Source organism: Gluconobacter albidus, from assembly GCF_002005485.1.
Lineage (GTDB): Bacteria > Pseudomonadota > Alphaproteobacteria > Acetobacterales > Acetobacteraceae > Gluconobacter > Gluconobacter albidus.
On record NZ_CP014689.1, the window covers coordinates 2,706,243 to 2,763,913 of the forward strand.

The 57,671-nt window shown below is 59.3% G+C and carries 49 protein-coding genes and 1 pseudogene (2 of these 50 cut by a window edge); 28 read left to right on the top strand and 22 right to left on the bottom strand.

Features of this window, described 5'->3' with window-relative positions:
- On the bottom strand, positions 1 to 197 hold the 5' end (the start) of the coding sequence (locus tag A0U94_RS12355) for an IMPACT family protein (protein ID WP_062107748.1). It extends 391 nt beyond the left edge of the window; 197 of the gene's 588 nt are visible here — the first part of the coding sequence; the start codon lies at positions 195 to 197; its stop codon lies beyond the left edge, outside the window.
- A gap of 80 nt (positions 198 to 277) precedes the next feature.
- Between A0U94_RS12355 and A0U94_RS12360 the strand changes: the two genes are divergently transcribed.
- The 4 genes from A0U94_RS12360 to A0U94_RS12375 all read left to right on the top strand — a co-directional run bounded on the left by A0U94_RS12360 (position 278) and on the right by A0U94_RS12375 (position 7,934).
- Positions 278 to 2,866, top strand: coding sequence for an MMPL family transporter (locus A0U94_RS12360; RefSeq protein ID WP_062107746.1), 2,589 nt, complete (start codon positions 278 to 280; stop codon positions 2,864 to 2,866).
- A 104-nt stretch (positions 2,867 to 2,970) separates the two neighbouring features.
- On the top strand, positions 2,971 to 3,513 hold the full coding sequence (locus A0U94_RS12365; protein WP_174694454.1) for a VOC family protein: 543 nt from the start codon (positions 2,971 to 2,973) through the stop codon (positions 3,511 to 3,513).
- A gap of 5 nt (positions 3,514 to 3,518) precedes the next feature.
- The gene (locus tag A0U94_RS12370) at positions 3,519 to 4,034 is read left to right on the top strand and encodes a cupin domain-containing protein (RefSeq protein WP_408735608.1); all 516 of its coding nucleotides are present in this window, start codon (positions 3,519 to 3,521) and stop codon (positions 4,032 to 4,034) included.
- Between the two features lie 699 nt (positions 4,035 to 4,733).
- Positions 4,734 to 7,934, top strand: coding sequence for a TonB-dependent receptor domain-containing protein (locus A0U94_RS12375; protein ID WP_077803973.1), 3,201 nt, complete (start codon positions 4,734 to 4,736; stop codon positions 7,932 to 7,934).
- A 135-nt stretch (positions 7,935 to 8,069) separates the two neighbouring features.
- Here A0U94_RS12375 and A0U94_RS12380 read toward each other — a convergent pair whose 3' ends face one another.
- Genes A0U94_RS12380 through A0U94_RS12390 form a run of 3 tightly spaced genes read right to left on the bottom strand, consistent with a single transcriptional unit; the run spans position 8,070 to position 10,573 of the window.
- Complete coding sequence (locus A0U94_RS12380) at positions 8,070 to 9,305, bottom strand: NAD(P)/FAD-dependent oxidoreductase (protein WP_077803974.1); 1,236 nt, start codon at positions 9,303 to 9,305, stop codon at positions 8,070 to 8,072.
- Between the two features lie 51 nt (positions 9,306 to 9,356).
- Positions 9,357 to 10,325 (bottom strand): nucleoside hydrolase, encoded by a 969-nt coding sequence (locus tag A0U94_RS12385; protein ID WP_077803532.1) that lies wholly within the window; start codon positions 10,323 to 10,325, stop codon positions 9,357 to 9,359.
- Complete coding sequence (locus tag A0U94_RS12390) at positions 10,322 to 10,573, bottom strand: DUF3297 family protein (protein WP_062027925.1); 252 nt, start codon at positions 10,571 to 10,573, stop codon at positions 10,322 to 10,324. Before A0U94_RS12390 ends, A0U94_RS12385 begins: the two co-directional genes overlap by 4 nt.
- A 177-nt stretch (positions 10,574 to 10,750) precedes the next feature.
- On the opposite strand from A0U94_RS12390, the gene A0U94_RS12395 reads away from it, so the two are divergent.
- From A0U94_RS12395 to A0U94_RS12410, 4 genes are all read left to right on the top strand, one after another.
- Positions 10,751 to 11,947 carry a lipase family protein gene (locus A0U94_RS12395; protein ID WP_077803533.1) on the top strand — a complete coding sequence of 399 codons (1,197 nt, stop codon included), beginning with the start codon at positions 10,751 to 10,753 and terminating at the stop codon, positions 11,945 to 11,947.
- Positions 11,948 to 12,018: 71 nt separating this feature from the next.
- The gene (locus tag A0U94_RS12400) at positions 12,019 to 12,822 is read left to right on the top strand and encodes an SDR family NAD(P)-dependent oxidoreductase (RefSeq protein ID WP_077803534.1); all 804 of its coding nucleotides are present in this window, start codon (positions 12,019 to 12,021) and stop codon (positions 12,820 to 12,822) included.
- An 80-nt stretch (positions 12,823 to 12,902) separates the two neighbouring features.
- Positions 12,903 to 16,208 (top strand): efflux RND transporter permease subunit, encoded by a 3,306-nt coding sequence (locus A0U94_RS12405; RefSeq protein WP_077803535.1) that lies wholly within the window; start codon positions 12,903 to 12,905, stop codon positions 16,206 to 16,208.
- Between the two features lie 5 nt (positions 16,209 to 16,213).
- On the top strand, positions 16,214 to 18,139 hold the full coding sequence (locus A0U94_RS12410) for an alpha/beta hydrolase family protein (protein ID WP_077803536.1): 1,926 nt from the start codon (positions 16,214 to 16,216) through the stop codon (positions 18,137 to 18,139).
- Positions 18,140 to 18,172: 33 nt separating this feature from the next.
- Here the strand turns inward: A0U94_RS12410 and flgA are convergent, their stop codons facing one another.
- From flgA to A0U94_RS12440, 6 genes are all read right to left on the bottom strand, one after another.
- Positions 18,173 to 19,165, bottom strand: coding sequence for a flagellar basal body P-ring formation chaperone FlgA (gene flgA, locus A0U94_RS12415; protein WP_077803537.1), 993 nt, complete (start codon positions 19,163 to 19,165; stop codon positions 18,173 to 18,175).
- 3 nt (positions 19,166 to 19,168) lie between these two features.
- Positions 19,169 to 19,960, bottom strand: a complete 792-nt coding sequence (gene flgG, locus A0U94_RS12420) for a flagellar basal-body rod protein FlgG (RefSeq protein WP_062027937.1) — start codon at positions 19,958 to 19,960, stop codon at positions 19,169 to 19,171.
- 33 nt (positions 19,961 to 19,993) lie between these two features.
- A complete protein-coding gene (gene flgF, locus A0U94_RS12425) occupies positions 19,994 to 20,734 on the bottom strand; it encodes a flagellar basal-body rod protein FlgF (protein WP_062027939.1) in 741 nt (246 codons plus the stop codon).
- Between the two features lie 82 nt (positions 20,735 to 20,816).
- Positions 20,817 to 21,980, bottom strand: coding sequence for a GNAT family N-acetyltransferase (locus A0U94_RS12430; RefSeq protein ID WP_149026768.1), 1,164 nt, complete (start codon positions 21,978 to 21,980; stop codon positions 20,817 to 20,819).
- A 33-nt stretch (positions 21,981 to 22,013) separates the two neighbouring features.
- The gene (locus A0U94_RS12435; RefSeq protein ID WP_062027944.1) at positions 22,014 to 22,481 is read right to left on the bottom strand and encodes a RidA family protein; all 468 of its coding nucleotides are present in this window, start codon (positions 22,479 to 22,481) and stop codon (positions 22,014 to 22,016) included.
- 98 nt (positions 22,482 to 22,579) lie between these two features.
- Positions 22,580 to 24,358 (bottom strand): chloride channel protein, encoded by a 1,779-nt coding sequence (locus tag A0U94_RS12440; protein WP_077803975.1) that lies wholly within the window; start codon positions 24,356 to 24,358, stop codon positions 22,580 to 22,582.
- Between the two features lie 179 nt (positions 24,359 to 24,537).
- On the opposite strand from A0U94_RS12440, the gene A0U94_RS12445 reads away from it, so the two are divergent.
- The 3 genes from A0U94_RS12445 (at position 24,538) to A0U94_RS12455 (ending at position 28,829) form a co-directional block, all read left to right on the top strand.
- Positions 24,538 to 25,305, top strand: a complete 768-nt coding sequence (locus A0U94_RS12445) for an alpha/beta fold hydrolase (protein WP_062027850.1) — start codon at positions 24,538 to 24,540, stop codon at positions 25,303 to 25,305.
- Between the two features lie 222 nt (positions 25,306 to 25,527).
- Positions 25,528 to 26,256, top strand: coding sequence for a hypothetical protein (locus tag A0U94_RS12450; RefSeq protein ID WP_077803539.1), 729 nt, complete (start codon positions 25,528 to 25,530; stop codon positions 26,254 to 26,256).
- Positions 26,257 to 26,465: 209 nt separating this feature from the next.
- A complete protein-coding gene (locus A0U94_RS12455) occupies positions 26,466 to 28,829 on the top strand; it encodes a putative bifunctional diguanylate cyclase/phosphodiesterase (RefSeq protein WP_077803540.1) in 2,364 nt (787 codons plus the stop codon).
- 6 nt (positions 28,830 to 28,835) lie between these two features.
- Here the strand turns inward: A0U94_RS12455 and A0U94_RS12460 are convergent, their stop codons facing one another.
- The gene (locus tag A0U94_RS12460; RefSeq protein ID WP_077803541.1) at positions 28,836 to 29,483 is read right to left on the bottom strand and encodes a DNA-3-methyladenine glycosylase family protein; all 648 of its coding nucleotides are present in this window, start codon (positions 29,481 to 29,483) and stop codon (positions 28,836 to 28,838) included.
- A 237-nt stretch (positions 29,484 to 29,720) separates the two neighbouring features.
- Here A0U94_RS12460 and A0U94_RS12465 point away from each other — a divergent pair, with 237 nt between their 5' ends.
- The 5 genes from A0U94_RS12465 to A0U94_RS12485 all read left to right on the top strand — a co-directional run bounded on the left by A0U94_RS12465 (position 29,721) and on the right by A0U94_RS12485 (position 34,578).
- Positions 29,721 to 30,839 carry an energy transducer TonB gene (locus A0U94_RS12465; protein ID WP_077803542.1) on the top strand — a complete coding sequence of 373 codons (1,119 nt, stop codon included), beginning with the start codon at positions 29,721 to 29,723 and terminating at the stop codon, positions 30,837 to 30,839.
- Positions 30,840 to 30,928: 89 nt separating this feature from the next.
- Complete coding sequence (locus A0U94_RS12470; RefSeq protein ID WP_077803543.1) at positions 30,929 to 31,876, top strand: hypothetical protein; 948 nt, start codon at positions 30,929 to 30,931, stop codon at positions 31,874 to 31,876.
- A 91-nt stretch (positions 31,877 to 31,967) separates the two neighbouring features.
- The gene (locus A0U94_RS12475) at positions 31,968 to 32,849 is read left to right on the top strand and encodes a hypothetical protein (protein ID WP_244178012.1); all 882 of its coding nucleotides are present in this window, start codon (positions 31,968 to 31,970) and stop codon (positions 32,847 to 32,849) included.
- Between the two features lie 151 nt (positions 32,850 to 33,000).
- Complete coding sequence (locus A0U94_RS12480) at positions 33,001 to 33,933, top strand: ribose-phosphate pyrophosphokinase (protein ID WP_062027866.1); 933 nt, start codon at positions 33,001 to 33,003, stop codon at positions 33,931 to 33,933.
- A gap of 48 nt (positions 33,934 to 33,981) precedes the next feature.
- On the top strand, positions 33,982 to 34,578 hold the full coding sequence (locus A0U94_RS12485; protein ID WP_077803544.1) for a histidine phosphatase family protein: 597 nt from the start codon (positions 33,982 to 33,984) through the stop codon (positions 34,576 to 34,578).
- 379 nt (positions 34,579 to 34,957) lie between these two features.
- On the opposite strand, the pseudogene A0U94_RS12490 reads toward A0U94_RS12485, so the two are convergent.
- Positions 34,958 to 35,757, bottom strand: a pseudogene (locus A0U94_RS12490) (IS5/IS1182 family transposase).
- 63 nt (positions 35,758 to 35,820) lie between these two features.
- On the opposite strand from A0U94_RS12490, the gene A0U94_RS12495 reads away from it, so the two are divergent.
- The 3 genes from A0U94_RS12495 (at position 35,821) to A0U94_RS12500 (ending at position 40,852) form a co-directional block, all read left to right on the top strand.
- A complete protein-coding gene (locus A0U94_RS12495) occupies positions 35,821 to 37,284 on the top strand; it encodes a glycosyltransferase family 2 protein (RefSeq protein ID WP_077803545.1) in 1,464 nt (487 codons plus the stop codon).
- A gap of 96 nt (positions 37,285 to 37,380) precedes the next feature.
- Positions 37,381 to 38,466: a glycosyltransferase family protein gene (locus A0U94_RS15755; protein ID WP_149026770.1), complete on the top strand. Its 1,086-nt coding sequence runs from the start codon at positions 37,381 to 37,383 to the stop codon at positions 38,464 to 38,466.
- A 445-nt stretch (positions 38,467 to 38,911) separates the two neighbouring features.
- A complete protein-coding gene (locus tag A0U94_RS12500) occupies positions 38,912 to 40,852 on the top strand; it encodes a M61 family metallopeptidase (protein WP_077803546.1) in 1,941 nt (646 codons plus the stop codon).
- 82 nt (positions 40,853 to 40,934) lie between these two features.
- Here A0U94_RS12500 and A0U94_RS16020 read toward each other — a convergent pair whose 3' ends face one another.
- Positions 40,935 to 41,219: a hypothetical protein gene (locus A0U94_RS16020; protein WP_208611645.1), complete on the bottom strand. Its 285-nt coding sequence runs from the start codon at positions 41,217 to 41,219 to the stop codon at positions 40,935 to 40,937.
- Between the two features lie 666 nt (positions 41,220 to 41,885).
- Between A0U94_RS16020 and A0U94_RS12515 the strand changes: the two genes are divergently transcribed.
- The 9 genes from A0U94_RS12515 to ureG all read left to right on the top strand — a co-directional run bounded on the left by A0U94_RS12515 (position 41,886) and on the right by ureG (position 50,301).
- Positions 41,886 to 44,321 (top strand): TonB-dependent receptor plug domain-containing protein, encoded by a 2,436-nt coding sequence (locus A0U94_RS12515; RefSeq protein ID WP_077803548.1) that lies wholly within the window; start codon positions 41,886 to 41,888, stop codon positions 44,319 to 44,321.
- Between the two features lie 86 nt (positions 44,322 to 44,407).
- Entirely contained in the window at positions 44,408 to 45,334 is a 927-nt protein-coding gene (locus A0U94_RS12520) for a HoxN/HupN/NixA family nickel/cobalt transporter (RefSeq protein WP_077803549.1), read from the top strand.
- Positions 45,331 to 46,158, top strand: coding sequence for an urease accessory protein UreD (locus A0U94_RS12525; protein WP_077803550.1), 828 nt, complete (start codon positions 45,331 to 45,333; stop codon positions 46,156 to 46,158). Before A0U94_RS12520 ends, A0U94_RS12525 begins: the two co-directional genes overlap by 4 nt.
- A gap of 25 nt (positions 46,159 to 46,183) precedes the next feature.
- A complete protein-coding gene (locus tag A0U94_RS12530; RefSeq protein ID WP_077803551.1) occupies positions 46,184 to 46,486 on the top strand; it encodes an urease subunit gamma in 303 nt (100 codons plus the stop codon).
- Entirely contained in the window at positions 46,470 to 46,814 is a 345-nt protein-coding gene (locus A0U94_RS12535; protein WP_208611646.1) for an urease subunit beta, read from the top strand. The genes A0U94_RS12530 and A0U94_RS12535 overlap by 17 nt, the downstream gene beginning before the upstream one ends.
- Positions 46,811 to 48,517, top strand: coding sequence for an urease subunit alpha (gene ureC / locus A0U94_RS12540; RefSeq protein WP_077803552.1), 1,707 nt, complete (start codon positions 46,811 to 46,813; stop codon positions 48,515 to 48,517). The genes A0U94_RS12535 and ureC overlap by 4 nt, the downstream gene beginning before the upstream one ends.
- A complete protein-coding gene (locus A0U94_RS12545) occupies positions 48,517 to 49,011 on the top strand; it encodes an urease accessory protein UreE (protein WP_077803553.1) in 495 nt (164 codons plus the stop codon). Before ureC ends, A0U94_RS12545 begins: the two co-directional genes overlap by 1 nt.
- Positions 49,004 to 49,690 carry an urease accessory protein UreF gene (locus A0U94_RS12550; RefSeq protein ID WP_077803554.1) on the top strand — a complete coding sequence of 229 codons (687 nt, stop codon included), beginning with the start codon at positions 49,004 to 49,006 and terminating at the stop codon, positions 49,688 to 49,690. The genes A0U94_RS12545 and A0U94_RS12550 overlap by 8 nt, the downstream gene beginning before the upstream one ends.
- On the top strand, positions 49,687 to 50,301 hold the full coding sequence (gene ureG / locus A0U94_RS12555; protein ID WP_077803555.1) for an urease accessory protein UreG: 615 nt from the start codon (positions 49,687 to 49,689) through the stop codon (positions 50,299 to 50,301). Before A0U94_RS12550 ends, ureG begins: the two co-directional genes overlap by 4 nt.
- 44 nt (positions 50,302 to 50,345) lie before the next feature.
- On the opposite strand, the gene A0U94_RS12560 is transcribed toward ureG, so the two are convergent.
- The 9 genes in view from A0U94_RS12560 to A0U94_RS12600 are tightly spaced (at most 46 nt apart) and all read right to left on the bottom strand, a layout consistent with a single transcriptional unit that may run on beyond the window.
- A complete protein-coding gene (locus tag A0U94_RS12560) occupies positions 50,346 to 51,416 on the bottom strand; it encodes an ornithine cyclodeaminase (RefSeq protein WP_077803556.1) in 1,071 nt (356 codons plus the stop codon).
- A gap of 1 nt (position 51,417) precedes the next feature.
- Positions 51,418 to 52,341, bottom strand: a complete 924-nt coding sequence (gene rocF / locus A0U94_RS12565) for an arginase (RefSeq protein WP_077803557.1) — start codon at positions 52,339 to 52,341, stop codon at positions 51,418 to 51,420.
- A gap of 33 nt (positions 52,342 to 52,374) precedes the next feature.
- On the bottom strand, positions 52,375 to 53,163 hold the full coding sequence (locus tag A0U94_RS12570) for an ATP-binding cassette domain-containing protein (RefSeq protein WP_077803558.1): 789 nt from the start codon (positions 53,161 to 53,163) through the stop codon (positions 52,375 to 52,377).
- A 31-nt stretch (positions 53,164 to 53,194) separates the two neighbouring features.
- Positions 53,195 to 53,878 (bottom strand): ABC transporter permease, encoded by a 684-nt coding sequence (locus tag A0U94_RS12575; RefSeq protein ID WP_077803559.1) that lies wholly within the window; start codon positions 53,876 to 53,878, stop codon positions 53,195 to 53,197.
- Between the two features lies 1 nt (position 53,879).
- Positions 53,880 to 54,593, bottom strand: a complete 714-nt coding sequence (locus A0U94_RS12580; RefSeq protein WP_077803560.1) for an ABC transporter permease — start codon at positions 54,591 to 54,593, stop codon at positions 53,880 to 53,882.
- Entirely contained in the window at positions 54,590 to 55,735 is a 1,146-nt protein-coding gene (locus A0U94_RS12585) for an NAD(P)/FAD-dependent oxidoreductase (RefSeq protein WP_077803561.1), read from the bottom strand. Before A0U94_RS12585 ends, A0U94_RS12580 begins: the two co-directional genes overlap by 4 nt.
- Complete coding sequence (locus tag A0U94_RS12590) at positions 55,719 to 57,263, bottom strand: NAD(P)/FAD-dependent oxidoreductase (RefSeq protein WP_077803562.1); 1,545 nt, start codon at positions 57,261 to 57,263, stop codon at positions 55,719 to 55,721. Before A0U94_RS12590 ends, A0U94_RS12585 begins: the two co-directional genes overlap by 17 nt.
- On the bottom strand, positions 57,260 to 57,565 hold the full coding sequence (locus A0U94_RS12595; protein ID WP_077803563.1) for a (2Fe-2S)-binding protein: 306 nt from the start codon (positions 57,563 to 57,565) through the stop codon (positions 57,260 to 57,262). Before A0U94_RS12595 ends, A0U94_RS12590 begins: the two co-directional genes overlap by 4 nt.
- 46 nt (positions 57,566 to 57,611) lie before the next feature.
- A protein-coding gene (locus A0U94_RS12600; RefSeq protein ID WP_077803564.1) for a transporter substrate-binding domain-containing protein crosses the window boundary here: on the bottom strand, positions 57,612 to 57,671 show its 3' portion. Its footprint extends 792 nt past the window's final position; 60 of the gene's 852 nt are visible here — the last part of the coding sequence; its start codon lies off the right edge, out of view; its stop codon occupies positions 57,612 to 57,614.

The following is a 57,671-nucleotide window of genomic DNA, read 5'->3' on the forward strand; positions in this document are numbered from 1 at the left end:
GGTTCGCCGTCATCGCTGCACCGGAAACGCTGACCGGTTTTGAAGGCCCAGCAGTTATGGGTCGCGTCAAGCACGGCGACGTCGCGAAAGAAGGCCATGGCAGCGGCTTCGTCTTCCACAGGGGCAGCGGAAGCCCGGAAAACACTGTTGCGAATCACACTTTCATAGGTCGCGGGGCCGGGAAGAGTCCATGTCATGGCTTTCCTTCTGCATCAGGATCGCCGAAATGTCAGGATGGGGTAGGGAAACGCTGCCCGTTCTGTTAAGGGTAGCCCCCATGTTTTCGGATCTGACCGGTCGGCTGAATGCCGTCTGCGCGCGTCGTGCGCCCCTTGTTCTGGCGCTGTTCGCACTGCTCTGTGCCGCCAGCGTTGCCCTGAGTGTCACACGCATCAGTGTGACCACTGACACGAGCAAAATGTTTGCCAACAGTCTGCCGTGGAAAAAGCGGAGCATGGAGCTGACGCGCCTGTTCCCTCAGGACAGCAACCAGCTCGTCGCCATCCTCGACAGCCGCATCCCCGAACAGGGGCGCCTGGCCGCACGGCAGCTTGCGGCCACGCTTTCGCAGGACCATACGCATTTCAAGACGGTCAGCCTTCCCGGCGATAACCCTTTCTATAACAGTCACGGCTTCCTGTTCCTCGACACGAAGGATCTGGAGCCGCTGCTGGATTCGATCGTCTCCGCCCAGCCCTTCCTCGGCACGCTCGCCGCCGATCCGTCTGCACGCGGCCTGTTCGGCGCGCTGGGCCTGATCGGTGAGGGCATCAAGGCCGGTCAGGGCATCCCCAGCGGCTTCAACGGCGCTCTGGACGGCTTCGCAACCTCCCTGACACAGGCTGCGGACGGTCATCCACAGGACATGTCCTGGCAGAATCTTCTGATCGGCAAGCTGGCGGAACTGGGCTCACGCTACGAGTTCGTCGTCACGCAGCCCAAGCTGGATTACAGCTCCTTCCAGCCCGGCGAAGGTGCCACGACCGCCATGCGTCAGGCGATCAACAACCTTGAATTCGTGAAGACGAAGCAGGCCACCGGCATCATCACGGGCGAGGTGAAGCTGTCGGATGAGGAGTTCTCCACTGTCGCACATGGCATGGTGCTGGGGCTCATCATTTCACTGGTTCTGGTCGCGGTGTGGCTGATCCTTGCAGTCCACTCCCCGCGCGTCATTCTTCCGATCCTGCTGACCCTCATCAGCGGTCTGCTGCTGACGACCGGCTTTGCCGCTCTGGCTGTAGGGGAGCTGAATCTGATCTCGGTGGCCTTCGCCATCCTGTTCGTCGGCATCGCGGTCGATTTTGCCATCCAGTACACCGTGCGTCTGCGCGGGCAGCGGAACGCGGACGGATCATATCCTTCCCTGCATGATGCCATCGTCCTGACGGGTCAGGAAAGCGGCGCGCAGATCCTTGTCGCAGCCCTTGCCACGGCGGCAGGCTTCCTCGCTTTCTATCCCACGAGCTTCATTGGCGTGGCGCAGCTCGGGCTGATCGCGGGCTTCGGCATGCTGATCGCCTTTTTCTGCACCATGACGCTTCTGCCGGCCCTGCTGTCCGTCTTTCGTGCGAAGCTGGGCAGCGGAGAGCCGGGCTTTGCCTTCATGGCGCCCGCCGATGCGTTCCTGCGGCACAAACGCCGCAAGGTCGTCGGTATTTTCGCCCTTCTGGGGATCGTGGGGCTGGCCCTCATGCCGCTCCTGAAATTCGACGCCGATCCGCTGCACACCAAAGACCCCAACACCGAGGGCATGCGGGCGCTGCATCTGCTGGAAGCCAATCCGCTCACGACGCCCTATAGCGCGCAGGTCCTGACCCCGAACCTGACGGACGCGGCAAAGCAGGCTGCGGAATTCTCGAAACTCCCCAGCGTGCATGATGTGCTGTGGCTCGGCGCGCTGGTCCCCGATGACCAGAAAACCAAGCTGGCCATGATCGAGGACACCGCCTCCATCCTCCTGCCGACCATCACGGTGGCGAGCCCTGAACCCGCGCCGGACGCTGCCGCCATCCGCGCCGCCGCCATTGCTGCCGTGCAGAAGCTGGACGCCGTAAAGGAGCAGCTTCCCGCACCGCTGGAGAAAATCCGTCAGGCGCTGCACACGCTGTCCACAGCTCCGGACAACACACTGCTTCAGGCCAGCACCGCCCTGACGCGGTTCCTGCCGGACGAGCTTTCGATGCTGCGGATGGCGCTTCAGCCTACGCCCGTCACGATGGAGAACATTCCGCAGGATGTGCGCCAGGATTACGTCCTTCCGGATGGCCGTGCGCGGTTGACGATCCATCCCAAGGGCCAGATGTCCGAAACGCCGGTGCTGCACCGCTTCGTCAGCGAACTGCGTTCAGTCAATCCGGATGTCGCCGGCCCCGCGATGGAAATCACGGAAAGCGCCAATACGATCGTCCATGCCTTTAAGGTGGCGGCCATCTGTGCGCTGATCATGATCGCCATCATCCTGCTGGTCGTACTGCGGCGTCTGCTGGATGCAGCACTTGTCATGGCGCCGCTGCTGATGTCGGCGCTCCTGACCGTCATCCTGATCGTCACGGTGCCGGAGACGCTGAACTACGCCAACATCATCGCCCTGCCGCTGCTTCTGGGTGTGGGCGTGTCATTCAACATCTATTTCGTCATGAACTGGCGCGAAGGCGTGAAGGGCCCACTGACGTCTCCGACGGCGCGCGCGGTGCTGTTCTCCGCCCTGACAACCGCCACGGCTTTCGGCTCGCTCGCCCGCTCGGGCCATCCGGGGACCGCAAGCATGGGGCGGCTGCTTCTGATGTCGCTTGGCTGCACGCTGCTCTGCACGATGGTGTTTGTCCCGGCCCTGCTGCCCAAACGCCCCACCGACGAGGCCTGAACACAGGCCCCCTCTGCTGACACGGTTTGCCGTAATGTGACGGACATTCTGGCAACCGTGCGTTTCCTCAGGGGTTGAGATCTTCTGCAACGGAGGATCTTCCCTTGACCACAGAACATTCAGGTCTGCCGCGTGGCATCGACCATGTTGGCGTCACCGTCCCGGACATCAACGCCGCCATCCGCTTTCTTGAAGAAGCGTTTGGCGCAGTTGCCCTCTACCGGAACGTCACCCGCACCGCGCCGCAGCAAGGCCCGGAGACGGAAAAAATCCTTGGTCTGCCGCAGGGCACCGTCGTCATTGAAATGTGCATGATGGCGCTCGGTCAGGGCCCGGGCATCGAACTGTTCGAAATGAAAGGCCCCGACCAGCACGAGGCCGCGCGCCCGTGCGACTGGGGTCTTCAGCATTTCGCGGTCTATGTCGATGACATCCACGCCGCCTGCCACCGTTTTCGCGAAGCGGGCGGCACGCTCCTGACCGAACCACAGGGCCAGCCCTCGCTCGAAGCAGCGCCGGGGAACATGTTCTGCTACGGCCGCACGCCCTGGGGCATGATCGTGGAACTGGTTTGCACGCCGCATCAGGAACGCTTCAACGACATCGCTCCCATGAACCGTTATCAGCCACCCCCGCTTGAAGGATGAGACGCATGACACGACTTCTTCCCCTTGCTGCGGCACTCCTGTCGGTCACAGCCTTCGGTGCCGCACACGCCGCTGATCCCACCCCGCCAACAGCCTGGTACTGGCACAACTGGACGGATCATGACGGCATCAGTCACATGACCCGCTGCCCGTTTCACAACTACGACCTGAAAACCATGTCCAAACCCGCCGGGCCGCAATGGCAGGATCATGTGCATGAAGGCAACGCACAGATCATTTCCACCGTGCAGCCCGCACACTGGGACGGAAGCTGGCATCCTGATCCCAAAGTCCAGTGGATTATCCCGCTGAAGGGCTCCTGGTACGTAACGGCCATGGATGGAAAAAAGGTCGTCATGGGCCCGGGCGACGTCTCCCTCGGCGAAGACCAGATGAGCCGCAAGGACGCAAAAGGGCATATCGGCCATTTCGCAGGCAATATCGGCGACGGCCCCGTCACTTTGATGGTTATCCAGACGGACGAACAGCCGACCACGGATCAACCCTGCCGTTTTCATTAAGGTTCAGCAATGGTTGCCCCCTCTGGCATCAGGAGGGGAAACCACCCCTAAAGAAAGATCAGGCACATATACCGTAACAACTTTTATATTTCGTTATTAAGGCTGGAAAAATGCCTACCGAATCGTTTTCCCTTTGTTTTCCATGGGATAAAGGCGAGAAAAATTTTCAATATAAACTATTTTAAATCGCTACTAAGTTACTTTTCAGATTTTACGATAAATTACCAAAGGCTTTCAGGGATCAAAAAAGAATTTGAGAGATACATGAGGATTTTTTCAAAGTACCAAAAAACAAAATACAGATTTATGAAATATTTTTAATTTAATGATTATTAAAGATTTTTCCGCAAAAATTCAGAAACACAATGATGTTTCTTTGTTTATTTAATTATTCCCAGTTTTTATGTTTGTTTTTTGTATTTATATTTACTTTATTCTTTTTGAATTTATTTGAAACAAAACTTTGGAATTCGAAAATGTGACATAAGCGCAACGCCTTTTATGACATGTGACAGACATGTTGCATTTTCGTAGCAGAAGCATTGCACACCGTTTCGATTTCCGATGAACATGTTGCCAGAGATACAAAATTTCTTGCGACCTTATCGAGAAGGGACAGCGGCCGCGATGACCACCTCTGTGCAACATTCACTCAAAAGACGCACTCCTGCGCCCCGGACAGTCGTCCGGATGTTCCTGATGGCTGGCATTTCGTACAGCGTTCTGCCCAGCATCAGCGCTCATGCACAGACCAGCACGACAGCACCCACAAAGCACGCTGCCGTTCATAAAAATGCTGCCAAGAAAAAGGCTCACGCAAAAACCGTCACCGCGACGACTGCTCCGACAGCGGCAGCTCCAGCCGTTGCTCCCGTTACGGCCACAGCAGCAACCAGCACCAACAGCAAGGTTATGCGGGACGCCGAAGCGTCTGCTGAAGCTGAAAATCTGAAGGTTTCCGAAACAGTCACGGTCACGGGTACGCGTCTGTCCCAGACCCGCCTGACGAACGTCATGGCTGGTACGTCACTGTCCGCAGACCAGATCAAGAAGCGCGGATACACCGATATCGGCATCGCGCTGATGCGTGAAAACCCGGCTTTCGGCGTTGGCGATAACACGCCGATCGGTAGCCAGGGCAGCTTCGGCGCCGGTCAGTCCTTCACCTCCCTGCTCAACCTTGGCAGTAACCGCACCCTCACACTTATCGATGGCATGCGCATGGTGGGAGGCTCAACAGCATCCCTGTACGGCGCCGGCTCGGGCTCGCAGGTGGACATCAGCGCCATTCCGACCTCTCTTCTGAAGGGTGTGGACACCAAGATTGGTGGCGCAGGCGCTGCTTATGGCGCGGACGCCGTTGCAGGTGTGGTCAACTACCAGCTTGATGATCACTTCACGGGTGTGGACTTCAACGCCCAGGGCAACTGGAGCCAGAAGCTTGATGCGCCCGGCGAAAAAATCACCTTCAAGGTCGGTCATGATTTCGATCACGGCAAGGGCGGCATGGTATTCGACGTCGAATACCGCAATAATGGCGGCATGCTCGATAATGACCGGATTAATCTGACCGGCCGTAACGCCACAACCTATGTACAAGGGCCTGCCGGAACAAGCTCGCCTTATCTGTATAACTTTGCAAAGAACGCGAGAAATGTTCTCGCTACCGTCACGGGTGTCCCGCAGTTAAACGGTGATGATGTTCCCGTATATAATGGAAAAATCCTCAGCGGCATTACAAATGCCGCTGGGAATCCATTGATGTTCAGCGGAAATGGACAGTCACTTGTTCCGCTGACGTGGGACAGCACAACGTCATCCCGGAAGCCGTTCAATGTTGTTGGCGGCAATGCAACCGCACTTCAGGATTATGGTCAGCTTTATACGCCGACGAATAAACTCAACCTGACGCTGCTCGGCCATTACGACATTACCGATCACATCCATGCGACATGGCAGGGCTGGTACGCTCGTGGCACGGCCGCAAGTGAAGTCGGGCAGGGCACATGGACCACGCCATGGTTTAACGAACCGTTGACGATGGAGAACTACCACAACGATGGCGCAGTCAACGGCGCCTACAAGCTCAGCACGAATAATCCGTTCCTTTCATCGTCTGCACGTTCCACGATCGTCAACGCCCTTTCTGCCGCCGGTCTTCCGACCGACACGTTCTACATGTCGCGCCTGAATCAGGACCTAGACGGCGGCATGTTCCAGACGACGATGCAGATGTTCCGCTTCCAGGGCGGCCTGAACGGTGACTTTGATGCCGTCGGACGTCACTTCAACTGGAAAGTCCAGGGCGAATACAGCCGCTACATGAACGATACGTGGCAGCCCTCCATCGTCGCGCAGAACCTGATCAATGCACTGGATGCCACAACGGACTCCAACGGCAACATCATCTGCGCGCCCGGTTATACAAGTGCTCCCATCAAGACCCGCAGTTCCAGCTGTGCGGCATTCAATCCGTTCGGTACGGGCCAGTCTTCTCCTGCAGCTGTAAACTACATCACAGCTGATGCGCATCAGAAGAACACCAACGCACAGCGCGATATTCAGGGCGAAATCTCCAGCACGGTCATGCGTCTTCCCGCTGGCGACGTGAAGTGGGATATCGGTTACGAGCATCGCCGCGAGGGTTATCGCTTTAACCCCGGCGCGTTCTCCCGCGGCTGGGAACAGGAAGATGGTTCGTACCTGCAGTACGGCAACTCGACCTCGCTCCCGCCGACCGGTGGTGCATATCACACGCATGAAGCCTTCGGCGAACTTGACGTTCCGCTGATCTCACCGAGCATGCATGTTCCGGGCGCCTACAGCCTGTCCGCAACCGCAAACGGCCGTTACATCAATAACAGCATGACGGGCGGTTACTGGACCTACATGTTCGGTGGAGCCTGGTGGCCGACACAGGACTTCGGTTTGAGCGGAAACTATGCCCGTTCGGTCCGTAACCCGTCCGTGACCGAACTGTTCGCGCCGCAGAGCACGGACTATGAAAGCGGAACTGATCCTTGCGCAACAGGGCTTAATTCCGGTCCCAACCCCGCTCTACGTGCTGCGAACTGTGCAAAAGCTGGTATTCCGAGCTCTTTTGTCTCCAATTTTGAAAGTGGCAGCATCACCGGAACTGCGGGCGGAAATAACAAGCTCCAGAACGAAGTTTCAACGAGCTACACCGGATCGCTGGAAATTCGGCCTCGCTTCATCCGTGGCTTTGACTTTACGGGCTCTTTCGTAGACGTGAAGATCAACAATGCAATCACCTATCTGGGTGCTGAAGATGTCATGGACGCGTGCTATGACTCATCGTCCTATGGACCCAGCAATCCTTACTGCCAGGCATTCCACCGCGGGACCGACCATCAGCTCGACGACTTTAAGGTCGGCTATTACAATATCGCCAGCTATGAGACCCAGGCACTTCAGGCTCATCTCGAGTACAATACGCCGCTTACCCGTGTTGGCCTGCCGTCGTCCGCCGGTTCTATCGGTCTGACGGGTACCTATGTGCACTACCTGAAGAGCCAGCAGTCCTATCTGAACAATACCTACCTGCTGTCTGGAACAACGGGCGCTCCAAACGACAACTTCACGCTGAATGCCAACTATATCCGTGGCCCGCTCTCGGTTCAGTGGCAGACGCTCTGGTATGGTCCGACGAAGTACGCCGTTCAGGTTCCTGCGACCCAGTACTTTGCCAACAACCGTCCGTCCTTTGCCATGTTTAACCTGACGCTTGGCTACGATATCACCAAGAACTTCAGCGCCAACTTCATGGTGAACAACATCACCAATGCGCTGCCGAAGTATCCCGGTACGGTCAGCCTGAATCGCTACTACGACGCGATCATCGGCCGTTCGTTCCAGATGAACCTCGGCGTTCATTTCTGATCTTCCAATCAGGCAGAACACTGAAAGAGAGGGGCTTCGGCCCCTCTTTTTTTGTCTGAAGTCCAGCGTTCACGCGCAAAAAAACGGGGCGGATTTTGATCCGCCCCGCTTCGGTTTTCAGTAACCCTGAAAGATTCAGCCCGTTTTTCTGGGCGTATGCTTGATCCTGATGTTGTAGCCCCTGAGCATTCCGTACCAGTAGAGCTTCGGAAACACTTCGGTCTTGAGAAACCAGGCGAAACGGCTGGGTTTTCGCTGGTCGTAGGGGAAGCTCGGCGCGACCTTGCCGCCGTAAAGGAACTCGGCCAGCACGACCTTGCCGTAGGACACCGTCAGCGGGCAGGCGCCATAGCCGTCATAGCTGCCTGTCTGCGGTCGGCCATCGAGTGAGGCCAGAAGGTTTTCCACAACGACCGGAGCCTGTTCGCGGGCAGCCGCGGCGGTCTTGGCGTTGCTGGTGCCCAGGACGTCTCCGGCACCGAAAATATTGTCATAGGTCTTGTGACGCAGACTGGCCGGATCGACGTCCAGCCACCCGGCTTCATTGGCCAGCGGGCTTGCCTTGATGAAATCCGGCGCACTCTGTGGCGGCACAACATGCAGCATGTCGAACGCACGCACGATGGTCTCGTCCGTCCCGACAATCTGGAACGTGGCTTCCCGCTTTTCGCCGTCCACCTTGATCAGGTTTTCCTGCTTGTGAAGGTTTACGCCGTAATAGTCGATCTGGCGCTGAAGCGACGGGACATAATAGGACACGCCGAACAGCGCATTGCCCGCCATCGAAAAATCGACCTCCGTGCGGTGCAGGGAGCCTTCGCGGCGCCAGTGATCGCAGGCCAGATAAACGATTTTCTGCGGTGCGCCCGCGCATTTGATGGGCATGGGCGGCTGCGTGAACAGGGCCTTGCCGCCATCGAGATGGCGGATACATTCCCATGTATAGGCGGCCGTCTCGCGCGAATAATTCGACGTCACACCATTGCGGCCCAGCGTTTCGGGCAGACCTTCGATCTTGTCCCAGTCCAGCTGAAGACCGGGGCAGACAATCAGGCGGCGGTATTCGACAACGCGGCCGCCTTTCAGTGTCACGGTATTGGCTTCGGGCTGGAAGCTCTCAACGCTGTCCCGCAGCCATTCGACATTGCGCGGGATCAACCCGCCTTCCTGCCGGAGTGTTTCGGGGAGCGTCATCACGCCGGCACCCACCAGCGTCCAGCCAGGCTGATAGGCATGGGTCGTGGACGGTTCGATAATGGCGATCGAGAGATTGGCGCGTTCGCGTCTGAGCTGGGCTGCGATGGTGATGCCAGCGGCACCACCGCCGACGATGACGACTGAAAAGCGGTCGGACCGGGTCGGGTCGAGCATCGGGTCTGCCATGTTCGGTTCCTCCAACGTCATTGTGCGACGGCAAAAAGTCTAGACCAGAAGGGCAAGTCTTTCCGTCAGCAGGGAATAGAAGGCATCTGCCTCAACGTCGTTGACCCATAACGCGTTCGGAACGCGATTGGTTACGTTCCACAGATCCACCACACTCTGGCCCACGCACAGCGGCGCGTCGACCTCGATCTCCACATTGCAGCGCAGTCCCGAGAAAAGCTCCGGCCACAGCAGGAAGCCGATGGTGAGGGGATCGTGCAACGCACCGCCCTCCCAGCCATATTTGAACTTCTCGAACCTGTCTTCCGCCCCCAGCATCCGGACCACCATGTCTGTCACGGGCGAGCCAACCGCCGCAATCGGCTTCAGGCGGGCCGGTGTGGCGATGGCGCGATGCGTCACATCCAGCGGCAGGAGCGTGATGGGGATGCCGGAACGCATGACGATGCGTGCGGCATGAGGGTCCACGAAGAAATTGAATTCGGCGGTCGAGGTGATGTTGCCGCCCTCGCGCTGTGCACCGCCCATGGCCACGATCCCTGCAATCCGGGGGGCGATGTCCGGTGCATGGGTCAGGGCCAGAGCCAGATTCGTCATGGGGCCGAGGCAGACCAGCGTAATCGTGCCCTCGGGCTCACGACGCAGCAGGTCCACGAGATGCGTTGCAGCATCAATTGCCTGTGGACGCAGCGTCGGTTCCGGAAGATCGGCTCCCGCCATGCCCGTTTCGCCGTGCACATGCTCGGCGCTGATGGGCGCGCGATGCAGCGGACGCGCCGCGCCCGCGAACACCGGAATATCGGTCCGGCCCGTCAGTTCGAGCAGGGCGCAGGCGTTTTTCGTCGTCAGAGCGACGGGAACATTGCCGGCGACGGTCGTGATGGCCTCGACCGCCAGTTCCGGCGAGGCCAGCGCCAGCAGGATGGCCACGGCATCGTCCTGACCCGGATCGGTGTCGATAACGATGCGGCGGGGTGCGGTCCCGGTGGAGCTGGCATGTGTCATCATGCGTCTTCTTCAGAATCCTTGATCCAGACCTCGACCGGCCCCGTGACCTTGATCGTCATCGGGCGGCCACGGCGGTCCATGGACTTGCCAACGGCCAGACGCACCCAGCCTTCGCTGATGCAGTATTCCTCGACGGTGGTGCGCTCTTCGCCCTTGAAGCGGACACCGATGCCGCGCGACAGCAGCTCTTCGTTGTAATACGGGCTGTCGGGGCTGGCGGAGAGACGATCGGGAATGGTGTCGGTCATGGCTATCCTCGTTGTATCAGATCCGATCAGGTCGGACCGGCGCGTCAGAGGTCTTCTCTGTAGCGCCGGATGGGCGGCTCTCCAAGTCCGGCCCCGGAGACAACACCGGATATGGCTCCTCCCACAGGACGCAGAGCACTGCTATGAGAGACGCTTCTTGTCGGAGACAGACCGCCCATGCCGTACCGCTCTTTTCGCCGTAAACCGCTGACCGCCCTGACATCGCTCGTCATGCTTCTGACGGCCGGAGCCGCCCTCTCCGGCTGCGCCTCGGATGACGACGGCGACAACTGGTCCATCAGCGCGCCCGTCTCGGCCGGGCAGGCGATCCGGCTGGATTCCGTGCCGTCCCATGAGCCTGCTTCCGTCTATCGTCTGACCTATCGCAGTACGGATGCGCGCAACCCGCATCAGCTCGTGCGCGTCTCGGCACAGGTTCTGGTCCCGCGTGGTCCGGCTCCGACGGGGGGCTGGCCTGTTCTGGCCTGGGCGCATGGAGAGAGCGGCCTGCACCTGACCTGCGCGCCGTCCGTGATGGGAATCGGCACCGTTCAGGCGCGTTTCTATGACGGATGGCTACGTCAGGGCTTTGCGATCGTCGCGACCGACTATCCCGGCATGGGCGAGCCCGGCGCACCGCTTCTGCTGAATGCGCGCTCGGAAGGCATGAGCGTGCTGGATTCCGTGCGTGCCGCCCGCGAACGCCTCCCTGACCTGTCAGACAACGTGGTGCTGAATGGTCATGCACAAGGTGGGCAGGCGGCTCTGGCGGCTGCGGCCATGGCTTCGACCTATGCCCCGCATCTGCATATTCTGGGCACGATTGCTGCTGCCCCGCCCTATCTGGACGAACAGACGGCGCAGGAGCTTCTGCATCCCGCCAATCCGCGCAGCTTCTCCCCGGCCGTGCCTGAACTTTTGACACTCGGGCAGTCGCTGGTCGAGGCCGATCCGTCCACCGACATCAACGAGGCTTTCACGCCCCGTGGGCAGCGCCTTTTGCATGATGCGGGCTCCATGTGCGCTTCGGATTTCTTCCCGATCGCCAAACGCTCCGGCCTGACACCCGCCACCCTGCTCGAACCCGAAGCGGGGCGTGTGCTGGCGCCGGTGTTCGACTGGGCGAAATATCCGGGCTTCTCCCTGCCCTCACCTGTTCTGATCGAATCAGGCGCACAGGATCTGCACACATCCACCGGCCAGCAGAAACGCCTCGTCGCGCGTCTCTGTGCCGCTGGAACACCCGTAACACACCGGATTCATGATGCCAGCCACAACGGCACACTTGCCGCCATGGTCACAGAAGCCCACAGCTTCGCCGGCCAGCTTCTTGCGGGCACAAGCCCCCGTTCGGACTGTAATTCCCCGAAGTAACCTCACGGAGAAGAGATGTTTTCGCCCCTTCGGGGGTCGCATCGCGGAAACACTCTGTTAGACTCCGCCCCATGAATATCCTGATTACAGGGGCCGCATCCGGGATCGGACGCGGTCTTGCCCTGAAACTGGCCCGTCCGGGCGTTTCCCTGCATCTGTGCGATCACGCTGAAGACGGCCTGATGGAAACGGCCCGGCGCTGCGACGGACAAGGAGCCAGAGCGGTCCCGGCCGTGCTGGACACGCGTGACCGTCAGGGCATGGCAGAGTGGATCGCCGCCGCGTCGGAAGGCCGGCTCGACATGGCGTTTCTCTGTGCAGGCATCACGGGCGGCCTGCCTCAGACCGCCAGCGACGGTCTGCTTCTGGAGCGTGAAGAGCGCGTCCGCGACATGCTCGACATCAACCTGACTGGAACGCTCAACACGTTCTTTCCGGTCGTCGAGGCCATGCGTGGGCAGGAGCGGAATAGCGAAGACCTGCGCGGGCGGATCTGCGTGATGGCGTCCGTCGCGGGGTTCGTGTGCTACCCCGGCACGCCATCCTATTCCGCTTCCAAAGCCGCTCTCGACCGCTTCATCGTGGCCAATGCAGCCCGGCTGGGCGGTTTCGGCATCAGCCTGACCAGCGTGTGCTGCGGATTTGTCGATACGTCCATGGTGAAGGGAAACCGCTTTGCCATGCCGGGTCTGGTGTCCACGGAAGAAGCCGTGCGCCGGATCCTGCGCGGAACGCTGCGCCAGACGCGCCGGGTGACCTTTCCAGCATGGCTGGTCATGGGATCCCGCCTGATGGATCTTCTCCCGCCCCGCCTGGCAGAACGCTATTACGTCACCCAGCCCTCCGCCCAACCGGCAGGCATGCCGGACTTCTGACGGCCCGCACACTGAAGAACTGACATTTTGTGTCCTATCAGTAATGACCTGAAACGCGGTTTTGTGGATAAACTGACCGCATGAATTTCTGCCGCCTGTTCATAGACCGCCCGGTCGCGACGACACTGATGTCCATTGCCATCTTCATGGCGGGACTGATCTGCTATCCGCTCCTGCCCGTCGCCACGATGCCGGACATGACCACGACATCCATCATGGTCGTGGCGACCCAGCCGGGCGCTGACCCGCAGCAGATGGCAACCTCCGTCACAACGCCTCTGGAGCGCAGGCTCGGGTCGATCGCGGATCTGGAAAGCATCGAATCCGACACCAGTGCCGGACAGGCCCAGATTTTTCTGGAGTTCTCATCGTCGCGGAACATCGACGGCGCCCTGCGTGACACGCAGGCGGCCCTGCGCGCCGCGCGCGCCGACCTGCCGACGGGGACCATGGACGCCGACCCGCAGGCCTTCAAAATGGATGGTGGCGGCTTCCCGGTCTATCTGATGAGCCTGACCGGGGACCAGAAAACACAGGCCGAGCTCTACGATATCGCCAATATCCGCATCAAGCCGCTGCTCGCCGAGGTGAAGGGCGTGGGGCGTGTGGAAGTCGTGGGATCGACGAATCCCGCCGTGCGCGTCGAACTCAATCCCAATCCGCTTTATAAATGGGGCATTGGCTTGGAGGACATCCGTACGGCTCTCGCCTCGGCCAATGCCTTCACACCCAAGGGTTTCATCGACAGCCACGGCCAGCGGATGATGCTGTCCACCAACGATCAGGCCATCAACGCGGCCCAGTACCGGGACCTGATCGTCGGCTACCGCAACGACTTCTATCCCGTCCGTCTGAGCGACATCGCCACCGTCACCGACAGCGTTCAGGACGTCTACCAGACCAGCTACATCAACGGACATCGCGCCGTCACGCTGGTCGTCACAGCCCAGCCGCACGCCAATACCGTGGCTATTGTGGACGGCATCAACGCCAACCTGACGCATCTGCGCGATGCCCTGCCTGCGGACGTCAATCTGGTCGTAGGCCTCGACACGTCCCGGTCCATCCGCGCGTCTCTGGCGGATGCGCGGCTGACGCTGATCCTGTCTGTCGTGCTGGTCGTGCTCGTGATCCTGCTGTTCTTCCGCAGGATGATCACGACACTGATCCCTGCCGTGACGGTCCCCATCGCGCTCTCCGGCACACTGGCAGCGATGGCGGCATTCAACTTCACGCTCGATGTCCTGTCGCTCATGTCCCTGACCATTGCGGTCGGTTTCGTGGTCGATGACGCCATCGTCGTGCTTGAGAACATCGCGCGGCACATGGAGGAAGGAAAGGACCGTTACACGGCCAGTCTGGTCGGCTCTTCGGAGATCGGCTTTACGGTCCTGTCGATCAGCGCCTCTCTGGTCGCGGTTTTCATCCCGCTGCTGTTCCTGCCGGGCGGAGCGGGTTCGATCATGTTCGAGTTCTGCATGACGATGATTTCCGCCATCGTCATCTCCATGTGGCTGTCCCTGACGCTGACGCCGATGATGTGCGCACGGATGCTGGAAATCGACCATGGCGATCAGCCCCGCAAAGGTGTGGTCGGCTCCATCGCTTTCGTGACGGAAGCCTCGCTGGACTGGACGCTGAAGCAGTATGGCCGCTCCATGCACTGGTGCCTGCGCCATCCCGTCCTGATGGGCCTGACCCTGCCGCTGAGCTTCGTGGTGCTGATCGGCTCCGTCATGCTGATGCCCAAGGAATTCATCCCGTCCCAGGACATGTCACTGCTGGCAGGACGCATCAAGGGCGACCCCACGATGTCCTTTCAGGAGATCGACCGGCGCCTGAGAGAAATCGGCGCCATCGCCCAGACGGACCCCGATGTCACGTCCACCACCATTTTCAGCGACGACAAAAACAGCGGCGAACTTTACATCCATCTGAAAGAAAAAGACGAGCGCGCTTCCGCGGAAACCATTCTGGACCGCATCCGCAAACGCCTGCCCACCGAGCCCGGAGCGGACGTGTCGTTCTGGAGCGTTGGCGGAAGCAGTCAGGGCGGCAGCAGTTCCAAGAATACCGGCAGCTACCGCTACGTCCTGCGCGGAGACAACGTCTCGGATCTGTTCGGCTACGTTCCGATCCTGCTGAACGCCCTGCGTGCTTCGGGCAAGCTGGTCAACATCTCCTCCACGACCGAAGGGCAGTCCGCCGCCGCCTACATCACCGTCCAGCGCGATACGGAAGCACGCTATGGCGTTACCCCGCAGTTGATCCAGAACGTCCTGTACGATTCCTACGGTCAGGCCATCGTTTCCACGATCCACCTCCCCACGACCGAACACCGCGTGGTCATGGTGCTGGCGCCGAAATACCGGATGGACCCCGAGACGCTCCGTCAGGTCTGGATTTCCACCTCCGCAGGCACGGCAGCCGGTGGCGTGGCCTCCAACCTGATCCGCGCCCGCAGCGACGCCAGCACCTCTGCCAGCAGTTTCACGTCTCTCGCAACGGCCTCAATCCAGAACTCGCTGGCCAACCAGCTTTCCGGCAATACCTCCAGCGGTTCCGCCGTCTCCTCCGCGATCGAAACCATGATCCCGCTGATGAACGTCGCGTCCATCCTGTGGAAACCGCAGCCCCTGGATATCACCCATCGCGGCAACTACTATTCCGCCAACATCTCGTTCGATCTGGCGACGGGCGTGAGCTACAACGATGCGGTCGCGCTGATCAAACAGACCATGCAGAGCACGCACGCTCCCGATGGCGTGCTGGGCGACTTCACCGGAACGGCCGGCGACACGCGCAAGCTCATGATCAACGGCGCACTGGCGTTTCTCGCCGCCATTGCCGTGATGTATATCGTTCTGGGCATTCTTTATGAGAGCCTGATCCATCCCATCACGATCCTTTCCACCCTGCCCTCCGCCGGGATCGGCGCGGTTCTGGGGCTGTGGATCGCGGGAGAGTCTTTCAGCATCATCGCCATGATCGGCATCATCCTGCTGACGGGCATCGTCAAGAAAAACGCCATTCTCGTCATCGACTTCGCCATCCATGCCGAGCGTGTCGAGAAGCTTTCCCCGAAGGATGCCATCTTCAAGGCCTCCATCACCCGTTTCCGCCCCATCCTGATGACATCCCTCGCCGCCGCACTCGGCGCGGTCCCGCTCATCATCAGCAATGGCTATGGTGCGGAAATGCGCCGTCCACTGGGTGTCTCCATCCTCGGCGGCATGGTTGTGAGCCAGCTTCTGACGCTTTACACCACGCCGATCGTCTATCTGTGGATGGACGCCATCGGTGCGAGAACGAAGCGTCTGTGCCACTGGCTGCTCGGCCTGCTGCGCCGCCACAACACCTCCGCCCCTTCTGCCAGACGGACCTGAAAACCATGATCCTTCCCCGTCGCATCGCCCTGCTGGCCGCGCTGTTCCCCCTGACGGCTCTGGCCGCCCCCGTGCAGCTCTACACCCATCTTGCCATCTCCCCGGACGGAACACGGCTGCTCTCGCTCGAACACCCTGCCGGACAGCCGGGTCAGGACGTGCCGTCACAGCCGGTCCTGTATGCCGTTCCGTCCGGAGCCCGCAGTTCCCTGCCCCTGTGTCATGGCTGCGTGGCCAGCTCCTTTGCATGGCGACAGGACGGACAGGCGATGGCCTACGTGCTGAAAAATCCGTCCGCAAAAGCCCTGTCAGTCTGGCAGGCAGACCGCGACGGCCATCACGCCGTACAGATTCTGAGCTTCACGGGCACGCTTCAGTCCCTGTCCTATGGACCGCAGGGACAGCTTGGCGTTCTGGCGATCGAGAACGCCCATCGTCAGCCCGGCGCGCTGGAAGCCGGAGCGCCGCCGTCCGGCGAAATCAATACGCAGGTGGACGAACAGCGGATTGGCGTGATCGAAAACGGACGCCTGAACTGGCAGTCCCCGGCGGATCTGTATGTTTACGAATATGACTGGCGACCGGATGGGCAGGGTTTCGTCGCCACGGCCGCTCCCGGTAACGGGGACGATCACTGGTGGATTGCAAAACTCCATGCCTTCGCAAACGGCACGGACAGCGTCCTCTACACCCCGCCCCAGCAACAGCAGCTCAATCTGCCCCGCGTTTCCCCGGACGGAAAACAGGTCTCCTTCATCGGCGGCCTGATGAGCGATTATGGAGCAATCGGCGGAGACGCCTTTACTCTGGACCTGACGAAGCCCGGCGCCCGCCCCGTCAACCTGACACCGGGCCTCAAAGCCACCGTGACCGATCTGTCCTGGGCGTGCGGTCCGGGTCTGATCGCCGCAGGCATCAAAGGCGACCGGAGTGCGATCTGGTCCCTGCAGAGCGGCGTGCGATCGCTCTGGGAAGATCCCACCATGATTTCGGATGGCCGGTCCGAACCCAGCCTGTCCTGTGCGGGACAGCATACCGCCATCGTCCGGCAGAGCTTTGAAAAGGCGCCTGAAATCGCCACAGGCCCGATCGCGCTCTGGAAGCCCGTCAACCGCGACAATGCCGCACAGCTGCCCCATCTCAAAGCCCGCAGTCTGACATGGAAAAGCGATGGCTATTCCGTTCAGGGCTGGCTGCTGGAGCCTCTCAAACGCAAGCCTGGCATGGAGCAGAACGGGAAGGTTCCGATGATCGTCTCTGTGCATGGCGGACCGTCCAGCGCGTCCGGCCCTCGCTATCTGCACGACCACGGATACATGGCGATGGCGCTTGTGGATGCGGGCTATGACGTCTTCATGCCCAATCCGCGCGGCAGCTTCGGACAGGGCGAAACCTTCACTTCGGCAAACCGCAGGGACTTCGGACATGGCGATCTGCGCGATGTGCTGCGCGGGATTGATGCGGTCGAGAAGATCGCTCCTGTCGACGACCATCGTCTCGGCCTGACCGGATTTTCCTATGGTGGCTACATGACGATGTGGACTGTCACCCAGACGGACCGCTTCCGGGCAGCCGTCGCTGGAGCAGGAATTTCAAACTGGCTCTCCTATTACGGAGAAAACAACATCGACAGCTGGATGCTGCCTTTCTTCGGAAAATCCGTCTACGACGACCCCGACATCTACGCCCATTCCTCTCCCATTCTCTATATCCGGCAGGCCCATACCCCGACTTTCATTTTCGTCGGCTCTGCGGATGAAGAATGCCCGATGCCCCAGAGCCAGGAGTTCTTCCATGCGCTCCAGACCCTGCATGTGCCCAGTTCGCTCGTCATCTATCCGGGACAGGGCCACGGTATGCGCAACCCACAGGCCTGGGAGGATGCCGTACAGCGGACCATCCACTGGTTCGACACCTATTTGACGAAATGAAAAACCGACCTGACGGGTAGCGGACGCTGCCCGTCAGAGAGACGGGAGAGCCGTCGTCTGCTGATGGAGTCTGTTGTCGGCGGAAAGCGGCATGATGCCAGGAATGACTTCCACTTCCGTCCGGTCCACAACACGTCCTGTCAGCACCATATGGCTGCTGGCATTGTAAACATGCACGGTATCGCCCTTCCCGCCTGTTTCCAGAACGGTTCCGGATACCGTCAGATGAAGGCTCTGGCCGGAAAACGTCGCCACGACGGGGGACCCACGATGCACAAGCTGGGGATGAGCAAGTTCCGAAACGCTCAGAACCTGACCAGCCGCGAGCACACCCCGCGCCTCCAGACCAACCGCATCTTCAGGGTTCTGTAACGCATCATCCGGAATCAGACCGACCCGGACAAACGTCATGCTGACATCATCCGGCAGAATGGGCTGCCCCAGATGCATGGCGTGGCGCAGGGTCACCGCACGCACTTCCATGGTCGCCGTTCCGCTTACATTGAAAGCCGTTCCCTGCCCGCCCTTGGCGGAAGGCACCTCAAGCCGTGCCGTAAAGTGCTCGCTGCCATGCGGCGGGCGGTCAATATGCAGGATGGCAGGCGCGCCCTGATCCGCAACCGGAACCGGTACGGGCTTGAAGCCGGTCAGCGCCACTTCCACCCGCGCATCGGACGGCAGTTCCAGCCCCTCGCGAATGACAGGCAGCACATCGTCCGCCGTAATCATGCGCGCCGTATGTGTTACAGTCGTGGACACCAGAGGCGAGGCATCCGGCCAGTCCACGCCGAACTGGGCGGCAATGGCCGTCAACTGCGGACCACCCACCACGTAACTCGCCCCAAGCGCGGGAGCATCGCCGATATCGGTGTCCTGTCCTTTGCCCAGATCGGCAAACAGATCGGACAGACGCACGCGCGGATGATCGACATTGACGGTCGTTCGCAGCGTCGCCGCTGACACAAAGGAAAACGCACCGCACCCCGCCAGCAGCAGAATGCCACCCGTCACCAGGCCGCGGCTCATGTTTTAAGCGCCGCCCAGATTGGTGACGGTTTTCAGCATGTCATCGGACGCGGTGATGACCTTGCTGTTCATCTCATAAGCGCGCTGTGCCGTGATGAGATCGGTGATTTCGGTCACGACATTGACGTTCGAGTTTTCGACATAGCCCTGCATGATGCTGCCGTAACCGACAGCCTCGGGATTGCCCATCATGGCGTCGCCTGAGGCCGTCGTCTGCGTGAACAGGTTTTGGCCCATCGCGGCCAGACCATTTTCGTTGGTGAAGATGCCAAGCTGCAGCTGGCCGACGAGCGTCGTGTTGTTCTGGCCGGCGATCTGCACACTGACCTGACCGGACTGGTCGATCGAAATGCTTTGCGCATTGTTAGGAATCGTAATTGTCGGGCTGATGAGATAGCCATCCGCAGTTACGAGCGAACCGTTGTTGTCCATCGAAAACGTGCCGTCGCGGGTATAGGCAAGCTGCCCCGAGGGAAGCTGGACCTGAAAATAACCGCGCCCCTGAACCGCCAGATCCAGGGAGTTGCTGGTCTGCTCAAGGCTGCCCTGATCGTTGATGCGGTAAATCGCCGCCGTCTTCACACCAAGGCCGACCTGTGCGCCGGCGGGAATGGTCGTTCCGGTATCGGACGAACTTGCGCCCACGCGACGGAGGTTCTGATAGATCAGATCCTGGAACTCGGCGCGGGAGCGTTTATACCCCGTGGTGCTCATGTTCGCGATATTGTTGGAAATGGTTTCGACGTTGGTCTGCTGGGCCTGCATGCCCGTTCCGGCGATGTCGAGTGCGCGCATGGAATGTTATCCTTGTCCCGTCCGGGGAAATAATCAGGCCGAGACCTGAACGATCTTGTCGATGGCGTTTTTCTGGCGCGTGGCTTCAGCATCCACGAACTGCGCCATGAACTGGAAATTCCGCTGAATTTCCATCATCTTCGTCACTTCGGTCATCATCTGGACGTTGCTGCCTTCCACCATGCCCTGCACGATGTTGGGCCGCTCCACAGCGGTCGTGGGCTGATCCGTCCTCAGAAGCCTGCTGCCCTCTGCCTGAAGCCTGTTGTCGTCCTGTGCCGTCACGATGCCGATCTGACCCTGTTCGCCGGTTTCGGTCGAGATCACGCCATCGGCGGAAATGGTGATGCGGTGGTCGGTCTGGGGGAGGACAATCGGCTGCCCGTCGCGGTCCAGCAGGGCATTGCCACTTTCATCAACGACAGCGCCGTCCTGCTGTTCCTCGAAGCGTCCTGCCCGCGTCAGACGCACACCATTGGCGGTACGGATCTGAAAATACCCTTCACCTCCGAGCGCGAGGTCCAGCGGGTTACCGGTGGACTGCATATCGCCCTGCTGAAAGTCCCGGTATGTCGCACGGTCCTGCGTGTAGGATTCCGTATCCGCACCCTCGGCCTGTTTGGAGCCGTGCTGATGGGACAGGAAGTCACTGAAAAGGACATTTTCGCGTTTGTAGCCCACGGTCGATGCATTCGACATGTTGTCCGCAACCACGGACATGGCGCGCTGCTGGGCATCCATGCGCGAAAGCGCGATATAGGTACTGTTCTCCATGGGCGTTACAGGCTCCGGTCAATCCCGATTTCGGAGCACAGCGTAGCGGCACAAAGCTTTCCCAATCGTTAAACGAACACCTTCAACCCGACTCGCCGTGACGATATGGTGAAAGAGTCAGCAGTTCCGCCGCCTCTGCCTGCAGGGCTGTCCGTTCCTCTTCCACGAAGGCTGCGACAGCCTGTCGCAGACTGGGATCGAGTATGGCATGGGCCGAGTGGGTGAAACTCGGGAGATAGCCACGCTGGATCTTGTGTTCGCCCTGCGCCCCGGCTTCAACACGGGAGAGGCCGTGTTCGATAGCAAAGGCGATCGCACGGTAATAGCACAGCTCGAAATGCAGGAAGGGCCAGTCGCCCTCACAGCCCCAGTTCCGCCCGAACAGCGCGTCGGTCCCCATGAGATTCAGGGCGCCTGCAACGGCTTTTCCATCATGATGGGCCATCATCAGGACCACGCGGTCTCCGAGGCGCTCGGACAGCATGGGAAAGAAGCGCTCCGTCAAATAAGCGCTGCCCCATTTGCGGTCGATCGTGGACTGGTAGAAGCGGTAGAATGCCTTCCAGTCTTCCGGCGTGATGTCGTTTCCGCGCAGTGTGCTGAAGGTCAGGCCACAGGACTGGGCAGCGCTGCGTTCCTTGCGGATGGACTTGCGTTTGCGGGAGGACAGCGCGGCCAGGAAGTCGTCGAACGTCGTGTAGCCGTTATTCTGCCAGTGATACTGAAGGCCTGTGCGTGGCAGATAGCCAGCCCCGGTGAAGGCATCGAGCGAAGCCGCGTCGCAGAAATTGGCGTGCAGGGAGGACAGGCCGAGTTGCGCCGTCGCCTGAATCAGCGCGGCGGCAAGGGCCTGCGCCACGGCCTGCGGATCCGGCAGATCCGGACGCAGCAGAAGCCTCGGGCCGGGCACCGGAGAGAACGGAACGGCGCAGACGAATTTGGGATAGTAGCGGCCGCCCGCGGCTTCATAGGCGCGGGCCCAGTTCTGGTCGAAGACGTACTCGCCCCAGGAATGGGATTTTCCATAAAGCGGGGCGAGGGCCGCGATGGAGCCGTCCGGCGCGCGCAAGGCGGCATGACGGACCAGCCAACCGGAGCGGTCCGCAACGGAACCGCTGTCTTCAAGGGCGGACAGGAAACCGAAGGAGACGAACGGATTGTCCGCTCCCGCACAGGCGTCCCAGGCTTCGGCCCCGATCTCGTGGATCGAGGCATGAAGGCTCAGGCTCCAGTCGGGGGACGGCATGGTCTCCGCTTCTCCCATTCGGTTTCTCCCGTATCAGGCGATTTCGAACAGCGCCTCGACCTCGACCGGCGCATTCACGGGCAGGCTCGGCACGCCGATCGTGGAGCGTGCATGGCGTCCGGCGTCACCGAACACGTCCACAGCCAGATCGGACGCGCCGTTCATGACGGTGGCGTGGTCGGTGAATTCCGGCGTGCAGGCAATGAAGCCGCCCAGACGGACAACGCGCGTGATACGGGAAAGATCGCCGTCGAGCGCGGCTTTGGCCTGCGCCAGAACATTGATGAGGCAGGCGCGGGCACAGGCCACACCGGCATGGGCCGAAACTTCGTCACCCAGCTTGCCGGTGATAAGCAGCTTGCCGTCCACCAGCGGGAGCTGGCCGGACACGACGAGCAGGTTTCCCGTCCGTACGGTCGTGACGTAGTTCGCAACCGGAGCGGCTGCGACCGGCAGCGTGATGTCGAGGGCGGCAAGGCGGGATTCGGGGGTCGCGGTCATGGGAAAATCTCCGGTTGGGGCGCCCGGAACGGGCATCTGACAGGGCCATATGTTGAAGCGGGAACGGCCCGATGCCAAGGGGGCAAGCCGGAGCCGGGTCACGTTGGCAGGCTGTCGTCACCCGCAAGGCTTCTGCGGCTGCGTTCGAGTTCTTCGGCATAGCGGCGCAGGGCGTGCTGTTCGGTCAGGGTTCCGATCACTTGCCGGGACTGGGGGTCCTCGACGACGACAAGCGCATCGGCCTCTGCTTTTTCGAACAGTTCGATCGCCTCGCGGATGTTCATAAGCGGTGTGAGCATGGCGTTACGGAACAGGGCCAGCGTTCTGATGGATGTCTGGTCGGCAGGGGCGGCGTGCAGTTCCGCCAGATGAACAATACCGTCATAGTGTCCCGCCTCATCAAGCAGCACGATCCGCTGGGCCGAGCCGAGCGGAAAGAGGGTTTGTGCCCGGTTCACGGACGTCTCTGCCGGAAGGGTCCGGACCTGTCCGCGCATCATGCGGCGTACATTGAGTGAGCGCATCCAGCCGATATCGACAGCGGAGCGAATGGACTCGCCCCGCAGATGGAAGCGCCATGTCGCGAAGCTGTAGCCGAACAGGCGACGCACGGTCAGAAGAGACAGGACCGCAGCCACCAGCGTGGCACCGCTCATGGACACGCTGCCGGTCAGTTCCAGCATCAGGCACACCATTGTCATGGGACTGCCGATGACGGCCACGGCCATCGCGCTCATGCCGATCAGCGCGCAGGCTGTGACGGAATCCGGCGCAATGCCCAGCGGTGCCAGAAGTGTGCCGTAGATCGTCCCTGCCAGAGACCCGAGATACAGCGACGCGAAAAACAGCCCTCCGCGAAATCCGGACCCAATGCACAGGCACGACGCCAGCGCCTTCAGGAGCAACAGAACGACGGCCATTCGCGCAGTGACATTGCCTGCGAAGACGGCGCGCATCGCATCGTGCCCCGCTGACAGAACGGACGGATGAAGCGTTGCCAGCCCTCCCACAATCAGACCGCCAACCGCAGGCCGCAGCCAGACCGGTCCGGGCATCCTGCGGAACAGCCCCTCCGTCTGGGTGACGCAGAACATCAGCCCGATGGCCGTCAGCGCCGTGAGAACACTGATGAGGACCGCCCCGGCCGTCCCTTCCCAGGACAGCGCTCCAGGAGAGGGAATGACAATGCCGGGCGGAACGCTGCCCAGAAAGCGTGTTACGCCCACGCCCGCCAGCGCGGCCACAGCCACGGGAGACAGGCTGCCCAGAGAATAGGACCCGATCACCAGTTCAAACGCATAGAACGCGCCCGCCACCGGGGCATCGAACGCTGCCCCGATCGCAGCCCCGGCCCCGGCCCCCACAAGAACGCGCAGATCCTCACGACGCACCCGGAAGGAGCGCCCTATCCGGGAACCGAAGGCTGCCGCGATCTGGGTAAACCCGGCTTCAAGCCCGATGGAGCCCCCCACACCGTTGGACAGAACCGTCTGGCAGACAATGACCAGACTGTCCCGCACCGACATGCGCCCGCCATGCAGCGCATTCGCCTCGATGGGGTCCACCGGGCTGCGCGGCATGATTTTTGCGATCAGCACCCCGAACAGGCCGATCGTCAGTCCACCACCACCCAGCACAACCACTGTGCGGAGAGGCGGCAGAGCGTTCAAACCGGACAGATGACCGCCGGATACACCCGAAACGCCAAAAAGCAGTCTGTGCATCCAGAATGTGAGATGGGTCATGACGACCACACACAACCCTGACAGAATGCCGACAAACCCCGCCAGCACGCTCAGCCAGATCTCGTTGCCACGCACCAGCGTGCGCAGATTTGATGGCGCATGGGGAAACAGCCGCGCCTGAAAGCGGTTCATCCCCTGTCGCAGCATACGGACGCGGCCCGGAAAACGGCTTGCAGAACCGTCAGGGGACGCAGGCGGAGGGGGCGGCGAAGGGGCGGGACTGGTGGACAAGCGGGCTCCCGGGCGGCAGGTGTGATCCTGTTTGACGGCAAGCGGGCTACCGATCAACAGCTGTCATGGAAGGATCACTGATGAAACTGAATGTCATCGAACGCGGCGAAGGCCCGGAGACAGTCGTTTTCCTGCACGGGCTGTTCGGGCGGGCCCGGAATCTCGGCGTCCTCCAGCGCGGCGCCGCTGCGACCTTCCGGACGCTGGCGCTGGATCTGCGCAACCACGGACACAGTCCGCACGGCCCCGCCAGCTACGCCCTCATGGCACAGGACGTGCTGGAAACGCTGGACGATCTGGGAATCGGTCGTTTTGCGGTCGTCGGACATTCCATGGGCGGCAAGGTGGCCATGATGCTCGCCCTGGCCGCCCCCGAGCGCGTCACGAAACTGCTGGTGGCGGATATTGCGCCCGCACGAACGGGGCATGGCCACCGCGAGATGATCTCGAAGCTGGACACCCTCACATTCCCCGCTTCGCTCGAACGCCGCGAAGGGCTGGACCTTCTGGAACCCATCACGGGCAGCAGACCCGTCGCCGAACTCCTGCTGCAGAATATACGGCTGGGTGATTCGCCGGGATGGAGCATCGGTTTCGACGACCTTTCCCGCGACATTCATGAGATCGAAAGCTGGCCCGACCTTCAGATTGCGCCTTACGAAGGGCCTGTCCTTTTTCTGCGTGGGGGTGCTTCGCCCTATGTCCGCCCCGAACATCACGATCCGATCCGGGCGCTTTTTCCGCAGGCGCTGATCCACTCCCTGCCTGATGCCGGACACTGGCTTCATGTGGAACAGCCCCGCGCGTTTCTTAAGGAAATGATGGAATTCCTTCAGGCCCCGGCCTGAAGGAAGACGTTACGATATCAAACCAGACGGAAAGGCGGCAGTTTTGCGCGAATCATATCATTACGATTAAGCAACATATTGAGAATCTAATATATTAATATTTTGATAATTTAATAAAACTCAATTAAAATTAAAGTAAAAAAGTTACTTTTCTGAAAATTTAACGACTACAACATCACTGCCGGAACGGCGCATGTAATAAACTTCTTCAGGATTACGCTGATGTACGCTCTACTGTTCTCCGAGCCTTTGGTAAATCGTGCCGAAATGCGTGTCTTTACACGAGAGAAAATCTATTCTTCCGCGCTGGCCCGGGGCGCAGCTCATGGCGATAAAGAGACTATTAAAGCCATGATGATCGGCTGGTGGCCTTTTATTCAGGCTTTCGAGCGCGCTATTGACGTACGCGTCGGCCATCTTCCCATCAAACCGCTCGTCCAGCGTTTCGGACAGGCCCGGATCAAGACCTTCTTTTCAGAAGCGCGTGAAGCCGTGCGGGAAATGAAGGAAGAAGAGGGCTCACACGCCATTCTCTGGGCTGACGGCGCAAAAGAATTCGGCCTCGACCTGTATGGAACCCACTACGACACGCTTCCCACGGTCCAGAAGCTGATCGCCAATGCAGACAGCGAAGATCCCGTGATCTTCTTCTCCTGGCTCGCAGCCGTCGAATACATTGCCGAAGAACTGGCTGCCTATCTCTGCCATGCTCCGAAGTTCACCAGTCTGTTCGCGAAGAAGCACTGGACCTGGGGTCTGGCGCATGACGAGCACGAACATGACGGCCCGTCCCATCTGGAAATCGATGAGGATCTGGCCCGCGGATATTATCCATCCAACGATCCGGAGATCACTCGTGCAGCTCTGACGGCCAATATGCGCGAATGCATTGAAATGTTTGAAAAAGCCAGCCACGAGATTTACGACACGACGCCGGAAATGGCGCACTAACGAAACCTTAACCATTTAACAGCTATCTCCGTGTCCGGGGCGCCATACCCGAGGCGCGGAGATGTTGTCTGCAACAGATTCGCTCTCTGCAAAGAAAAACTTCATAAATTCCTGTCATCGTGGCACCCTCCTCCGCTATTGGGAAGGTTCATGATGTCTTTGCCTGTCTCACCGGCTTTTGTTGTCGCCTCCTGGTCATGCGCGACATAATGACAGCCGTCCTGACCCTGCTCAAACAGATGCGGCTTGCCCGACTTTTCCCCTTCCGGGCCGAAATCCCGGCAGGAGCAGAGGAAGAAATCCGCCTTTCGCGCTGCCGGGTCCTGCGCGGTCTGAACTTCTTCCATTTTGTTCCCCAGTTCAGCTGCGGCCCGATCGCAGGCCTGTGCCTGATGCGGAATTATCCGATGTACGGTGCGAGCATGTGCGGAGCCGTCCTGCTCCTGCTCCTGCTCTACAACATCTGCTTTTATGCGATCCCGACCGAAAAACTGGTCGACACCCGGCAGTCGTGGATCCTCAAGGGCCTCAATTTCGCATTCGCTCTCTGCTGGATCACGCTTCCTCCCGTCGTGTTTCCTTATGGAGACGCCAATGACCGGGTTCTGGTCGCCGGCATTATGGTCGGGCTGACCGCGACGACCATTACGATGGTTCCCCTGACGGGGATGGGAGAAATCATCGCTTCCATGCTCATCCTGTCCTGCTGCTTCGCCCTTTTTCAGGCGTGGACGATCGACCACGGAATTTTCTATTTTTACATCGCCATCGAAATGGCGGTCTATCTGTTCTTCGTCCTGTCCCTGACGATGGCCGTGCGGACCCTGTTCACGGCTTTTCTCGTCAGCCGGTATTCCCTCGAACAGCGCAACAGCATCGTCCAGCTTCTGCTTCGCAATGCCGATGACGACACCGGCGACTGGCTGTGGGAAACCTGCGCGTCCGGAAGTCTGCGCAATGTCTCAGCCAGCCTGGCCTCCGCTTTCGGTAATAGCCGCGAGTGGCTCGAAACCCGTATCTTCTTCGACATCCTGTCCGATCTGGCAGGTCCGGCCGCTTTTGACGGCGACGAACGGACGGGGCTCGGGCGGCTGCGACAGTGCCTCGACAACCGGATCTTCTTCCGGGACATCGTGGTCTCCGGAACCCTGCAGGGTCAGCAGCGCTTCTGGTCGCTGAGCGGACGCCCGGTTTTTCAGGACCGCACCTTCGTCGGCTATCGCGGCGTCGGGACGGACGTGACCCAGACGCACTGGGCGCAGGAAAGTGCCTCTTTCAGAGCGCGGCATGACCTGCTGACCGGCCTGCCCAACCGCGGCGCCTTCCTCGACGACATGGAAACCTATCTCATCGAGGCCGCACGCACCGGAGAGGCCTTTGCCTTGCTCAACCTCGATCTGGACGGCTTCAAACAGATCAACGACCGGCACGGCCATTCCGCCGGCGACGAGATGCTCCGGAAAGTCACGGTCGTCCTGAGCCGCACCCTGAGCGAACGTCACAGACTCTACCGTTTCGGCGGCGACGAATTCATGCTGCTCGAACGCCAGACAACACCGGCTCAGGCTTCCGCCACTGCATCGGGTCTGATCAATGCGCTAACGAACGTGCCCATCCGGGTTGGCGAAGGCGTACGCTGTGCTGTTGGTCTCAGCGTGGGAATCGTGCTGTCCATTGGCGGATCAGAACGCGTGGGCAGTCTGCTGGAAGCCAGCGATCTGGCGCTTTACGAGGCCAAGAGCCTCGGAGGCCACACGCATCGCTTCTACAATCCGGAACTGCGGACTGTCGCCAAGCGGAACCGGGATCTGATCCGCGCGCTCCCCGAGGCACTGGACAAAGGAGAGCTGGGCATTGTCTACCAGCCTTTCTTCAACACCCAGAGCCAGAAGCTCTGCGGATTCGAAGCGCTGATCCGCTGGTCCCATCCCGAATATGGCCGCGTTCCCCCCGAGCGGATCATCCAGCTTGCCGAAGAGGCCGGCCTGATCCAGAAGCTCGGCGTCTATGTCATGGAACGGGCCTGCCTCTTTGCCTGCGAATGGGAAGAGGGGCTTGTCCTGTCGATCAATGTCTCGGTCGGGCAGCTTGAGGCCCCAACCTTCCTCAAGGATACGTTCCGGGTTCTTGAAAAAACCGGCTTCCCGGCCCGCTGTCTCCAGATCGAGATGACCGAAAACATCTTCATGGAGCCGGATGCCGCAACCTTCACGCTGCTGAGCCGCCTTCAGAGCGCCGGGATTTCCATTGCGCTCGACGATTTCGGCAAGGGCTTCTCATCGCTCGGATATCTGCGCTTCTTCCCGTTCTCGAAGATCAAGCTGGACGGTCTGTTCGTCAGAGACATGCTGCGTGAGTCCCGGGCAGCCTCCATCGTGCGTGCTGTGGTAGACTTGTCGATCGACCTGGGTGTGGCCGTGACCGCTGAAGGCGTGGAAAGTCAGGAACAGCTTTCCTACCTGCGGCGCCTGGGCTGCACGGAAGTTCAGGGTTATCTGCTGTCACGTCCTCTTTCGCCCGAAGACACCCGTCAGTTCATGGCGACGGCCCCGGCTGTCATGGAAGCGTCCTGATCCGATTCAGGCCGTCAGGGGGTTGGGAGCCGTTTTCTTTCCTTCTTCCGCCATACGCCAGCAGTACCAGGCCAGTGTTGAACGATAGGGAGAGAAACGCGCCGTTTCCTCTTTTAGCGCCTTTGGCTTTGGGGGCAGTTCCAGTCCGCGCAGACGACGCCAGCCTTCCCGGACACCGAAATCATCAACAGGCATCACGTCCGGACGGTTCAGCGTGAACATCAGCAGCATCTCGACGGTCCAGCGCCCGATCCCACGCAGGGTCACGAGGCGCACGATCAGCTCTTCATCCGTCATGGTCCGGGCATCGGCACGGCTGGGAACGGTTCCATCCAGACGGGCCTGTGCCACACCCCGCATGGCCAAAAGCTTGTTGCCCGAAAGACCGCAGGCGCGCAGGCTTTCCTCGGACAGCTCCAGAAGTCTGCCGGGAGACGGCGGTGCCCCGTCTACCGTACCCTTTTCTCCAAGCAGACAGAGGCGCCCGAAAATCTTTCGCGCCGCGGCTCCGTGAAGCTGCTGTCCGGCAATGGCGCGCAGAAGGGCATCGTAGGGTTCCTGCCCGTCGTCACCACGCAGGGTGCAGGGGCCGATGCGCGCAATGGCCGCCGCCAGACCAGGATCGGAGCCAAGAAGTGTGGCATAATCAGCCATCGGACATGCGCCTTTCCGGAAGTTAAGGTTCGGGTGACTCTTTGTGTCTTTCGTGGGTCTCGCATTACTGCCATGATATGCCAAGACAGACGCCCACCCTCAGCCCCGGATAACCAGCCTGCCGGATGACAACCCCGACCGCCCTGGTGCAAAAGGTCTGGCGATGATGCGACGCCACCTTCTCCTTGCCGACCGGCTGTTTTCTGCCAGGTCCTTTCCCGACGGACGGTCCCGCCCATGAGCGGAACAGCCACTGTCACGTCCGGAAAGCCCCAGAAGCGCGAGCCGCAGCTCTTCGCCCCCTCGGCGCGGACTGCTCCCACACGCCCGCAGCACGCCCCCGCCGGGACGCGCGAACGTCTGAGGGATTACGTCCCGCCAACAATCCCGGTACGTCCGGTGCTGACGCCGATGATGCGTCCGCAGACAATTGTCGAGAACGGGCCGACAGTTCCGTTCATTTTTTCGGCCGGGCTCCACGTAGCCGTTCTGGCTTTCCTGCTGATGCAGCATCACGGCATGCACGGCTCGCCTGCGGGGCAGGAGCAGCCGCAGGTGGAAATGGTTTTCGATACACCACCCTCCAAAAGCAGCATGCGTGGCCCGCGGGCCCATGAGGAAGGCGGCGCGCCACCGCCCCCCTCGGCCCAGAGCCCGCAGGAAACACAGGAAGACCAGCAGCCGCCGCAGAAGGAGCAGTCCACTCCCACACCGGCCGTTCCGACACCTGAAACGCCGTCCGCGCCTGACGTGCCCGAAGAGCCTTCGGCAGAACTGCCCAAGACCGCCCCCACCCCTGCGCCGATTACACCGGGAGCCGCGCCAAGCCGCCGCAGCCAGCAGACGTCGCCGCACGCTCATCATGCACAACGGTCAGTCCGCTCCGACCGGAACAATCCGTTCGCACACCCGATGGATCTGTCTTTTGGCGAGCAGCCCTCTCCCTATCGCCGTCACCGTGGTCGGGCCTCAGGGTCCGGCGGCCCGATCGACATGTCTCTGGGTCCGCTCAGTATGAACGGTGCCATCAATGCCCCCTACCAGACCCGCACGAGCGTCAAGGGCGTCAGCGAGGATTACGGCGGGGAAATCGACCGCTGGATCCGGGCACATATGTATTATCCGGAAGAGGCTGCCCGTGCGGGCGAGGATGGTCCGTCCTCGGTGCATGTGGTGCTGGACCGGTCGGGCCATGTAAAATCCGTCCGGCTGATGAGCCAGTCCGGCTCCTATTCGCTGGATGCGGCAACGACCGGCATGTTCCAGGGGGCGCATCTGCCGCCGGTCCCGCCGGACATGAAGGGTGACCATTTCGATATTGACGTGACGATCAACTACATCCTGATCCGCCGGTAAGGACGCGGCCCCATGCGGGGGGCGGCTTCGACATCGGAGCCGCAATCCCATACAGTCCGTCAGGTCACCGTCCTGTTGCCGGAGCCCCGATGCGCCGTTTTCGTTCTGCCCTGCTGTCTCTCTGTCTTCCGCTGGCCCTCCCGCTGGCACTGGGAGGCTGCTTCAGTCTTTCCCGGCCCTTCGCCGACCCTGGACAGCAGGCCCGATACCTTACGGCAGCCAATCTTCCTCCCGCACGGCTCGCGGTCCCTACTCCGCCGAACGCACTGCTGTCCGACGATGCTGCCACACTCTGGGCCCATGACGTGGCGCAGGCCATGGTCAACCAGTCCGTTCCCGCCATCGCACAGCCCCGCAAAAAGGGAGACTGGTGGCTGAAGCTGAATGCGACGACCCACGGGAATACGGTCGTCCCTCACTACGTCATCATGACTCCGGAAGGGAAAATCCGTGCGGAAACGGACGGTCCTGCCGTGGATATGGCGGGATGGAGCGCGGGCGACAGGCTGACGCTTCAGGACGCCGCCATGCAGGAGGCACCCCAGCTTGCGAACCTGCTCACAGGTATTCAGGCGAACATGATGCAGCAGGACCCGCACAGCCTCATGAACCGCCCCGCGAAGATCTGTTTCAAGGGCATCACCGGCGCCCCCGGAGACGGAAATGTGGCCCTCGCCCGTGCCTTCTATTCGTCATTTCCGGACAAAACCAACACGGTGACGACCACGGAAAAAGGCGCGGACTTTATTGTACGCGGAACGGTTGCCCTCAAGACGGGCACCGCGGGCAACACCGGTCATCCGGTCGATCATATCGAGATCGTCTGGCATGTTCTGACACCGGACGGAAAGGAGGCGGGCGCCGCCACCCAGTTGCACGACATTGCCCCCCATTCCTTGGACGGTGCATGGGGCGATACGGCGGACATGGCTGCCGAAGAAGCTGCACAGGGCGTCCGGACCATCGTCACCAACTATTCCGGTCGCGAGCATGCCCCTTTGCCGGAGACAAAAAGCAGTCCGAAAAAAGCGGCCTGATACAGAAGTTCCATTCCGCTAATGTAACTCTGAGTATCTTTATGTAATACGTTTTGTTACAGATCTCCGGCTTTTTCATCCGGAGTGTCCGATGCGCCTTTCATATTGTTTGCTGCTGTCCAGCCTGAGTCTCTGTGCGGGACTTGCTCCTCTTGCATCCGCCTTTGCGGACCCGGCCCCCGTCATCGCCGTAAACCGTGAGATCGGTCTTTCGATGACAGGTACGTTCCGCAACAGCGTCAGCGGTGCCAGTTCCAGCGTAACGGAGAATGGCGGTTCCGGATTTATCACACAATCCGCAAGTGCCTCGCGCTACCGCACCATCGGCTGGACCCCCGGCTTTCAGGCCGATGCATCGGTCATGTTCAATGCCTTCGGGATCGAAAACCTTTACGGCGCCCTGCATTTCTCGCTTGAAGACGGCCAGAGGAACTACAAGTCTCATTATCGCAGCTACTCCAGCAATTCTGCGCCCTTCGGATTTTCAGCGGGCGGAAACGACAGCTCCAATGGCACGGACAATCGGGGAGAGATCGGTAAGGGCTTTCTTCTGCTCTCCGATACCTTTCTGCTGACGCCTTTCATTCAGGGCGGATATGTCACGAGCGGTGGTGACGGAGATTTCGGCTACGGGTCCGGACGTTACTTCGCCGGTGCTGGCCTGAAGGCCGATTACGCCCTCACATCCCGCCTCGTCCTGCGTGGACGGTTCGGATGGGCGGAAGTCCTCAATTCCGGCATTTCCTACAACAACCAGCCACGTCCCTTGTGGGAAGGTGGCCTTGGCATGGATTACCGCATGACGCGGCGCCTCCATCTGACGGCGGGAGGAGACTATTCCTATATTTCCTACGGCCATGACCGGAACGTCGAATCCAGCACTGAATTTGGAACAGCCTATTCCTATTCGGGCGTCTCAAGTGCCCTGAGCAACGGTCTGAAGCTGCATGCGGGTCTAGCCTGGCAGTTCTGATCCCGACCGACAGACCGCGTCCGGTCGGCACGGCATGCAGTGACCGGCCAACTGGTGCGCGGAAAGAATGAAACAGGACGGATGACAGGGGGGCGCTGCGCTGTTAGAAGGCCAGCAACTTCCCTGTCGGACACCGGACGAGGCCGTTTTCATGAAGATCGTAGCCTGCAACAGTAACCTGCCGCTGGCCCGCGCGGTCGCCCATGAACTCCGGATGCCTCTGTGCAAGACCGTGGTGAAGCGCTTTGCCGATGGCGAAGTCTTCGTCGAGATTCAGGAAAATGTCCGCGGTGAGGACGTCTTCGTCGTGCAGAGCACCTGCATGCCGACAAACGACCACCTTATGGAACTGCTGGTCATGCTGGATGCGCTGCGCCGTGGATCGGCCAAGCGCGTCACGGCCGTCATGCCGTATTTCGGTTATGCCCGGCAGGATCGTAAATCCGGCCCCCGTACACCCATCAGCGCCAAGCTGGTCGCGAACCTTCTGACGGAAGCCGGTGCGAACCGCATCCTGACGATGGATCTGCATGCCATGCAGATCCAGGGCTTCTTCGATATCCCGACCGACAACCTCTATGCCGCGCCACTGTTCGTGCGCGACCTCAAGACGCGCCTGCCGGACCGGGAACTCATCATTGTCTCGCCGGATGTTGGCGGCGTGGTCCGTGCGCGCCAGCTCGCGCAGCGTCTGAACGTGGATCTCGCCATCATCGACAAGCGGCGTGAACGCGCCGGCGTGTCGGAAGTCATGAACGTCATCGGTGACGTCGCCGGTCGCTATTGCGTCCTGGTGGACGATATCGTCGACAGTGGCGGATCGCTGTGCAACGCCGCCAACGCACTCATGGCCCGTGGGGCGGAAGGTGTGGAAGCTTACGTCACTCACGGGGTTCTGACTGGCAATGCCTGCCAGCGCGTGAAAGACAGTCCGTTGAACATGCTGACGCTGACGGACAGCATTCCGGCGACCGAGGCCCTTCTCGAAACCCCGAATATCCGTCAGATCACGACAGCCAACCTCCTCGCCCGGGCCATGAGCGCCGTGGCCGATGAAAGCTCGGTTTCCTCACTGTTCGACTGAGCATCCACCGGCCTGCGTCACGGTCCCCCTTCGTGAACGGACTTGCTCATGACCCAGATTATTCCCAAGCCCTACTGGTACCTGCGCCATGGTGAGACCGACTGGAACCTCCAGGGGCTGGCGCAGGGAAGAACAGACATTCCACTGAATGAGACGGGAATCGCACAGGCCTTACGTGCAGGAGAAACATTGGCCACCCTATTCTGCAACGGAGAGCGTCCGTTTGATCGAATTGTCTCCTCACCTCTGAAGCGAGCCTTAACCACAGCTCAATACGCACAGGACACAATTCATGACCGGACCGGGATCAAAGTCCCATTGGAGATTAATGATGGTCTTGTAGAGGTGTGCTTCGGTCTTCATGAAGGTGCTTCCATGAACGAATGGTACACTTCTTGGATTGAAGAAGGACGCCCCCTGGAGAACGGAGAGAGTTTTTCAGATCTCTCCGCTCGCGCCGTCTCAGCGATCAATGTCGAACTTGAAAAAGACGGAACACCGCTCTTTGTAGCCCATGGCGCATTGTTTCGCGGAATACGCGCCGGAATGAACCTGCCCGTGAATGTTCGTCTACCGAATGCTATACCACTTCACATAATACCCAATTCCAGAGAGTGGTCGATAAAGATTATCAACAAATATTAAAGCGTATTTAATTAAAATTTATTAAGTTTCTGGTGAATACAAATATTTATTTCGTTTTATTAAAATTGTGATTAACCTGATATTTTATCCATTAATCAGAATGAAATCAAAAAATGGCGCTTATGATTTTTTAATTTAGAACAAATAGGATCAAAATATTATCAATATCCAGTAAAATACTTTAATTTCTATAGTCAAAAAGGTTCCGGGTGATCGTCCACTCCGCTCAGGCGAACAAGACGATCTGGAGGGATTGAAGAACTGTTAGTTGAAGTTTTTACGGCCTGATTTTTGGCTGTAAAGGGCAGGCATTAATGGTTCTGGCTGATGATTTTTGCTCTACGTTTTGAGCAGAGCGAGAGCTCCATGTTCTGGATGACTACCCATCGGCGTTGATCCGTTCAAGGAACCGGAAGCTGCGCCTGCTGCAGACGATAGTAGCCAGAGCCCGATCCTCATGGTTGCCCGGACTCTGGCTGTAGTTCGACAAACAGTCCCATCTGTAATTTCTGATCGGCAAAGACATGCTCGACATAGGGTCGGATAACGGATTTTCCGGCATTGGACCGCTAGATATGCTGCAGCATGGGTTTGAGACACGGCTTTTTCCTGTGAACCTCCGAGACAAAACCATACCTGTCTGGGAAGACTTTATTTAATTTTGAGCGGTAAGCTATGTCTGCCCGAACCGTTGAGGCGGTATTGGTTTTATCCATCAGACCCCCGCATAGCCTGGCGTCATCACTGACTGCGGCATTGGTCGCTTTCCATTTCCGGGCAATAGAAATATGCGATTTGTAGCCAAAGAACGGGATGGCAAGGTCCGTTGCGGGACATGTTCCATCATCCTGTTGCCTCGCTTTGGTGAACTTTAGCGTCCAGCGCGCATGCCTGTCCTTATGAGACAGCTTTGAGGGTTTGTCCTACCGGCCCCGTGGGAGCCGTCCTTCCCGGAGATCCGTATTCTCAACGTCCGGATCACGAGGATTTTGAACATCAACACCAGATCAAATGGAGGGCGACAGCTTTTGCTTCCATCCGCAGAGGCCGGAGCCTTGTCCAGGTCAGGGCGAAAGATGTTTAAAATCCATAGTCCCGGATAAAGGCTTCGAGGTGATCGCCAAGCCCACTCAGACGAGCTAGACGCTCTTCACACCAAAGAAACCCAGCTGCATATATCTTCCCAAAAAATAAGCATTATCATATGTTGGTGCTTAAAGTGTTTTCAAAAGGATTTTTAGAATGACAAATAAGCTTGGAATTGGAATTATAACCTACAATAGAAAGTCGATACTATCATTAACTATTGAAAATATCCGTAAATTTACAAATTCAGATTTTGAATTCGTTATCGCCGATGACGGATCTTCTGATGGCACTATCGAATATTTAAATAATTCTGGAATAAAATATATAACGGGAGTCAATAAGGGTATTTCTTGGAATAGAAATAGAGCTTTATGGTACCTAAAAAATGAGAAGAATTGTGAAAATATAATTATACTAGAGGACGACTGCTCACCAAATGAATTTGGGTGGGAAAAGCAGTGGATAGAAGCAATAGAAAACTTTGGTCATATAAATTACATGCCAGAGGGCTCTATAGAAAATGATAATGACATATCTTCAGGATCTGGCACACCAAACGATCCTTTCATCGCCCCTATGCATCAAGCGTTATGCGTTGGATACAGCTCAAGAGCTTTAGATTTTGTTGGATATTTAGATATACGATTTAAAAAATATGGTGAAGAACATGTCGAGCATACTCATCGTTTTTTGAGAGCGGGTTACGGCGGTCTTATTCAACACTTAAGACCAGAAAGAGGACAGTTATATTATTTAAGAGGCGGCTTATCGATAAGCCACTCGGAAAGCCATGGGAATAACGATTTAATTTCCTACAATAAGGATATACATGAACAAATAAAAAATGATCCCATATATAGATCTCCATGGAGAAATGATTCTCAAATGTTTGAGTTTAGAAATGAAATAGAAAAAACAAAAAATATCCCTTATCCAGAGTACGATTTTCAAAACAACCAATATGATAGATTTATCTCACTCGGAGGAAATGAAAATTTCGGAAGAACAATTAATTCCGTGTTCCATACAAATGAAAAAAGTATTTTCGATGAAATATTAGTCCCATTTCATTCTTTGGTTGATTTTTTTAACTGCGGATTTAATAAATTATTGTCGACTGAAAGTTTATATAAATACCACAATACATTGAGGTGTAAAGAAACATTGGTAATTTACAACAAAAGTCCAATGAACGAAGCACAATCACAAGAAATAATTGAAAACATCATCGAATCAAAAGAAAATTATAACAAAATGATATTGAATATGGATAATATTTGTGAAAGTGATCAAAAAATATTATTTATTCGTGAGTGGAATGATGGTCTCTTTTACGAAGGGATGCATAGACCGAAAAACACTATGGTAGCTAATTTTAAATTATTAGCAGATGCCATATCAAATAAATACCCAAACCTAGATTATAAGATACTCTTTTTGAATTTTGGTGATGCAATATTAAATGATCATAGAATGATTTTCTCCAACACTGATTGCGCAGATAACTGTGATGAAACAACAAAAATTTCATCTATATCGCACATCATGGAAAGCCTGAACATAAAAGTGATGTATCACGATTCTGCTAATTCAAACCTTGAGCAGCCCGCCTGTTGAACGGAAGAAATATCAGTGCAATGATTGCCTGTTTTTTATGCTCCTATCCCAGGCTTTGCTGTTATTTTTTGTTTTCGGAATTTAGGAATATTTACAATGAAATGGTATTTTTGCTGGTGTCAGGAAACAGAGTTTAGAACAGACCATAATTGGGAAGAACTCATTAAAATCTCCGTTGAGAGTGCATTAATAAATACAAACCTTGAGCCTCATTTTATTTACGATGGAAATCCATCTAATTTGACTGAATATTTAGAAAATAAAGGGGTAATTATACATTACCATAGAATATCTTTTGAAAAAGAAATCAATGAATTCACCACAGACTCACAGTCAAGATCTGTTGCAAGAGGTGCTTTTTTAAGATTTGATATACCCCTGATCGAAAAAGACGATAAATATGTCCTTTATACAGATGCTGATGTAATTTTTCTACCGGGCAAAGATATTTTCAAAGGGTATTATCCAGATTTTCTAGCTGCCGCTCCACAATTTGATCGTGGATCTATTAGAGACATGAATAGCGGAGTCATGATAATAAATGTTGATTCTTGGAAAGAAAAAAGAGATGAATTAATTAATTTTACTTTGAATAATCTTCATGTTGGACTCGACCAGGAAATATTAAGGGAATACCTAGGGAAGGATTATCTCCTGCTTCCAGACAGGTTTAACTGGAAGCCGTATTGGGGTCTCAACCCAGATGCTGCGATTATTCACTGGCATGGCCCCAAACCCGTGACAATAAATCATTGGCTCAATGATAAAGATTTAAATATTCCTCATTCATGGCGTATTCTTCTAGAACAAGGAGAATCAAGCTATAAAGAATATATAAAACAGCATGATTTTTTCTTAAATTTAATAGAACAAAAAAGAGATATATCACCAGTTGAAATAGAAATTAACAATCTAAATAACGGATTCCTTTCTGGAGAAATAAAAAATATTGAACATCCAGATTCACCTATTTGTATAAAATTAAAAACAAATAGCGGTGAAGAAATTTATTATGAGTTTGATGAAATAAAAAGGAAAATAGATAATTTAAGTATTTTTAATTTTAATATTCCTTTCGAGTTTTCTATAGGAACAACATTATTGTTGGCAGAAGACTTAGCCCTTCGCGAGGTTTTATTCAATTTTGGGGAAAAAAGATTTCGTTATATAAAGCTATCTTAAGCATGGCTAGGCTTGGGATAACGACGAGGCCTTCTGATCAGGATCGCGACACCACATGGTCGCGGTCCTTGAACTGAGCGCACGATCAATGACACGGTGTAACCCAGCCTGTCGATGGCGATAACGGTTGCTGCCATTATCCTTATTCCCTGCGGTATAACCGCCTAAACTATTGTCTCGGGACTTTAATCGAATTAAGATCTATTATTTTAAATAATTACAGCAAGAAGATATTATTTTCACAAACAAGACCAAAAAGATATATTAATACTGCGGATATAGAAAAAAATCTTTATGGTGATTTCTCATATTACTTATTTAAATTTGTGCTCAAAATCAGATCATAGCAGCTTTAATTCAGAGTTCTTTGAATAACCCACTTGTGAAGCCGTGACAGGCCAGTTACGCATTCAAAGTAATTCAAGATCTTTAACCGGAAAATCTGATGTCCCTTCTGCGCCCTCTGATCGCACTTAGCGTGTTCACAGCGCTTGTCTCCCCAGCTCTCGCGCAGTCCCAGCCCATGCCGCTGCCCATGCCGGCGCCCATTCCTGAGCCGCAGGACCGGGCTTTCCCCGGGGCCATGACGGTCTCGGTCGATGCGACGGATACGCTGCATCATGTGATGTCCATCCACGAGACGGTTCCTGTGCCGAAGGAAGCGCAGCAGAAGGGGGAGATGGTCCTTCTGTATCCGATGTGGATCCCGGGCGATCATTCACCCACTGGTGTGATCGAGCAGCTTGCCAGCCTGCATGTACAGAGCAACGGCCGCACGCTGGAGTGGAAGCGCGATACGGTTAACGTTGCAGCCTTCCATATCCCGGTCTCCACGAGCACGCCGACACTGGACCTTCACTTCCAGCTCCTGACACCGATTTCGCCGGGCCAGGGCCGCGTGGTCATGACGCCGTCCATCGTCAATGTGCAATGGGATCAGGTTTCGCTCTATCCGGCCGGATATTTCACCCGTGGGATCACGGTTCAGCCCTCCGTGCGTGTTCCGCATGGCTGGCAGATCGGCTCGGCCCTTCGCGCCGGGATCTATGGTGACGAGACGCATTTCAACGCCACGACCTTCAATACGCTCGTTGACTCCCCGATCTATGCCGGACGCTATTTCCGCAAGTTCGATCTGACCGGCCCGGATCACGTTCCCGTCTCGCTGGATGTCGTCGCTGACGAACCGGACTCGCTGGACGCCACACCGCAACAGATCGCAGCCCATCAGAACCTCGTCCGACAGGCCACGGCGCTGTTTGCCTCACATCACTACGACCATTACGATTTCCTCCTCGCCCTGACGGATGAGCTTGGCAGCATTGGCCTCGAGCATCACCAGTCCAGCGAGAATAGCGCCGCTCCGGGCTATTTCACGGAATGGGACAAAACCTTCCCCGAGCGTGACCTGCTGGCCCATGAATACACCCATTCCTGGAATGGCAAGTACCGGCGCCCGGCCGACCTGTGGGCACCCAACTTCAACACACCACAGCGTGGGTCCATGCTGTGGGTTTATGAAGGTCAGACGCAGTACTGGGGCAATGTTCTGGCTGCGCGCTCCGGGCTCGTGACGAAGGATCAGGGTTTCGAGGCACTGGCCTATATGGCGGCATCGTATGACAACCAGACGGGCCGTCAGTGGCGTCCACTGGAAGACACGACGAACGATCCGGTCATTGCCCGGCGTTCGCCCCTGTCATGGCGCGACTGGCAGCGTTCGGAAGACTATTACGTCGAAGGTCAGCTCGTCTGGCTGGATGCGGATGCGCTGATCCGCAAGCTCTCCAACGATCACAAGTCGCTGGATGATTTCGCGAAGGCCTTCTTCGGAACGAACAGCGGCAGCTTCGTCGTCAGCCCCTATCAGTTCGACGATGTAGTCGCCACACTCAACAGTGTGCAGCCTTATGACTGGGCCAAGTTCCTGCACGACCGCCTGGACACCATCCAGCTTCATGCGCCGCTCAACGGCCTGACCAATGGTGGGTACAAGCTGGTTTACACGTCCAAGCCGACCGCCTTCGTCAAGGCCAGTGAAGCCGCGCGCCACACCACCGACCTGTCCTTCTCGCTCGGCCTGACGGTCAATGCGGCCGGACGTGTGGGACGTGAGCACTGGATGAGCCCGGCCTTCAAGGCTGGTCTGGTTCCGGGCGTGACGATCGTGGCCGTCAATGACATGAGCTTCACGCCGCAGCGTCTGCTCCATGCCGTCACGGACGCGCAGAAGGACCCGAAGCAGGATATCCGCCTGATCGTGAAGTCCGGCGACCACGTCACCACCGTCTCCATTCCCTATCATGAGGGTCTGCGTTACCCGCATCTGGAACGGATTGAAGGCACGCCGGATCGTCTGAGCGCGATTTACGCAGCGCGTCAGTAAGACCGATTACTCCGGGGCGCTGCCCCGGAACCCCGCAAAGGGACTCGATCCCTTTGCTCCAAATTCCAATTAGATTCAGGACTCATTCTTTGAGAGAGAAGATGAATCTTGATGCGATGGGGATTGCAGACATGAATGTATGAGCGCAGCGGGTCGCCAGTCTTTCAGTTTTTGCGAACATGTTTTCGATCATCAGGCGCTTTTTATACAGGTTCCAGTTGTAAGGTGGCTTTGATTTCCGGTTCTTTTTCGGGGGGGTACAGGCAGTGATATTGCGTTCTGCAAGAGATAACCTGATCCGGTTGCTGTCGCAGCCTCTGTACCCGATGACTTCTTCTATCTCGTTGGAAAGATCTGCCAGCAGCACATCTACACCTTTGAAGTCACTGACCTGCTCTCAGGTGCAGGCGAACAGGCCGACCCTGACTATCACACACGGCATGGAATGTTGAGTTCAGACCGCCTTTTGTCCGTCCGATGATATGGCGGGGAAAGCTCCTTATTTGAGCAGGGAGGCCGACGTCCGGTGCGCCAGTGGAAAAAACGGCTCAATCCGCTCCATCTGCCTCTCAGACAGCAAAAACACGTCACTTACAGCCCATCTCCATCGCTAAGCCTGTGAGTTACAACGTTTTGCCCAGTGCAATAAATCAATAGATCCCAAGCTTAGAATCGCATTCATAACATTCCCCTCACCTCAGGCAGGCTGTTCGACGAACTTTATGGCTGCATATGTCATTTCGTTCTCGCTTTGCCAAAGTCTTGGCCTGTGTATGCCGTCTTTATGGGGCTCCTCGCGCGATGCCAAATAAGTTTCGACACCGGGTTCGTCGGCCTCGTTCTCTTCAAAGAATAAGAACAACTTACGGTAAGATAGAAAAAAAACGTACATTCCGTTATCGTTCCGAAGTTCGTTAGGTTTTTCTCAAGGTGATCGGCTGAGTGCGGGAGATCACCGGGAATATTCAGAACTCTCTGATGCCTGAGTTGCGCGACAGGCACGCGGGGAGACGAACGGGAAAAATATCAGCCGATGAAAAAAGTCTCCATCCCTCTGAGTGCCCTTCTGCTCACCTGTGCGGCGAGCCCGCTGGTCTGTATGGAAGCATATGCGGCTGATCAGGCACCCCGCACCACCACTCCCAAAGCCCACAGGCCCGTGGCTGTCCGTCCCGTTGCAAAACAGAAGGCGGCGGTCCTTCCCAAAGAGGATGAGACGGTCATCGTCACCGGAACGCGTGACCCGCACCAGACAGTCCGTAAAAGCGCCAGCCCGATTCAGGTCGTGACCTCCGCCGAAATCTCCCGCACAGGCCAGTCCGACCTGCGCGACGCCCTGACACAGCTCACTCCCTCCCTGACTCGCGCGCCGCTCCTGATCGGCAATGCCAACATGGTGGATGTCCTGCGTCTGCGCGGCCTGTCTCCCAACCACACCCTGATCCTCGTCGATGGAAAGCGCCGTCACGCGACCTCCGTGCTGTCCAACAATTCCGGGCCGCAGCAGGGATCGAATGGTGTTGATATCGACATGATCCCGATCTCCGCGATCGATCATGTGGAAATTCTTCAGGACGGTGCTGCTGCCCTCTACGGCTCCGATGCCGTCGCAGGCGTCATCAACATCATCCTCAAGCACCGCAAATCCGGCATCACGATCCAGTCCACCAATGGCGGGCGCTATGCCGGGGACGGTTTTCAGTCCGGCGAGTCCATCAATGCAGGCTTCGACCTGATGGGACGCGGCTTTTTCGATCTGAGCGCGGAATACAAATACCAGGATCACACCATTCGCAATTCGGCCGACAGCCGGAACGGCAAGTATGACTTCAAGGACGAGGGCGACCCGCGCCAGCAGCGCGGCACCATTTCCTACAACATGCAGTATGACTTCCTGCCCGACCTGTCGCTGTATTCGTTCTCCACATACGGCCATCGCTACGGCGAGAGCTATCAGGATGCGCGTGTCGCGTCCTCGGACTGGCCCATGTACCCCAACGGCTTCAGCCCGAAGGAAAGTGTTTCGGAAGATGATTACAGCGTCACCCTCGGCCTGAAAGGCGAGAAATTTGGCTGGAACTGGGATCTCAGCACGACCTATGGCAGCGACCATACGTCGATAGATCTCTTCAATAGCGTCAATCCGTCGCTCTATGCCGCAACAGGCTCTTCTCCGACGCGCTTCCACGAAATGGCGTTCACCAACACCCAGTGGACGAACGATTTCGGTATCCATCGCAGTTTTCAGACGCCGATTTTCGCAGGCCCGATCAACCTCGCGATGGGCGCGCAGTACCGTTATGATGAATTCGACATCATGTCCGGTGATGCCAACTCGTATTACGGCACTGGCCCACAGGGCTTGCACGGCCTGAGCCCGCAGAACGCCAGTGAAAGCAACCGTGACGTCACGGCGGGCTATGTGGAACTCTCCCTGCGCCCGTTGAAGAACTGGCAGGTCGATTTCGCCGGACGTTACGAATATTACACGGACGCCGGAGACACCAAGACCGGCAAGGTCTCCACGCGCTACGATTTCAACAAGTATTTCGCTCTGCGCGGCACGATCTCAAACGGCTTCAGCGCACCGTCCCTGCTTCAGGAACACTGGTCCAACCTGTCCGTCGCGCCGACCTATGCCACGGGCTACCTGCCGGTCAATTCTGCGGGCGCACGCCTGATCGGGGCCAAGCCGCTCCATCCGGAACACACCATGAGCTACAGCGCGGGCTTCACGCTGGATCCGCTGCCGCGCCTGCATATCAGTGTCGATGCGTATCAGATCGCCATCAAAAACAGGATCCTGGCTGCAGGCGTCTATAACGGTGCGAATGCCATTGAAGCCCTGCGCCTCGACGGCTTCACCGTGCCCTCCACACTGGCCTCCAACGCCGTCACGGCATCCTATTACGCCAATGCCGCCGACACACGGACACGCGGCCTGGACGTGACCGCCCGCTATGAAACCCGCTTCCGCGACTGGGGCAAGATCGACTGGGACGTGGCCCTGAACCTCAACGAAACCGACCTGACCCATACCGGCAAGGATGGGAATGGCAACAGCCTGCTCAACGCCCAGCAGGCCGCCTACATCACAAGCTATACCCCAAAAAACAAGCTGATCTTCGGAGGCACCTGGCAGTATAGAAAACTCGGCGTCTCGATCCACGAAGTCCGCTACGGTCACGCAACATCGTCCCTGACGTATTACGAAGGCCCGCTGGCCTATTCCAATACCGACTTCATGCGCTACGTGAACAAGGCGCGCTTCGAAACCAATCTCGCGGTCTCGTATCAGGTCCTGCCGAAATTCGGCCTGACGCTTGGCGGCAATAATATCGGCAACGCAAAACAGCGCCGTATCCCGAAAGAATTCCGCTACCTCGGCGCCTTCCAGTACGATTACCAGATTGAACAGCTCGGCTATAACGGTGGATACTACTACCTGCAGGCCAATCTGAATTTCTAGGAGACGCGTTTCGTGAGGATGCCAGATACGGGAGAAAACTCCTGACAGAGCGTGGTCTCCCTCATTGGTCCCGGATTTTACACCTGATGGGGCCTCTTGTGGCAGCCAATGCTCTGGCATGGCTTCTGGCGTTTATCCTTTTCCACGCAAACACGCTCCTGCTGGGCGCCGCAGCCCTGGCTTACGGGCTGGGCCTGCGCCACGCGCTGGACGCGGACCATATCGCCGTCATCGACAACGTCACGCGTGCGGCCCTGCGCGAAAACCGCGAGGCACGCGCGGCCGGACTGTTCTTCTCCCTCGGCCACTCCACGATCGTCTGTCTGGCAACGCTCGTGATCGTCCTCGCTGGACAGCACTACCGCACGCAGATCGACGCTTTTGCGACGCAGGGCGGCCTGTTCGGAACATGGATCTCCGTCCTGTTCCTGATCGTCATCGCCACTCTCAACGCCACGACCCTGCATGATCTGTGGCGCAGACGGCGCGGCGCAAAAACCACCCACCCCGAAATGCCACCCCGAGGCCTCTCCCGACTGCTCGCCCCCGTCCTGCATCAGGTCTCCGTCAGCTGGCACCTCTATCCGGTCGGCTTTCTCTTCGGCCTGGGTTTCGATACCGCCTCGGAAATCAGCCTTTTGGGCATCTCCATCGTCCAGACCCAGCACGGCCTGCCGATCTGGCAGATCATGATGTTCCCGCTGCTCTTCACTGCCGGAATGGCCCTGCTGGACACGGCCGACAGCGTCCTGATGCACGGCCTGTACCGACAGGCAGGGCGAAGGATGAACTGGAATCTGGGCCTGACCGCTATTTCCGTTCTGCTGGCGCTCGCGATTGCCGCAATCGAACTGGTGAACCTTCTTGCGGAGCATCTGCCGGGGCTGGAAACGCTCACCTCTCTCGCCAGCCTGCTGTCCGATCATTTTGAACTGATCGGCGCTGTTGTCTTCTGCGCCTCCGTCCTCGGGTGGCTCGTGCTTCGCTCCGGCCGCGAAGAGCTTGCATCATGACCACGACAGCCCTTCAGCGCGCCCGGGGCTGGTTCGGCCTGACAGCAAAACTCCGCGACGGGCAGAGCGTCCGCGACGAACTGGAGCAGGGCGGATGTTGCCGCCTCCTGTTCCCGCGCGTGAACGGCGCGTCTCTGGAAGCCGTCACCGTCAATATTTCCGGCGGCATCGCGGGCGGAGACCGGATTGAAGGCCGCATCGCCTGCGCGCCGGACACGGAACTGCTGGTCACATCGCAGGCCGCAGAACGCATCTACCGCGCCCGCGCCAGCGATACCCCGCCCGAAATCCTCACCTCCTGCCACATCGCGGCCCGCGCCAGACTGGACTGGCTGCCCCACGGAACGATCTTTTTCGATGGCAGCCAGCTCCGCCGACACATGACCGTGGACATGGACGCCTCGTCCAGCTTCCTTTTCCTTGAAAGCCGGATGTTCGGCCGCACCGGATCCGGCGAAATCCTGCAAACACTGGCCCTGCGGGACCGGCTGACAGTCCGGCGGGACGACCGCCTCATTCTGGAAGACCTCGTGCGGCTGGAAAGCCGCGATGTCTCCGCCCTGATGGTCCGCAAAGCCATGAGCGCGGACCAGCTCGCTGTCGCCACGCTGGTTCTGGTCTCACCGCTCGCGGAAACGTATCTCGACGACGTGCGTGACGTGCTGGACGCCATCGCGCCGCATGAGTTTGCAGCATCGGCTTGGAATGGCATGCTGGTCATCCGCGGGGTGGCGTCGGGCGGCTGGCCGCTGGAAAAGACGATCAGACAGATCCTGCCGGTCCTGCGGGACGGGCGCCCCATGCCGGCCACATGGCGGTCATGACACAGAGTTCGGAACGGAGCAGGACATGAAACTTACCCCCCGGGAAAAGGACAAGCTGCTGGTGGCGATGGCGGCAAACGTCGCGCGCCGCCGGCTGGAACGTGGTGTCGTGCTCAATTATCCGGAAGCCGTGGCCCTCATCACCGATCACGTCGTCGAAGGCGCGCGGGACGGCAAAAGCGTGTCCGAACTCATGGCCAGTGGCGGCCGCGTTCTGACGCGCGACCAGGTTATGCAGGGCGTGGCCGAAATGATTCATGACGTGCAGGTGGAAGCGACCTTCCCCGATGGCACAAAGCTGGTGACCGTTCATGACCCGATACGCTGAATCCCTTGCCGCCGGTGCCATTCCCGGCGAAATCCTGCCCGCCGAAGGCGAGATCGTGCTCAACGAAGGCCAGCCGCGCCAGACGCTTCTGGTGACCAATACCGGCGACCGTCCGGTGCAGGTCGGCAGCCATTATCATTTTGCCGAGGTCAATCCGGCCCTGAAATTCGACCGCGCGCAGGCCACAGGCTGGCGTCTGGACGTTGCGTCGGGCGGGGCCATCCGGTTTGAACCGGGACAGGACCGTGAAGTCACGCTCGTCCCCCTGCGCGGCCTGCGGCGCGTCGTGGGCTTCCGGGGCGATGTGATGGGGAGTGTGGATCAGTGATGCGTCTTTCCAGACATGACTATGCCGGACAGTTCGGCCCCACGGTCGGCGACCGCCTGCGCCTCGCCGATACAGCCCTTCTGGTCGAGATCGAGCGCGACTACACGACCTATGGCGAGGAAGTCCGCTTCGGCGGCGGCAAGACCATCCGCGACGGCATGGGCCAGTCGCAGGTCACGCGGGCCGAGGGTGCGGCGGATACGGTCATCACGAACGCCGTCATCATCGATCACTGGGGGATCGTGAAGGCCGATGTCGCACTCCGTGACGGCCGGATCGCGGCCATCGGCAAGGCAGGCAATCCCGACATCCAGCCGGGTGTGGATATTATCATTGGTCCGGGCACGGAAATTATCGCGGGCGAGGGCAAGATCCTCACCGCTGGCGGGATCGACAGCCACATCCATTTCATCTGCCCGCAGCAGATCGAGGAAGCACTGGCATCGGGCATCACGACCATGCTCGGCGGCGGCACCGGCCCCGCCACCGGCACGGCCGCAACGACCTGCACACCCGGCCCATGGCATCTGGCGCGGATGCTTCAGGCGGCGGAAGCCTTCCCGGTCAATCTGGCGTTCGCGGGCAAGGGCAATGCCTCCCGCCCGGAGGGGCTGGAGGAAATGGTGCGCGCCGGGGCCTGCTGCCTGAAACTGCATGAGGACTGGGGCTCAACCCCCGCCGCGATCGACTGCTGCCTGAGCGTTGCGGACCGCATGGACGTGCAGGTCATGATCCATACCGATACGCTGAACGAAAGCGGCTTCGTCGAAGACACGATCGCCGCCTTTCAGGGCCGCACGATCCATGCGTTCCATACGGAAGGGGCGGGCGGAGGCCATGCGCCGGACATCATCCGCGTGGCAGGCCTGCCCAACGTCCTGCCGTCCTCGACCAATCCCACGCGCCCGTTCACCGTCAACACGCTGGACGAACATCTGGACATGTTGATGGTCTGCCATCACCTGGACCAGCGGGTGCCGGAAGACATCGCCTTCGCCGAAAGCCGCATCCGCCGCGAGACGATCGCCGCCGAGGACATTTTCCATGACATGGGCGTGCTCTCGATGATGTCGTCGGACAGTCAGGCCATGGGCCGTGTCGGCGAAGTCCCGCTGCGCACATGGCAGACGGCCCATAAAATGAAAATCCAGCGCGGCTCTCTGGCCGGGGATGGTGCGGCGGATAATGCCCGCGTGAAGCGCTATATCGCCAAATACACCATCAACCCCGCCATTTCGCATGGCCTGTCCCATGAAGTCGGATCAATCGAAGTCGGCAAGCTGGCGGATCTCGTCCTGTGGGAACCCGCTTTCTTCGGCGTCAAACCCGATCTGGTCATCAAGGGCGGCGCCATCGTCTATGCGATGATGGGTGATCCCAACGCCTCGATCCCCACACCGCAGCCCGTGCATGGCCGCATGATGTTCGGCGGCTATGGCGGCGCGCTGACCCATACCAGCCTGACCTTCGTGTCACAGGCCGCGCTGGAAGACGATATCGGCAAAAAGCTGGGTCTGCGCCGGCCGCTCTCGGCTGTCTCGAACGTGCGCGGCGGGATTGGCAAGCGCAGCATGATCCATAACGACGCCATGCCCCATATCGAAGTCGATCCCGAAACCTATGAAGTGCGGGCCGATGGCGTGCTCCTGACCTGCGAGCCTGCCGAAGTCCTGCCCATGGCCCAGAGGTATTTCCTGTTCTGATGACCCAAATCCTGGATATCCTTCCCGCCGGAAGCTGGCCCGAAACCGAGGCCAGCGGCACCTTCGCCGCCGATTATGAAGGGCGGCACCGTCGCCGGATGATGCTGACCCTGCAAAACGGCGAGAAAATCCGGCTGGAGCTGGAGCATGCCCGCCTGCTTCAGGCCGGAGAGGGGCTGCGTCTGGAGGATGGCCGCATCATCCGCGTGGAAGCCCTGCCCGAAGAGCTGATGGAGGTCACGGCCCACAGCCCCCTGCAACTGCTTCAGCTCGCATGGCATCTGGGCAACCGCCACCTGCCCGCCGCGATTGCCGAACATCGCATCCTCGTGCGCTACGATCACGTCATCGCCGACATGATCCACGGTCTGGGTGGCCATGTGACGCGGGTGGAAGCCCCGTTCGACCCGGAAAGCGGGGCCTACACCTCCCGCGCGGGCGGCCACGAACCGCACCACCACGGGGACGGGCATCATCACCACACGCATGACTGAAACCCCGCTCCCGCAGACAGGCGCCGCCTTCCTGCGCCTCCTGTCATGGGTGTCGCCAGCCTTTCCAACGGGCGGATACGCCTATAGCCACGGTCTGGAATGGGCGGTGGAAAGCGGAGACGTCACGGATGTCGCCACACTTTGCGACTGGATCGGCTGCCTGCTGGAGCACGGCGCGCCGGGCAGCGACCTGATCATCCTTCAGGACGCCTGGAGCGCCGCGCACGACATGCCCCGCCTGCGCGCTCTGGCGGAATTTGCCTGCGCCTGCGCCTCCTCGCGGGAGCGGTATGACGAAACAGTCTATCAGGGCGAAGCCTTCCTCAAGGCCGCATCCGTCTGGCCGGTCACGCCCGATCCGTCCGAACTGCGCGGCACGCGCTGGCCGCTTCCGGTTGCGCAGGGGCTGGTCTTCCGGCGCGGCGGCATCACGCGGGAGCAGGCGCTGCTGTCGGGTGGATACGCCACCATTGCCGCCCTCGTTTCCGCGGCGGTGCGTCTGGTCCCGCTCGGGCAGACGGACGGCCTGCACGCTCTGGCCCGGCTGGAACCGTGTCTCTCACGCGCCGTGAGTATTACGGAACACCGGACCCTGGACGATGTCGGGGGTGCGTGCTTCCGCTCCGACCTCGCGGCCATGCATCACGAAACCCAGACAACGAGGTTGTTCAGAACATGACAAAAGCAAAACACGGCCCGCTGCGGGTCGGCATCGGCGGACCGGTGGGGACAGGCAAGACAGCCCTGATGGACGCCCTGTGCCGGACTTTCCGTGACGATTACAACATCGCCGCCATCACGAACGACATCTACACGCGCGAAGACGCCGAGTTCCTGACCCGCGCGGGCTCCCTCCCGCCGGAACGGATCAAGGGGATCGAAACAGGCGGCTGTCCCCATACGGCCATCCGCGAAGACGCCAGCATCAATCTGGCGGGCATCGCCGAACTGACGGAGCGCTTCGAGGGGCTGGATCTGGTGCTGGTGGAAAGCGGCGGCGACAATCTGGCCGCGACCTTCAGCCCCGAACTGGCGGATCTGACGATCTATGTGATCGACGTCTCGGCCGGCGACAAGATCCCCCGCAAGGGCGGCCCCGGCATTACCCGGAGCGACCTTCTGGTCATCAACAAGATCGATCTCGCACCCTATGTCGGTGCCGATCTGGGCGTGATGGACCGCGACAGCAAAAAGATGCGCGGCACGCGGCCCTTCGTTTTCGCCAATATCCGTGCGGGCGAAGGTGTGCCTGAAATCGCCCGCTTCATCGTCGAACAGGGCGGCCTCTGAAGGCTGCTACTGGCTGCCTCGACGTGGCCAGCCAGTAGCCTGTCTCAGGGCGTATCTGCGCCCTTGGAGCGCTGAAGCATCCCGAACAGATCGCGCGGATCATCCGGATCGGCCAGCATATCAAGCTTCTCATACAGGCCGGTGGCGTCCAGCCTGTCGCGCACATAGCGCAGCGCCGAGAAATCCTCGATCGCAAACCCCACGGAATCAAACAGCGTGATCTGGCTCTCACTGGCGCGGCCCTTTGCCTCGCCGTTGATGACCTGCCACAGCTCCGTCACCGGATGGTCTTCGGGAAGCTGCTGGATCTCGCCTTCGATGCGCGTCTGCGGCGGATATTCCGCAAAGATGGAGGACCGCAGCAGGATATCGCGCTGAAGCTCCGTCTTGCCCGGGCAGTCCCCGCCCACCGCGTTGATATGAATCCCCGCGCCAACCATGTTGTCGGACAGGATCGTCGCGCACTGTTTGTCGGCCGTGACGGTCGTGATGATGTCCGCCCCGTCCACAGCCTCTTCGCTGGTGTCGCAGATCGTGATGTCGAAACCCTGTCCGCTCAGGTTGCGGGCACATTTTTCCGAAGCCGCCCGGTCCAGATCATACAGCCGCAGCGCCCGGATCCCGACGATCTCGCGAAACGCCATGGCCTGGAACTCGGACTGTGCGCCATTGCCGATAATGGCCATCGTCTTCGAGTTCGCAGGGGCGAGGTATTTTGCCGCCATGGCCGATGTCGCAGCGGTGCGCAGCGCCGTCAGCAGCGTCATTTCCGACAGCAGCACCGGATAGCCGGACGCCACATCCGCCAGCATCCCGAACGCCGTCACGGTCTGAAGGCCTTCCTTCATGTTCTTTGGATGGCCATTGACGTATTTGAACCCGTACAGGCTGCTGTCGCTCGTCGGCATCAGCTCGATGACGCCCTCGGCCGAATGCGCCGCCACACGCGGGGTCTTGTCGAACTCCGGCCAGCGTTTGAAATCGGCCTCAAGATACTCCGCAAGCTCGCGCAGGAAGGTCTCGATCCCGATGGTGTGGACAAGCGCCATCATGTTCTCGACCGAGACGAATGGCACGAAAGCGAGATGGGAAGGAGCGGGTGCGGAGGAGGGCATCTCAGTAGGTCCTTGTCTTGCGTTCGAGAACACGGCGGCCAAAGAGGCTGGCGGCCAGATCGGTCATCAGCAGGGCGGTCTTGGCCCGCATGTCGAGGAACGGGTTGAGTTCCGCCAGATCCAGCGATGTCACAAGGCCGCTGTCATGCAGCATTTCCATGATGAGATGCGCCTCGCGGAAAGTCGCACCGCCATTGACGGTTGTCCCCACGGCCGGTGCAATGTCCGGATCAAGGAAGTCTACGTCCAGACTGACATGCAACCGGCCATTGGCCGCGCGAACACGGTCCAGAAAACTGTTCAGCGGGCCAACAATTCCCTGCTCGTCAATGGCGCGCATGTCGAACACCGTAATACCGATTTCCGCCACATGCCGCTTCTCGGCCTGATCGACCGAGCGGATACCCATCATGCACATATTGCGCGGATCAACGGGTGCCGCAGGCGGCGGAAACCCTTCAAAACCCGCCTGACCCGTGAAATACGCCACAGGCGTGCCATGCAGGTTGCCGCTCGTGGTCGTATGAAGCGTATGCAGATCCGTATGCGCATCCAGCCACAGCACGAACTGGGGCTGCCCCAGATCCTGCGCATGACGCGCTACACCCGAGACCGTTCCGGCCGACATGGAGTGATCACCCCCGAGGAAAATCGGGAAATCGCAGGCTTTGGCCATCTCGTAGGCGCGTTCGCCAACGCTTTTCGTCCAGGCGATGATGGCATCGAGATTGCGCACGGCGGGATTGGGATGGCTGACATCCGGCATTGCCGCAGGCACGGCATCCCCCACATCGTCAACCTTCCAGCCAAGCTCCTGCAGGATCTCGGGCAGCCCTGCAATGCGGAAGGCCGTCGGACCCATGATGCATCCCCGCTCGGAGGTTCCGCTCTGGGTCGGGACACCCAGGATCTGGCACGTCTTCATCTCAACTCCTATCCGATGTTCTGCGCCGGGGCCTCAGCCCTGTCGCGAAAAATGGCTGACAAACCTGTCAAATCGCTCATCGATCCCGCCTCTGAACAGATCCTGCGGGGCACCCTGAACACGGACTGTTCCCTGCTCCAGAAACACGACCCGGCTTGAGACATCCCGCGCAAACGTCATTTCATGCGTGACAATCAGCATGGTCCTGCCCTCAGCGGCCAGATCCTGCATGACTTTCAGCACTTCTCCAACCAGCTCCGGGTCCAGAGCGGAGGTCGGCTCGTCAAACAGCAGCACCTGCGGCTGCATGACGATGGCGCGCGCAATCGCCGCACGCTGCTGCTGCCCGCCGGAAAGCTGGGACGGATAATAGTCCGCCCGCTCCCGCAGCCCCACGCGCTCCAGCGCCTTTTCGGCTTCCGCGCGAACCTCGTGCCGGTTGCGCCCCTGAACATGGACCGGACCTTCCATGATATTCTGCAAGACCGTGCGATGGCTCCACAGACAGAAATTCTGGAACACCATGCCAATCTGTGACCGTAGACGATTGACCTGTCGCGCATCCGCAATCTGCTGCTCGGCTCCCTTCATCCGGAACCCCACATCCTCACCCAACACATTGAGCGTGCCACCCGAAGGAACTTCCAGCAGGTTCAGACAGCGCAGAAACGTGGATTTCCCCGACCCCGAAGCCCCGAGAATGGAAATCACTTCCCCCTCACGCGCCTCCAGATCAACACCCCGCAGGACATCCAGGGCGCCATAGCGTTTCGTCAGACCTACTGTTCTGATGACGGGCGACGGAAGCTGGATCGGTTCCATGAAAACTCCGGAAAAGACGGTGTGTCTGGGGTCAGACCCGGCGACAGGGGGTGAGGCGGCGTTCAAGCAGATGCACGCCCGCGGCAATCACGAAGGTCAGACCCAGATAGATCAGCCCCGCAACCATGAAGATTTCTTCCGAACGATAGGTCTTTGAAACCAGCCTGTAAGCCAGCCCCGTGACATCCATCAGCGTGATCACACTGGCCAGCGACGTTGCCTTCAGGAGCAGGATGGCCTCGTTGCCGTAATTCGCCAGCCCGTATTGCAATGCCTGTGGCCAGATGATCCGCCGCCGCAGAAGCAGCCCGGACATGCCAATGGCCCGCCCCGCCTCGATCTCCCGCGCGGGAACCGCCGCGACGGCCCCGCGGATAATCTCCGCCCCGTAGGCCGACGTATTGAGAGACAACGCCAGTACGGCACACCAGTACGCCTGCTGCAGAACGGGCCACAGAAAGGACGCACGCAGAAAACCGATCTGCCCGAACCCGTAATAGACGATGAAAATCTGCACCAAGAGCGGCGTGCCCTGAAAAAGCATCACATACAGCGCCGCAACCCAGCGCGTCGGCGCAAACCTGCTCCCCGCAAGGGCCGCAACCCCGACCGCCAGCACAAACCCTACACAGAGCGACGTCACCGCCAGCTCCAGCGTCAGCGGCACACCGGCCAGAAGCGTCTTTGCGGTCGCGAACAGAAAAGCCCAGTCCATCCTACCGCTCCCAGCAGCGGGCCAGCCGCTTTTCCACGCGCCGAAAGCCCAGCGCCGTCGTCTGCCCCATAACGAGATACAGCAGCCCCGCCACACCGTAGAACAGCAGCGGCTGCCGGGTCGCACCAGACGCAATCGTGGACTGACGGAGCAACTCGACCAGCCCGATGATGGACAAAAGCGCCGTTTCCTTCAGCACGGACTGCCAGATATTGCCCAGCGCGGGCAGCGCAAACCGCAGGGTTTGGGGCGCGATGACACGCCACAGCAGAACCGGCGTGGACATGCCACACGCCTTGCCCGCCTCGATCTGCCCACGCTCCAGACGCAGACAGGCACTGCGATAGGCCTCGGTCTGATAGGCCCCCGAAACCAGACCAATCGCCACAACACCGATAATGAAGGAGGGCAGGGAGAAAAACCCCGGAAACCCCGCCAGATGCATCAGCCGCGTCAAAGCGAGCGAGCCCCCGAAATAGAAAAGATAGACGACGAGGATCTCCGGAACGCCGCGAAAGACCGTTGTGTAAAACGTCCCGATCCACCGCAGGCTCCGCGAAGACGCCAGTTTCAGCGCCGCACCCACCGCCCCGAGCAGACTGCCCAGCACAAAGCTGCAAAGGGCCGCCATCAACGTCAGACCCGCCGCCAGTAGCAGAAGCCGGCCCCATCCCTGCGCCCCAAACCCGACAAGCGTAAAAGCCTGCGCGCTCACGCCGCCGCTCCCACGCCAAAACGCAGCCCGCTGAACGGCGCCAGCAGCGGATCGACTGTCCCGCCGACGAGCGAGCGCCCCACAACCTCGCCGACCGCAGGCGCAAGCTGGAACCCATGCCCGCAGAATCCGAACACATGCCACAGATCCGGCGTGTCCTCCCCCGGACCAATCACGGGAACACCATCCGGCGTCGCCCCTTCAAGCCCGGTCCATGTCCGCAGGACCGGCACATGCGCCAGCGCCGGAAACGCCTCAAGCGTGGCAGCCGCGCCCTCGGGCATCCGGTCCATGACGGTAAAGGACGTGTCATGATCCGCGCAGGGCTTGCCAAGAATGCCGCCGCCGATCACCAGCGATCCAACAGCGCTCTGCTTAAAGGACAGCGGCCGGTCGATCCCGATGACCACAGGCTCAAGGAAAGGCTGCGTCCGCGCCGTCACCATCATGGACGGTGCCACGACCTTCAACGGCAGCGTCTGCCCCGCCATGGCCGCAACCTGCGCGCCCCAGGCCCCGGCGCAGTTCACCAGAACCCCCGCCTCATACCGCCCCGACGACGCCTCAACGAACCATCCGCCCCCCGGCAGACGCTCCAGCCCCAGAACCCGGCAGTTCTCGACAATCCGCGCCCCGGCCGCCATGGCCGCATGCCTGAAAGCGCGCGCCGAAGCCGCCGGATTGGCATGCCCGTCCCCCCGCGAAACAAGGCCGCCCAGAGCCAGATCCGTCAGACCAGGCAGCATCCTGCGGACATCCGTGGCCGAAAGCAGCTCCTCGGAGCCCAGCCCGCGCTGCGTCATCTCCTGCGCGCGTCCAAGCGTCCAGGACAGTTCCGCCTCATCGAGCGCCACCGCGATCTGCCCGACCCCGAGCCGGACTTCACAACTCTCCGCCGCACTTGCACCGACAAGCCGGTCCAGATGCCGCCAGTGCTCCATCGCCAGTTCTGACAGCGGATATTCCCGCCAGTCCCGCATCAGCGTCCGCAGGCCCCCCGCATTGACGCTGGAGGCATGCCGCCCGGCCACATTCTTGTCGAGCAGCGTGACATGCCAGCCCGCACGCGCCAGAAACAGGGCAATCGCGCAGCCCTGAAGGCCGGCGCCAACAATCAGCGCGGTCTCAGTGTGCCGGGACATCGACCATATCCTCTGCACCATGTTCCGACCCGCTTTCTGGGGCGTTCTCAGGCTTGTCTTCCAGTGTCAACCGGATGGTGGCCCGCGGATCAAGCCCCGACAGCCGCGCCACCGCCCCAAGCGGGATCGGCCGGATCGGCGGCCGCCCCCGGAATGTCGGCGGACAGCCCGCAGCCGACGTCTCATCCTCAAGCAGCCGCGCCGCCGTCACCATGCAACTGCGTCCCTGACACGGCCCCATGCCACAGCGCGTTTCACCGCGCAGCGCATCCATGTTCCGAAAGCCGGAGCGGATCTTCGCCCGCAGATCCCCCGCCGTCAGCTCCTCGCAGCGACAGACGATCGTCTCATCCCCCGGTAGCTCCCGCGCCAGCCCCGGCGGAAACGCCGCATCCAGAAACGGACGTACGGCCAACGTTTTGCCAACCGCCCGCAGAGCCGCCCCGGACGGCCCCCTACCGTGATCCAGCGCCGCCAGAATGGCCTGCGCGGCCACGACACCATGCGCCATCGCAGCGTCTGCCCCCCCGATCTTCCGGGCATCCCCCGTCACGCGCAACACGCACGTCCCCGCATAAAACTCAGGCGGAAGGGAAGAACGGCCCAACCCGTCCACAGTCGTCTCCGGCCGCCAGCTCGCATTCGGCCCGTCCCATTGCAGACGCAGCCCCGCCGCATTGGGAATATCAATCGCAGGCACGATCCCGTCATGAACGATCAGCAGATCACAGGGCAGCGTCCGCCGCTTGCCCCCAACCGTAAAGCTGACGCTCTCAACGCCATCCTTCCCATGCGCGGCAAGGGTCTCAAGCCCCGTCAAGGTTTCCACGCCCGCCAGTTTCAGACGCCCCAGCCAGCCCAGCCCCTTCACAAGCGGCAGAACCCCGCCGGGGCGCAGATGCCGCGCAGCCCGCACCGCATCGGAAAACCGGTCCGTCCGGCCCACCAGCGCCGGTTTGACACCCAGCTGATGCAACTGGTTGGCCAGCAACAGCAGCAGCGGACCCGTCCCCGCAAGAACAACCCGGCCCGAAGGCTTCAGACGTCCGGCCTTCAGCAGCGTCTGCACCGCACCAGCCGTCATGACGCCCGGCAGCGTCCAGCCCGGAAACGGCACAGGCCGCTCCATCGCCCCATGCGCCAGCAGAACCTGCCGCCCGCGCACATATCCGGCATTCATGCCCTGCAACCAGCCCACGGTTCCGTCGGGCCGCACTTCCCAAACGGTGGTCTGAGGCCGGTAATCAATCCCGGAACAGGCCCCGGAAAATGCCCGGAAACGCCGGATCAGATCGGCACCCGCCCGATAGGCTGGCCCCAGTGCAGCCAGCAGGCTCTGACCAGCCGGGCTCGCATCACACAGATTGGCTTCAAGATTGCGGAAAATCTGCCCGCCCGGACAGGGCTGCATATCCAGTACAATGACCGACCGTCCTGCTTCCGCCAGCGTCACCGCCGCCGTCATCCCGGAAGGCCCACAGCCTACGATCACAACATCCGCATCAGGGAGTGGCGCATTGAGCGTCATGGAACGGAGCCCTCCAGCGCAGGCGGCGCACCGGCCTGCCGACGCACGCGCATCCCTTCACGCACCACCGTCAGACAGGCCTGCCGGTTCCCGATCCCGTCGATTTCGACGAGACATTCAAAACAGTGCCCGATCATGCAGTAGGGCAGACGCGGCGCCCCCGAAACCGGCGTCAGCCGGTTATAAGACATTCCCCCCCGCAGCAGACAGACCGCAACGCTGTCCCCCGCACTGGCAGTCATTGCCTGACCATCCACAAACAGCGTCACCGGATCACGGATCGGGCCAAGGTCTGAAAACATCCTGCGTTCCTGTTGCGCGGGAGCAGGGGAGGCGCATATCATGGGCTTATTCATGGATCGAGATATCCGTTCCGAACCATTTCTCTGACAGCGCCTGATTGGTGCC

Excerpts from the sequence above, each read along its gene's own strand:
- A0U94_RS12445 (WP_062027850.1), top strand. The coding sequence starts at position 24,538 with ATGAAACTGAATGTCATCGAACGCGGCGAAGGCCCGGAGACAGTCGTT.
- A0U94_RS12485 (WP_077803544.1), top strand. The coding sequence starts at position 33,982 with ATGACCCAGATTATTCCCAAGCCCTACTGGTACCTGCGCCATGGTGAG.
- A0U94_RS12400 (WP_077803534.1), top strand. The coding sequence starts at position 12,019 with ATGAATATCCTGATTACAGGGGCCGCATCCGGGATCGGACGCGGTCTT.
- A0U94_RS12385 (WP_077803532.1), bottom strand. The coding sequence starts at position 10,325 with ATGATGACACATGCCAGCTCCACCGGGACCGCACCCCGCCGCATCGTT.
- A0U94_RS12545 (WP_077803553.1), top strand. The coding sequence starts at position 48,517 with ATGACCCAAATCCTGGATATCCTTCCCGCCGGAAGCTGGCCCGAAACC.
- A0U94_RS12375 (WP_077803973.1), top strand. The coding sequence starts at position 4,734 with ATGGCTGGCATTTCGTACAGCGTTCTGCCCAGCATCAGCGCTCATGCA.
- A0U94_RS12535 (WP_208611646.1), top strand. The coding sequence starts at position 46,470 with ATGACCCGATACGCTGAATCCCTTGCCGCCGGTGCCATTCCCGGCGAA.
- A0U94_RS12475 (WP_244178012.1), top strand. The coding sequence starts at position 31,968 with ATGCGCCTTTCATATTGTTTGCTGCTGTCCAGCCTGAGTCTCTGTGCG.
- A0U94_RS12455 (WP_077803540.1), top strand. The coding sequence starts at position 26,466 with ATGACAGCCGTCCTGACCCTGCTCAAACAGATGCGGCTTGCCCGACTT.
- A0U94_RS12530 (WP_077803551.1), top strand. The coding sequence starts at position 46,184 with ATGAAACTTACCCCCCGGGAAAAGGACAAGCTGCTGGTGGCGATGGCG.
- A0U94_RS12395 (WP_077803533.1), top strand. The coding sequence starts at position 10,751 with ATGCCGTACCGCTCTTTTCGCCGTAAACCGCTGACCGCCCTGACATCG.
- A0U94_RS12520 (WP_077803549.1), top strand. The coding sequence starts at position 44,408 with ATGGGGCCTCTTGTGGCAGCCAATGCTCTGGCATGGCTTCTGGCGTTT.
- A0U94_RS12430 (WP_149026768.1), bottom strand. The coding sequence starts at position 21,980 with ATGCCGTCCCCCGACTGGAGCCTGAGCCTTCATGCCTCGATCCACGAG.
- flgA (WP_077803537.1), bottom strand. The coding sequence starts at position 19,165 with ATGAGCCGCGGCCTGGTGACGGGTGGCATTCTGCTGCTGGCGGGGTGC.
- A0U94_RS12465 (WP_077803542.1), top strand. The coding sequence starts at position 29,721 with ATGAGCGGAACAGCCACTGTCACGTCCGGAAAGCCCCAGAAGCGCGAG.
- flgG (WP_062027937.1), bottom strand. The coding sequence starts at position 19,960 with ATGCGCGCACTCGACATCGCCGGAACGGGCATGCAGGCCCAGCAGACC.
- A0U94_RS12370 (WP_408735608.1), top strand. The coding sequence starts at position 3,519 with ATGACACGACTTCTTCCCCTTGCTGCGGCACTCCTGTCGGTCACAGCC.
- A0U94_RS12410 (WP_077803536.1), top strand. The coding sequence starts at position 16,214 with ATGATCCTTCCCCGTCGCATCGCCCTGCTGGCCGCGCTGTTCCCCCTG.
- A0U94_RS15755 (WP_149026770.1), top strand. The coding sequence starts at position 37,381 with ATGAAATGGTATTTTTGCTGGTGTCAGGAAACAGAGTTTAGAACAGAC.
- flgF (WP_062027939.1), bottom strand. The coding sequence starts at position 20,734 with ATGGAGAACAGTACCTATATCGCGCTTTCGCGCATGGATGCCCAGCAG.
- A0U94_RS12440 (WP_077803975.1), bottom strand. The coding sequence starts at position 24,358 with ATGAACCGCTTTCAGGCGCGGCTGTTTCCCCATGCGCCATCAAATCTG.
- A0U94_RS12360 (WP_062107746.1), top strand. The coding sequence starts at position 278 with ATGTTTTCGGATCTGACCGGTCGGCTGAATGCCGTCTGCGCGCGTCGT.
- A0U94_RS12595 (WP_077803563.1), bottom strand. The coding sequence starts at position 57,565 with ATGTTTTCAGACCTTGGCCCGATCCGTGATCCGGTGACGCTGTTTGTG.
- A0U94_RS12450 (WP_077803539.1), top strand. The coding sequence starts at position 25,528 with ATGTACGCTCTACTGTTCTCCGAGCCTTTGGTAAATCGTGCCGAAATG.
- A0U94_RS12460 (WP_077803541.1), bottom strand. The coding sequence starts at position 29,483 with ATGGCTGATTATGCCACACTTCTTGGCTCCGATCCTGGTCTGGCGGCG.
- A0U94_RS12575 (WP_077803559.1), bottom strand. The coding sequence starts at position 53,878 with ATGGACTGGGCTTTTCTGTTCGCGACCGCAAAGACGCTTCTGGCCGGT.
- A0U94_RS12390 (WP_062027925.1), bottom strand. The coding sequence starts at position 10,573 with ATGACCGACACCATTCCCGATCGTCTCTCCGCCAGCCCCGACAGCCCG.
- A0U94_RS12495 (WP_077803545.1), top strand. The coding sequence starts at position 35,821 with ATGACAAATAAGCTTGGAATTGGAATTATAACCTACAATAGAAAGTCG.
- A0U94_RS12405 (WP_077803535.1), top strand. The coding sequence starts at position 12,903 with ATGAATTTCTGCCGCCTGTTCATAGACCGCCCGGTCGCGACGACACTG.
- A0U94_RS12525 (WP_077803550.1), top strand. The coding sequence starts at position 45,331 with ATGACCACGACAGCCCTTCAGCGCGCCCGGGGCTGGTTCGGCCTGACA.
- ureG (WP_077803555.1), top strand. The coding sequence starts at position 49,687 with ATGACAAAAGCAAAACACGGCCCGCTGCGGGTCGGCATCGGCGGACCG.
- A0U94_RS12560 (WP_077803556.1), bottom strand. The coding sequence starts at position 51,416 with ATGCCCTCCTCCGCACCCGCTCCTTCCCATCTCGCTTTCGTGCCATTC.
- rocF (WP_077803557.1), bottom strand. The coding sequence starts at position 52,341 with ATGAAGACGTGCCAGATCCTGGGTGTCCCGACCCAGAGCGGAACCTCC.
- A0U94_RS12380 (WP_077803974.1), bottom strand. The coding sequence starts at position 9,305 with ATGCTCGACCCGACCCGGTCCGACCGCTTTTCAGTCGTCATCGTCGGC.
- A0U94_RS12480 (WP_062027866.1), top strand. The coding sequence starts at position 33,001 with ATGAAGATCGTAGCCTGCAACAGTAACCTGCCGCTGGCCCGCGCGGTC.
- A0U94_RS12585 (WP_077803561.1), bottom strand. The coding sequence starts at position 55,735 with ATGTCCCGGCACACTGAGACCGCGCTGATTGTTGGCGCCGGCCTTCAG.
- A0U94_RS12470 (WP_077803543.1), top strand. The coding sequence starts at position 30,929 with ATGCGCCGTTTTCGTTCTGCCCTGCTGTCTCTCTGTCTTCCGCTGGCC.
- A0U94_RS12550 (WP_077803554.1), top strand. The coding sequence starts at position 49,004 with ATGACTGAAACCCCGCTCCCGCAGACAGGCGCCGCCTTCCTGCGCCTC.
- A0U94_RS12590 (WP_077803562.1), bottom strand. The coding sequence starts at position 57,263 with ATGACGCTCAATGCGCCACTCCCTGATGCGGATGTTGTGATCGTAGGC.
- A0U94_RS12500 (WP_077803546.1), top strand. The coding sequence starts at position 38,912 with ATGTCCCTTCTGCGCCCTCTGATCGCACTTAGCGTGTTCACAGCGCTT.
- A0U94_RS12515 (WP_077803548.1), top strand. The coding sequence starts at position 41,886 with ATGAAAAAAGTCTCCATCCCTCTGAGTGCCCTTCTGCTCACCTGTGCG.
- A0U94_RS12570 (WP_077803558.1), bottom strand. The coding sequence starts at position 53,163 with ATGGAACCGATCCAGCTTCCGTCGCCCGTCATCAGAACAGTAGGTCTG.
- A0U94_RS12435 (WP_062027944.1), bottom strand. The coding sequence starts at position 22,481 with ATGACCGCGACCCCCGAATCCCGCCTTGCCGCCCTCGACATCACGCTG.